Origin of the sequence: Knoellia koreensis (assembly GCF_013041615.1) — a bacterium.
GTDB lineage: Bacteria > Actinomycetota > Actinomycetes > Actinomycetales > Dermatophilaceae > Pedococcus > Pedococcus koreensis.
Map to the genome: position 1 here is coordinate 683,872 of NZ_JABEPQ010000002.1, position 57,237 is coordinate 741,108.

52 protein-coding genes and 1 tRNA gene (2 of these 53 cut by a window edge) are annotated in these 57,237 nt (G+C 70.8%); 13 read left to right on the top strand and 40 right to left on the bottom strand.

Features of this window, described 5'->3' with window-relative positions; all coding sequences use genetic code 11:
* The 3 genes in view from HJG52_RS11520 to HJG52_RS11530 are tightly spaced (at most 33 nt apart) and all read right to left on the bottom strand, a layout consistent with a single transcriptional unit that may run on beyond the window.
* Positions 1 to 544, bottom strand: the beginning of a protein-coding gene (locus tag HJG52_RS11520; RefSeq protein ID WP_171243712.1) for a cystathionine gamma-synthase. 665 nt of this gene lie to the left of the window's left edge; 544 of the gene's 1,209 nt are visible here — the first part of the coding sequence; the start codon lies at positions 542 to 544; its stop codon lies beyond the left edge, outside the window.
* 33 nt (positions 545 to 577) lie between these two features.
* Positions 578 to 1,075, bottom strand: coding sequence for an MOSC domain-containing protein (locus HJG52_RS20815; RefSeq protein ID WP_171243713.1), 498 nt, complete (start codon positions 1,073 to 1,075; stop codon positions 578 to 580).
* The gene (locus tag HJG52_RS11530) at positions 1,072 to 2,076 is read right to left on the bottom strand and encodes a GNAT family N-acetyltransferase (protein ID WP_171243714.1); all 1,005 of its coding nucleotides are present in this window, start codon (positions 2,074 to 2,076) and stop codon (positions 1,072 to 1,074) included. Before HJG52_RS11530 ends, HJG52_RS20815 begins: the two co-directional genes overlap by 4 nt.
* 205 nt (positions 2,077 to 2,281) lie before the next feature.
* Here HJG52_RS11530 and msrA point away from each other — a divergent pair, with 205 nt between their 5' ends.
* Positions 2,282 to 2,995: a peptide-methionine (S)-S-oxide reductase MsrA gene (msrA, locus tag HJG52_RS11535; RefSeq protein ID WP_171243715.1), complete on the top strand. Its 714-nt coding sequence runs from the start codon at positions 2,282 to 2,284 to the stop codon at positions 2,993 to 2,995.
* A gap of 15 nt (positions 2,996 to 3,010) precedes the next feature.
* On the opposite strand, the gene HJG52_RS11540 is transcribed toward msrA, so the two are convergent.
* Complete coding sequence (locus HJG52_RS11540; protein WP_171243716.1) at positions 3,011 to 3,475, bottom strand: lamin tail domain-containing protein; 465 nt, start codon at positions 3,473 to 3,475, stop codon at positions 3,011 to 3,013.
* A 128-nt stretch (positions 3,476 to 3,603) separates the two neighbouring features.
* Here HJG52_RS11540 and HJG52_RS11545 point away from each other — a divergent pair, with 128 nt between their 5' ends.
* A complete protein-coding gene (locus HJG52_RS11545; protein WP_171243717.1) occupies positions 3,604 to 4,095 on the top strand; it encodes a GNAT family N-acetyltransferase in 492 nt (163 codons plus the stop codon).
* Here the strand turns inward: HJG52_RS11545 and HJG52_RS11550 are convergent.
* The 3 genes from HJG52_RS11550 to HJG52_RS11560 are packed head-to-tail and all read right to left on the bottom strand — an operon-like array spanning position 4,016 to position 6,624.
* A complete protein-coding gene (locus HJG52_RS11550) occupies positions 4,016 to 4,555 on the bottom strand; it encodes a DnaJ family domain-containing protein (protein ID WP_346767703.1) in 540 nt (179 codons plus the stop codon). The genes HJG52_RS11545 and HJG52_RS11550 overlap by 80 nt on opposite strands.
* Before the next feature lie 23 nt (positions 4,556 to 4,578).
* The gene (locus tag HJG52_RS11555) at positions 4,579 to 5,139 is read right to left on the bottom strand and encodes a universal stress protein (protein ID WP_171243718.1); all 561 of its coding nucleotides are present in this window, start codon (positions 5,137 to 5,139) and stop codon (positions 4,579 to 4,581) included.
* Positions 5,140 to 5,151: 12 nt separating this feature from the next.
* Entirely contained in the window at positions 5,152 to 6,624 is a 1,473-nt protein-coding gene (locus tag HJG52_RS11560) for an MFS transporter (protein WP_240977794.1), read from the bottom strand.
* Positions 6,625 to 6,759: 135 nt separating this feature from the next.
* Between HJG52_RS11560 and HJG52_RS11565 the strand changes: the two genes are divergently transcribed.
* Entirely contained in the window at positions 6,760 to 7,650 is an 891-nt protein-coding gene (locus tag HJG52_RS11565; protein ID WP_171243719.1) for an ABC transporter substrate-binding protein, read from the top strand.
* 52 nt (positions 7,651 to 7,702) lie between these two features.
* Here the strand turns inward: HJG52_RS11565 and HJG52_RS11570 are convergent, their stop codons facing one another.
* Positions 7,703 to 9,079, bottom strand: a complete 1,377-nt coding sequence (locus HJG52_RS11570) for a cystathionine beta-synthase (protein WP_171243720.1) — start codon at positions 9,077 to 9,079, stop codon at positions 7,703 to 7,705.
* 92 nt (positions 9,080 to 9,171) lie between these two features.
* On the opposite strand from HJG52_RS11570, the gene HJG52_RS11575 reads away from it, so the two are divergent.
* Positions 9,172 to 9,513 (top strand): helix-turn-helix domain-containing protein, encoded by a 342-nt coding sequence (locus tag HJG52_RS11575; RefSeq protein WP_171243721.1) that lies wholly within the window; start codon positions 9,172 to 9,174, stop codon positions 9,511 to 9,513.
* Positions 9,514 to 9,672: 159 nt separating this feature from the next.
* On the opposite strand, the gene HJG52_RS11580 is transcribed toward HJG52_RS11575, so the two are convergent.
* Both HJG52_RS11580 and HJG52_RS11585 read right to left on the bottom strand, forming a co-directional pair.
* Positions 9,673 to 10,275, bottom strand: a complete 603-nt coding sequence (locus HJG52_RS11580) for a ClpP family protease (protein WP_171243722.1) — start codon at positions 10,273 to 10,275, stop codon at positions 9,673 to 9,675.
* Positions 10,272 to 10,847: a ClpP family protease gene (locus HJG52_RS11585; RefSeq protein ID WP_171244137.1), complete on the bottom strand. Its 576-nt coding sequence runs from the start codon at positions 10,845 to 10,847 to the stop codon at positions 10,272 to 10,274. The genes HJG52_RS11580 and HJG52_RS11585 overlap by 4 nt, the downstream gene beginning before the upstream one ends.
* 250 nt (positions 10,848 to 11,097) lie before the next feature.
* Between HJG52_RS11585 and HJG52_RS11590 the strand changes: the two genes are divergently transcribed.
* Entirely contained in the window at positions 11,098 to 12,306 is a 1,209-nt protein-coding gene (locus HJG52_RS11590; protein ID WP_346767704.1) for an SGNH/GDSL hydrolase family protein, read from the top strand.
* Positions 12,307 to 12,345: 39 nt separating this feature from the next.
* The gene (locus HJG52_RS11595; protein ID WP_171243723.1) at positions 12,346 to 13,569 is read left to right on the top strand and encodes an acetyl-CoA C-acetyltransferase; all 1,224 of its coding nucleotides are present in this window, start codon (positions 12,346 to 12,348) and stop codon (positions 13,567 to 13,569) included.
* Positions 13,570 to 13,612: 43 nt separating this feature from the next.
* Here the strand turns inward: HJG52_RS11595 and HJG52_RS11600 are convergent, their stop codons facing one another.
* From HJG52_RS11600 to HJG52_RS11635, 8 genes are all read right to left on the bottom strand, one after another.
* Complete coding sequence (locus tag HJG52_RS11600; protein WP_171243724.1) at positions 13,613 to 14,542, bottom strand: hypothetical protein; 930 nt, start codon at positions 14,540 to 14,542, stop codon at positions 13,613 to 13,615.
* Between the two features lie 102 nt (positions 14,543 to 14,644).
* Positions 14,645 to 14,932: a hypothetical protein gene (locus tag HJG52_RS11605; RefSeq protein ID WP_171243725.1), complete on the bottom strand. Its 288-nt coding sequence runs from the start codon at positions 14,930 to 14,932 to the stop codon at positions 14,645 to 14,647.
* Between the two features lie 28 nt (positions 14,933 to 14,960).
* Positions 14,961 to 15,821 (bottom strand): Bax inhibitor-1/YccA family protein, encoded by an 861-nt coding sequence (locus HJG52_RS11610; protein ID WP_171243726.1) that lies wholly within the window; start codon positions 15,819 to 15,821, stop codon positions 14,961 to 14,963.
* Positions 15,822 to 15,921: 100 nt separating this feature from the next.
* A tRNA-Leu gene (locus HJG52_RS11615) sits at positions 15,922 to 15,999 on the bottom strand.
* A 61-nt stretch (positions 16,000 to 16,060) separates the two neighbouring features.
* Positions 16,061 to 17,113: an HAAS signaling domain-containing protein gene (locus tag HJG52_RS11620; protein ID WP_171243727.1), complete on the bottom strand. Its 1,053-nt coding sequence runs from the start codon at positions 17,111 to 17,113 to the stop codon at positions 16,061 to 16,063.
* Positions 17,110 to 17,442, bottom strand: a complete 333-nt coding sequence (locus HJG52_RS11625; protein ID WP_171243728.1) for a helix-turn-helix transcriptional regulator — start codon at positions 17,440 to 17,442, stop codon at positions 17,110 to 17,112. Before HJG52_RS11625 ends, HJG52_RS11620 begins: the two co-directional genes overlap by 4 nt.
* 140 nt (positions 17,443 to 17,582) lie before the next feature.
* Positions 17,583 to 18,431 (bottom strand): SDR family NAD(P)-dependent oxidoreductase, encoded by an 849-nt coding sequence (locus tag HJG52_RS11630; protein WP_171243729.1) that lies wholly within the window; start codon positions 18,429 to 18,431, stop codon positions 17,583 to 17,585.
* Positions 18,415 to 19,974 (bottom strand): flavin-containing monooxygenase, encoded by a 1,560-nt coding sequence (locus HJG52_RS11635; protein ID WP_171243730.1) that lies wholly within the window; start codon positions 19,972 to 19,974, stop codon positions 18,415 to 18,417. The genes HJG52_RS11630 and HJG52_RS11635 overlap by 17 nt, the downstream gene beginning before the upstream one ends.
* 53 nt (positions 19,975 to 20,027) lie before the next feature.
* Between HJG52_RS11635 and HJG52_RS11640 the strand changes: the two genes are divergently transcribed.
* The gene (locus HJG52_RS11640) at positions 20,028 to 20,660 is read left to right on the top strand and encodes a TetR/AcrR family transcriptional regulator (protein ID WP_346767705.1); all 633 of its coding nucleotides are present in this window, start codon (positions 20,028 to 20,030) and stop codon (positions 20,658 to 20,660) included.
* A gap of 3 nt (positions 20,661 to 20,663) precedes the next feature.
* Here HJG52_RS11640 and HJG52_RS11645 read toward each other — a convergent pair whose 3' ends face one another.
* The 10 genes from HJG52_RS11645 to mfd all read right to left on the bottom strand — a co-directional run bounded on the left by HJG52_RS11645 (position 20,664) and on the right by mfd (position 33,269).
* The gene (locus HJG52_RS11645; protein ID WP_346767706.1) at positions 20,664 to 22,118 is read right to left on the bottom strand and encodes an MCE family protein; all 1,455 of its coding nucleotides are present in this window, start codon (positions 22,116 to 22,118) and stop codon (positions 20,664 to 20,666) included.
* A gap of 65 nt (positions 22,119 to 22,183) precedes the next feature.
* Positions 22,184 to 23,128 (bottom strand): Ppx/GppA phosphatase family protein, encoded by a 945-nt coding sequence (locus HJG52_RS11650; protein WP_171243731.1) that lies wholly within the window; start codon positions 23,126 to 23,128, stop codon positions 22,184 to 22,186.
* On the bottom strand, positions 23,125 to 23,679 hold the full coding sequence (locus HJG52_RS11655; protein ID WP_171243732.1) for a DUF501 domain-containing protein: 555 nt from the start codon (positions 23,677 to 23,679) through the stop codon (positions 23,125 to 23,127). The genes HJG52_RS11650 and HJG52_RS11655 overlap by 4 nt, the downstream gene beginning before the upstream one ends.
* A complete protein-coding gene (locus tag HJG52_RS11660) occupies positions 23,676 to 24,317 on the bottom strand; it encodes an FtsB family cell division protein (RefSeq protein WP_171243733.1) in 642 nt (213 codons plus the stop codon). The genes HJG52_RS11655 and HJG52_RS11660 overlap by 4 nt, the downstream gene beginning before the upstream one ends.
* 61 nt (positions 24,318 to 24,378) lie before the next feature.
* Positions 24,379 to 25,668 carry a phosphopyruvate hydratase gene (gene eno, locus HJG52_RS11665; RefSeq protein WP_171243734.1) on the bottom strand — a complete coding sequence of 430 codons (1,290 nt, stop codon included), beginning with the start codon at positions 25,666 to 25,668 and terminating at the stop codon, positions 24,379 to 24,381.
* A 209-nt stretch (positions 25,669 to 25,877) separates the two neighbouring features.
* Positions 25,878 to 26,804 carry a pseudouridine-5'-phosphate glycosidase gene (locus tag HJG52_RS11670; protein WP_171243735.1) on the bottom strand — a complete coding sequence of 309 codons (927 nt, stop codon included), beginning with the start codon at positions 26,802 to 26,804 and terminating at the stop codon, positions 25,878 to 25,880.
* Entirely contained in the window at positions 26,801 to 27,991 is a 1,191-nt protein-coding gene (locus tag HJG52_RS11675) for a PfkB family carbohydrate kinase (protein ID WP_171243736.1), read from the bottom strand. The genes HJG52_RS11670 and HJG52_RS11675 overlap by 4 nt, the downstream gene beginning before the upstream one ends.
* A 125-nt stretch (positions 27,992 to 28,116) precedes the next feature.
* Positions 28,117 to 29,100, bottom strand: a complete 984-nt coding sequence (locus HJG52_RS11680; protein ID WP_171243737.1) for a MazG family protein — start codon at positions 29,098 to 29,100, stop codon at positions 28,117 to 28,119.
* An 8-nt stretch (positions 29,101 to 29,108) separates the two neighbouring features.
* The gene (locus HJG52_RS11685) at positions 29,109 to 29,639 is read right to left on the bottom strand and encodes a hypothetical protein (RefSeq protein ID WP_171243738.1); all 531 of its coding nucleotides are present in this window, start codon (positions 29,637 to 29,639) and stop codon (positions 29,109 to 29,111) included.
* Positions 29,640 to 29,660: 21 nt separating this feature from the next.
* Positions 29,661 to 33,269, bottom strand: a complete 3,609-nt coding sequence (mfd, locus tag HJG52_RS11690; protein ID WP_346767707.1) for a transcription-repair coupling factor — start codon at positions 33,267 to 33,269, stop codon at positions 29,661 to 29,663.
* A gap of 238 nt (positions 33,270 to 33,507) precedes the next feature.
* Between mfd and HJG52_RS11695 the strand changes: the two genes are divergently transcribed.
* The 5 genes from HJG52_RS11695 to HJG52_RS11715 all read left to right on the top strand — a co-directional run bounded on the left by HJG52_RS11695 (position 33,508) and on the right by HJG52_RS11715 (position 39,433).
* A complete protein-coding gene (locus tag HJG52_RS11695; RefSeq protein ID WP_171243739.1) occupies positions 33,508 to 33,924 on the top strand; it encodes an FAD synthase family protein in 417 nt (138 codons plus the stop codon).
* Between the two features lie 351 nt (positions 33,925 to 34,275).
* On the top strand, positions 34,276 to 36,324 hold the full coding sequence (locus HJG52_RS11700; protein WP_171243740.1) for a NosD domain-containing protein: 2,049 nt from the start codon (positions 34,276 to 34,278) through the stop codon (positions 36,322 to 36,324).
* 149 nt (positions 36,325 to 36,473) lie between these two features.
* Positions 36,474 to 37,589, top strand: coding sequence for a glycosyltransferase (locus HJG52_RS11705; protein WP_171243741.1), 1,116 nt, complete (start codon positions 36,474 to 36,476; stop codon positions 37,587 to 37,589).
* Positions 37,586 to 38,308, top strand: coding sequence for a CDP-alcohol phosphatidyltransferase family protein (locus HJG52_RS11710; protein WP_171243742.1), 723 nt, complete (start codon positions 37,586 to 37,588; stop codon positions 38,306 to 38,308). The genes HJG52_RS11705 and HJG52_RS11710 overlap by 4 nt, the downstream gene beginning before the upstream one ends.
* The gene (locus tag HJG52_RS11715) at positions 38,309 to 39,433 is read left to right on the top strand and encodes a glycosyltransferase (protein WP_171243743.1); all 1,125 of its coding nucleotides are present in this window, start codon (positions 38,309 to 38,311) and stop codon (positions 39,431 to 39,433) included. It abuts the gene before it with no gap.
* Between the two features lie 9 nt (positions 39,434 to 39,442).
* On the opposite strand, the gene HJG52_RS11720 is transcribed toward HJG52_RS11715, so the two are convergent.
* The 11 genes from HJG52_RS11720 to HJG52_RS11770 form a co-directional block, all read right to left on the bottom strand.
* Complete coding sequence (locus HJG52_RS11720; protein ID WP_171243744.1) at positions 39,443 to 40,372, bottom strand: glycosyltransferase; 930 nt, start codon at positions 40,370 to 40,372, stop codon at positions 39,443 to 39,445.
* Between the two features lie 62 nt (positions 40,373 to 40,434).
* A complete protein-coding gene (locus tag HJG52_RS11725) occupies positions 40,435 to 41,907 on the bottom strand; it encodes a tyrosine-protein kinase domain-containing protein (RefSeq protein ID WP_171243745.1) in 1,473 nt (490 codons plus the stop codon).
* The gene (locus tag HJG52_RS11730) at positions 41,894 to 43,285 is read right to left on the bottom strand and encodes a hypothetical protein (RefSeq protein ID WP_171243746.1); all 1,392 of its coding nucleotides are present in this window, start codon (positions 43,283 to 43,285) and stop codon (positions 41,894 to 41,896) included. Before HJG52_RS11730 ends, HJG52_RS11725 begins: the two co-directional genes overlap by 14 nt.
* Positions 43,282 to 45,225, bottom strand: a complete 1,944-nt coding sequence (locus HJG52_RS11735) for a glycosyltransferase family 2 protein (RefSeq protein WP_171243747.1) — start codon at positions 45,223 to 45,225, stop codon at positions 43,282 to 43,284. The genes HJG52_RS11730 and HJG52_RS11735 overlap by 4 nt, the downstream gene beginning before the upstream one ends.
* The gene (locus tag HJG52_RS11740) at positions 45,222 to 46,700 is read right to left on the bottom strand and encodes a lipopolysaccharide biosynthesis protein (RefSeq protein ID WP_171243748.1); all 1,479 of its coding nucleotides are present in this window, start codon (positions 46,698 to 46,700) and stop codon (positions 45,222 to 45,224) included. Before HJG52_RS11740 ends, HJG52_RS11735 begins: the two co-directional genes overlap by 4 nt.
* Before the next feature lie 180 nt (positions 46,701 to 46,880).
* Positions 46,881 to 50,627, bottom strand: a complete 3,747-nt coding sequence (locus tag HJG52_RS11745) for a LamG domain-containing protein (RefSeq protein WP_171243749.1) — start codon at positions 50,625 to 50,627, stop codon at positions 46,881 to 46,883.
* Positions 50,628 to 50,674: 47 nt separating this feature from the next.
* Positions 50,675 to 51,364 (bottom strand): hypothetical protein, encoded by a 690-nt coding sequence (locus HJG52_RS11750; protein ID WP_171243750.1) that lies wholly within the window; start codon positions 51,362 to 51,364, stop codon positions 50,675 to 50,677.
* Complete coding sequence (locus HJG52_RS11755) at positions 51,364 to 52,887, bottom strand: sugar transferase (protein WP_171243751.1); 1,524 nt, start codon at positions 52,885 to 52,887, stop codon at positions 51,364 to 51,366. The genes HJG52_RS11750 and HJG52_RS11755 overlap by 1 nt, the downstream gene beginning before the upstream one ends.
* Before the next feature lie 310 nt (positions 52,888 to 53,197).
* The gene (pth, locus tag HJG52_RS11760; RefSeq protein ID WP_171243752.1) at positions 53,198 to 53,797 is read right to left on the bottom strand and encodes an aminoacyl-tRNA hydrolase; all 600 of its coding nucleotides are present in this window, start codon (positions 53,795 to 53,797) and stop codon (positions 53,198 to 53,200) included.
* Between the two features lie 187 nt (positions 53,798 to 53,984).
* Positions 53,985 to 54,689: a 50S ribosomal protein L25/general stress protein Ctc gene (locus HJG52_RS11765; RefSeq protein ID WP_171243753.1), complete on the bottom strand. Its 705-nt coding sequence runs from the start codon at positions 54,687 to 54,689 to the stop codon at positions 53,985 to 53,987.
* Positions 54,690 to 54,842: 153 nt separating this feature from the next.
* The gene (locus HJG52_RS11770) at positions 54,843 to 55,847 is read right to left on the bottom strand and encodes an EamA family transporter (RefSeq protein WP_171243754.1); all 1,005 of its coding nucleotides are present in this window, start codon (positions 55,845 to 55,847) and stop codon (positions 54,843 to 54,845) included.
* A gap of 95 nt (positions 55,848 to 55,942) precedes the next feature.
* On the opposite strand from HJG52_RS11770, the gene HJG52_RS11775 reads away from it, so the two are divergent.
* Positions 55,943 to 56,494 (top strand): CGNR zinc finger domain-containing protein, encoded by a 552-nt coding sequence (locus HJG52_RS11775; protein WP_171243755.1) that lies wholly within the window; start codon positions 55,943 to 55,945, stop codon positions 56,492 to 56,494.
* Between the two features lie 102 nt (positions 56,495 to 56,596).
* Here the strand turns inward: HJG52_RS11775 and HJG52_RS11780 are convergent, their stop codons facing one another.
* Positions 56,597 to 57,237, bottom strand: partial view of a ribose-phosphate diphosphokinase gene (locus HJG52_RS11780; protein ID WP_171243756.1) — the 3' portion only. The gene runs 340 nt beyond the window's last position; 641 of the gene's 981 nt are visible here — the last part of the coding sequence; the start codon falls outside the window, past its right edge — the gene reads right to left on this strand; the stop codon is at positions 56,597 to 56,599.

A 57,237-nucleotide genomic window follows, 5' to 3' on the forward strand; every position in this document is an offset into this window, starting at 1 on the left:
CGCCGGCGTCGTGGGCGATGCCCGCGAGCGTCTCGATGTCGGCGATGCCGAGCAGCGGGTTGGTGGGCGTCTCGACCCAGACGAGCTTGGTGCTGCCGGGGCGGATGGCCGCACGCAGCGCCTCGGGGTCCGCGAGCGCAGCGATCGTGTGGTCGATGCCCCACGTCGTGAGCACCTTGTTGAAGAGGCGGTAGGTGCCGCCGTAGGCGTCGGACGGGACGACGACGTGGTCGCCGGGCTTGAGGAGGGCGCGCAGCAGCGTGTCCTGGCCGGCCAGGCCGGACGCGAACGCGAACGCCCGGTCACCGCCCTCGAGCGAGGCGAACCCGGTCTCCAGCGCCGTGCGGGTCGGGTTGGCCGAGCGCGAGTACTCGTAGCCGCCGCGGAACCCGCCGATGCCGTCCTGCTTGTAGGTCGAGACCTGGTAGATCGGCGTCACCACCGCGCCCGTCGTCGGGTCGGGGTCCTGGCCGACGTGGATCGCGCGGGTGGAGAACCCGGGCTCGCGTGCTTCGCGGTCGGTCGACGCCTTCTGCTCACTCATGCCGGCAAGGCTAGCCCGCGCTCCGGGCGCCGCTCAGGGTGCCTCGGCGGGCGTCTCCGGCGCCGACTCGACCACGACCCGGTCGCCGACAGCGATGGTGCCGCCGGACAGGATCCGCAAGACGCTGCCACCGCGGGCATGCATCGCCTTCATGGCCCCTTCGCCGATCCAGTCGTCGAGCAACCGGCAGGGGGCGGCCGGCCGTACCACCTCGAGCAGCACCTCCTCCCCCACCCGCACCCGCGCCCCCGGCTTCCCGGGCAGCGGGCCGCCGGAGACAGTGAGGTTGCGCCGCGTGGCCCCCGCCTCCACCGTCGACCCGAGCGCTTCGCTCGCGGCCGCCAGGTCGGGCGCCGACTGGATCGTCACGTGCCGGTGCCGGCTGCCGTGGTAGCGGTCACCGACCAGCCCCACCCCCGCCTCCGCGACCACCGACTCCACCGGCCTGGTCGGGACCTTCCGTGCCGGTGCCACATGGATCGAGACCACCTCGCCGAGTGACGTCCCCGGTTCGACCGCGACGAGGCTCACCGCAGGTCCTTCTGCCACTCGCGCAGGTAGGCGTCCGTGACATAGCCCACCCGGCGGTTCACCGCGAGCATGTGGGTGTTGTCGTCGGCGTTCCAGGTCCGGATGACCTGCGAGTCCGGGCTCACCTCCATCACCGCGAGGGTGTTGGCGGCCTTCATCCGCAGCCCGAGCGCGTGTCCGCGGTGCTCGCGCATGACGAGCGTGTCCTGTTGGTAGGCGATGCGCGGCTCGTTCCGGGAGACCTGCACCTGGGTGTAGCCGACGACGTCGCCGGTGGCGGCGTGCACGGCATACGTGTCGATGGCGGTGCGGCCCATCGCCTCGATGCGGTCGTACTGTTCGCGCACGCGCGCCTCGTCCCAGACCTCCTCCTCGAGCACGAGGTCGCCCAGCGGGATGTCGGTGCTCATCCGCCGGCTCAGCTCGGCCCGCGCCGCAAGCAGCTCGTCCGGGAGCGGACCCACGACGTTGCGCAGCGTGTATGCCGCGGGCTCACCGCCCGCGGCCAGCTCACCGAGCGCAGCCGAATCCGCTGGCAGCGCAAGGGAACTGCGCAGCACAGTCTGCGCCGCGGCATACCCGTGGCTTGTCGCGAACGCGGCCGCGCTGTCCTCGCCGTCTTCTCGCCACTGGCTCTCGGCCATGAAGATTGAGCGGCCCTCGGCCGCGGACTGGTCCTCGGCGCGCGCGAGCAGCGCGGCGCCGACGCCACGACCGCGGTGGTCGGGGTGGACCGCAAGGTTGATCGCCGCCATCGAGCGGTTGTCGCGCAACGGCAGCACCAGCCCGACCGCACCGACGACCGTGTCCCCGTCGACCGCAGCCCACGCGTAGCGGCGCTTGTCGGTCGCCCGCTCGAGCTCGCGCAGCTGCTCGACCGTCCACGAGGAGTGGTCGTCACCGAACTCGGCGCGGTCGCTCGCCTCGAAGACCCCCGCCCATGCGCGGAACAGCTCGTCCCGGGCCGGGTCGAGCCCACTGACCTCCACGATGTCGACCATGCCCCCACCCTCTCGCGACCAGGCCCCGCACCGCACCGCGGTTTCCGGCCCGCGAACTTTGGGCCAAAGTTCGCCAGTGCCCGGAACCTTCCCAGCGCCCACGAACTTTGGGCCAAAGTTCAGTAGCGCAGGGCACAGCCCTGCGGGGAATCAGCGGGTGGCCGAGGATGGTTGGTACAGGTGCACCCACCGAAACGGAGTCGAGATGTTCTTCAGCCGCGACAAGTCCACGATGCCCACCGCCGAGACCGCCCTGCGCGGGCGCGACGAGCGGCCCTTCCAGATCGCCCCTGAGCACCTCGTCCTGCACACGCCCGTCGAGGGGTCGTGGCCGGAGGGCACCCAGGTCATCTACTTCGCCATGGGCTGCTTCTGGGGTGCCGAGCGGATCTTCTGGCAGCAGCCGGGCGTCGTGACGACCGCGGCTGGGTACATGGGCGGGCTCACGCCCAACCCGACCTACGAGGAGACGACCACCGGACGCACCGGCCACGCCGAGACCGTCCTCGTCGCCTACGACCCCGAGCAGACCAGCGCCGAGCTGCTGCTCAAGGAGTTCTGGGAGAACCACGACCCCACGACGGCCAACCGGCAGGGCAACGACATCGGCACGGCCTACCGGTCGGCCATCTACTGGACCACCGAGGAGCAGCGCCTCGCGGCCGAGGCGACCAAGGAGGCGTTCCAGAAGGTGTTGACCGACAACGGATTCGGGCCCATCACCACCGAGATCCGGTCAGCCAAGGACGCAGGGCCGTTCTACTACGCCGAGGACTACCACCAGCAGTACCTCTTCAAGAACCCCGGCGGCTACTGCAACCACGGGTTCAAGGGCATGACCTGCCCCGTCGGCATCGTCAAGCAGGACCAGCTGCCGTCGCAGCAGGAGGTCCTGCGCGCCGAGTCCGCCGACGAGTGAGCGTGTGCCCGCCGGTCAGCGGCGGGTGACGTAGTACGCCGCGGCCGAGGCGTCCTTGAAGGCCCACGAGTCCTTGAGGACGCCTCGGCTGTCGCGCAGGTAGGCCGTGTCGCCGGTGTTGTTCCAGACGTACCAGGTGCGGTTGTAGTACCGAGTGGTCGAGGTCGCGGTGCCCTTGCCCGTGCGGATCGTGACCGTGGCGCCGGCCTTGAGGGTGAAGCTCGGGAACTTGTACGTGAAGCCCTCCTTGTCCCTGAGGGTCCACCCGGTCAGCGAGCGGGCGGTGCTCGTCGTGTTCTTGAGGACGACGTACTCCGCGTTGAGGCTCGAGTTCCCGCCGCGGTCCGCGCCCGGCGAGTCGTACTGGATCTTGACGATCCGGATCGGCGGGGTCGCGGCACCGGCCGTGGTGGGGGCGGCGACGGCCGCGCCGGAGGCGACGACGGTGACGAGGGCGAGGGCGGCGATGCGGCGGGACATGCGCCAAGACTAGGTATGCCGCGGGCGCGCCTTGGCCGGTTCTCGCACCTTTGCGGCAGAACCGGACCAAACGGACGACCCCGCAAACCCGTTGGCGTCCGGTGCGGGGCCCGGCCTAGCGTCGAGGGGTGCTGATCCGTGACTTCACCGCCGAGGACCTGTCCACCTTCGCGCCGATCTTCCGGGCGATCGTCGAGGACGGCGAGACGTACGCCTACCCCGAAGGCCTCACCGACGAGCAGATCGCCGACCTGTGGTGGGAGCGGCCTCCGGGTCGCACCGTCGTCGTGGTCGACGACGACGGCACCGTGCTCGGCAGCGCCAAGATGGGGCCGAACCGACCGGGCCGCGGGGCCCACGTCGGCACCGCCAGCTTCATGGTCGGGCCGGCCGCACGCGGCAAGGGCGTCGGCCGGGCACTCGCCGAGGACATGGTCCGCTGGCACCGCGACCAGGGCTATGCGGCCATCCAGTTCAACGCGGTCGTGGAGACCAACACCGAGGCCGTGCACCTGTGGCAGGAACTCGGGTTCGAGGTGCTCACGACCGTCCCAGCAGCCTTCGAATCCAGGACACACGGCCGCGTCGGCCTGCACGTGATGTACCTGCCGCTGGGCTGACGGCCCCGGCCGCTGCCTCCTCCGCCGCTCGTCGCTCGGCCGCTCGCTCGGTTGCCCGCTGCTCCCGCAGGTCCCGCCACTGCCGCACCATGTCGTCGACGTCGACCGTGGGTGCGATCAGTGGCGAGGCTGCCCCGACGGCCGGGCGCAACCGGTCGAGCTTGACCCGCCGGTTGAAGTCCTCGAGCACCGCCCGCACCGACTCCTCGGACGTCAGGTCGGCCAGAGACTCGGGGAACGTCGCCTTCTCCTTGCGCAGCGCGATCGCCGGCGGCATCGCACCGGTCAGGTCCAGCTGCTCGCGCTGCACCAGCCCCTTGATCCACCAGTCCGGGTCGTCACCAGCGGGAGTTCCTATGCCCCGCAAGGGTTTTCCGGCGCCGGGCAGGTTGTCGAACTCGCCCCGCTCCTGCGCCTCGCGGATCGCCTTCTCGACCGGCGACTCCCACTGCGGCTGCACCCTTCGACGATAACCCGAGCCCCTCAGGCGGTGTCGGGGTTCGGGTGGCTGAAGCCGGGTCGACCGGCCCGCCCGGCGGCCTCGGTGACGCTGCGACCCACCGCGGTCGCTGCCCGCTCGAGCGGTGTCTGCGGCGCCCCCGAGACGCTCGGTGGCATGACCACGACAGGGCACGTCGCGGCATACACGAGTCGCTGGGCGAAGCCCGGCGCCGACCCGAGGTCGAGCCGCCGTGGGGCGTCGACGACGAGCAGGTCGGCACCCTTGGAGGCCGCGAGCAGTGCCTTGCGCCGACCGCCGGACACCAGCTCGACCTCGATGCCGTGGTCGCGGCCGAGGGCGGCCTCGACATCGGCCTGCAAGTCTGCGAGCGCTTGGTCGCGCGCGGCGTCGACGTCCTCGTGCACCGGGGACGGCGACACCCGCGACGCGGTCTGCGGCGGGGTCGGTCGCCACGCCCGCACCGCGACGACACGACCGTGCCGCAGCTGGGCGAGGTCGGCCGCCCAGCGCAGCGCGGTCGGGGACTTCGAGGTCGCGCTGACACCGACGACGATCGTGTATGCCGCGTTGTCACCTGCCATGACGACCTCCCCTCACGCCCGCGCCGGCTCGAGCGGCGGGTCGTCGCTGACCTTGCTGAGCGGGTCGGCGACGTCCTCGAGCGACTGACCCTCGGCGTTGACGCCGAAGAACCAGGCGACGAGGCCACCGAAGATCATCACGCAGGCACCGAGGATGTAGCCCCAGAACAGCGGCGTGCGGTCGGTGCCGTCGCCAATGAGCGCGCCGTAGATGGTCGGCCCGAACGCGCCGACGACCTGGCCGATGGAGAAGAAGTACGAGATCGCCTGGCCGCGCACCTCGAGCGGGAAGATCTCGCTCACCGTCAGGTAGGCCGACGACGCACCGGCGGAGGCGAAGAAGAACGAACCGCACCACAGCAACGTCTGGGTGGTCGCCGTCAACGAGTCGGCGCGGAACAGGAACGCCGACAGCAGCAGGATCGACCCCGACAGCAGGTAGGTGCCGAAGATCATCTTGCGCCGACCGATGGTGTCGAAGAGGTGGCCGAGCAGCAACGGCCCCAACAGGTTTCCGACGGCGAAGGGGAAGAAGAACTTCTCCGCGGTCGACCCGGACAGGCCGTAGAAGTTCTTCAGCACGAGGATGTAGGTGAAGAAGATCGCGTTGTAGAGGAAGCTCTGCGTCACCATCATCGTGACCCCGAGGAACGTGCGTCTCGGGTACTTCTTGAAGAAGACCTCCTTGAGCACGCTCCACGGCAGGTTCTCCTTGGCCTTGATGAGCATCGCCTTGCTCTCGTCGACCGGTGACAGCTTGACGCCACGCTCCTCGACGGAGTGCTCGATCTCGCTGACGATGCGCTCGGCCTCCTCACCCTTGCCGTGAGTCACCATCCAGCGCGGGCTCTCCGGGATGTGGCGGCGCAGCCAGATGATCAGCAGACCCAGCACCGGGCCGACGAAGAAGCCGATCCGCCAGCCCCAGTTCTCCGAGACCAGCTTCGGGTCGAGCAGGAAGATGTTGGCGAAGGCGCCGATCATCGCGCCGAACCAGTAGGTGCCGTTGATCGCGATGTCGACGCGTCCGCGGTACTTCGCCGGGATCAGCTCGTCGATCGCGGAGTTGATCGCGGTGTACTCACCGCCGATGCCGAGGCCGGCGATGAAGCGCCAGATCCACAGCCACCACACGTTCCAGGCAAAGCCGGCCACACCGGACCCGATGAGGTAGATGGCGAGGGTGATGACGAACAGCCGCTTGCGACCGAGGGTGTCGGTGAGGCGCCCGAAGAAGAGCGCACCCACCACCTGGCCGATGAGGTAGATCGTGCCGGTGAGGCCGACCTCGGTGCTCGACATGTCCAGCGTCTTCTGGAACCCGGCCGACGCCACCAACTGGATCTCGAGACCATCGAGGATCCAGGCCGTGCCGAGGCCCAGGACCACCATCCAGTGGAACCGCGCCCACGGGAGCCGGTCCATACGGAACGGGATGAGGCTTCGCACTGCCCCCGGATCGGTGGGTGAGGCTGCTGTCGTCATCGACAATTCCTTCCTGGTCACCTTGGGCGGGTCGGGTGCGCGCTTGGTTGCGTCACCCACCCAACTGGGCAACGTACGCCCGATCGGCCCAACTCGCAGTTCGAAGCGTTCCGGTGGCTGGCATAGGGTCGTCGAGTGCGGATCGTCTCGCTGCTGCCTTCGACCACCGAGATCCTGTTCGGCCTCGGCGCCGGTGACGACGTCGTCGGCGTGACGTTCGAGTGCGACACGCCCGCCGAGGCCCGGTCGCGCACGATCGTGTCGACGAGCGCGATGCCGGAAGGCTTGTCCCCCAAGCAGATCGACGACTTCGTCGCGGCGGCGATGCGCGCAGGTGAGGACCTCTACCACCTCGACGCGGGCGCTCTCTCCGCGCTCGACGCCGACCTCGTCGTCACCCAGGACCTGTGCGCCGTGTGCGCGGTCGACGTGTCCGTCGTCGACGACGCCCTCACCTACCTCGGGTGTCGCGCGGAGGTGCTCACCATCGACCCGCACAGCCTCGAGGAGGTGCTCGGCTCCGTGGTCACGCTCGGCGCGGCGACCGGTCGCGAGGCACGCGCCGGCGCCGTCGTGGCCGGCCTGCGAGAGCGCCTGTATGCCGTGGAGTCGGCCGTGCGTGGCCGTGCCCGCCCGCGGGCGCTGGTGCTGGAGTGGACCGACCCGCCGTTCGCGCCGGGCCACTGGGTGCCCGAGATGGTGGAGCGCGCGGGCGGTGTCAGCGCCCTCGGGTCGGCCGGTGAGAAGTCGGTGCGCGTCACCTGGGACGACGTGCGCGCGAGCGAGCCGGAGGTCGTCGTCTGCGCGCCATGCGGTTACGGCCTGGACGACTCAACAGCGTTGGCGCACAAGGTGATCGACACCGGCGAGCTGCCGGACGGCATACCCGTCTGGGCCGTCGACGCCAACGCGAGCTTCGCCCGCCCGGGCCCGCGACTGGTAGACGGGGTCGAGGCACTCGCTGGCATCCTGCACCCCGACCACGCCCCGGCCCCGACCGAGTCGATGGCGGCCCGGCTGCGCTGACGCCGACTCATGTGGGTGAGCGTGCGCCATGGCGCACGCTCACCCACACAACTCAGTCGACGAGCGAGACAAGCAGGTCGGCGCGGGTCAGCACCCCGACCGGCTTGCCGTCCTCGACGACCATGATCGCGTCGTGCTTCTCGAGCTCGGCGCGCGCCGAGCTGACGGACTCGCCGGCGCCGACGAGCGGCAGCGGCTGCTCCATGTGTTTCTCGACCGAGTCGGTGAGGTGGGCCGTGCCGTTGAAGAGGGCTTCGAGCAGCTCACGCTCGCTGACCGACCCGGCGACCTCACCCGCCATGACCGGCGGCTCCGCCTTGACGACCGGCATCTGCGAGACGCCGTACTCGTGCAGGATCTCGATGGCGTCGCGGACGGTCTCCGACGGGTGCGTGTGCACCAGGGCCGGGAGGTCACCGGCCTTGCTGCGCAACACTTCCCCTACGGTCTTCTCGCCACCGGCCCGCATGAAGCCGTAGGAGTTCATCCAGTCGTCGTTGAAGATCTTGCTCATGTAGCCCTTGCCGCTGTCGGGCAGCAGCACGACGACGACGGCGTCCTCCGGCAGGTCCTTCGCGGCGCGCAGGGCGGCGACCACGGCCATGCCGCAGGAACCTCCGACAAGCAGGCCCTCCTCGCGGGCGAGGCGGCGGGTCATGTCGAACGAGTCGGCGTCGCTGACCGCGATGACCTCGTCGACCACCTTCGGGTCGTAGGCGGTCGGCCAGAAGTCCTCGCCCACGCCCTCGACGAGGTAGGGGCGACCGGTGCCACCGGAGTAGACCGAGCCCTCGGGGTCGGCACCGATGATCTGCACCCGCCCGCCCTCGCGGTCGGCCGAGACCTCGCGCAGGTAGCGGCCGGTGCCGGTGATGGTGCCGCCGGTGCCGACGCCGGCGACGAAGTGGGTGACCTTGCCCTCGGTGTCGTCCCAGATCTCGGGGCCGGTCGACTCGTAGTGGGACGCCGGACCGTTCTGGTTGGCGTACTGGTTCGGCTTCCACGCGCCGTCGATCTCGCGGACCAGCCGGTCGGAGACGGAGTAGTAGGAGTCGGGGTGGTCGGGGGCGACCGCCGTCGGGCACACGACGACGTCGGCGCCGTATGCCTTCAGGACGTCACGCTTGTCCTGGCTGACCTTGTCCGGGCACACGAACACGCACTTGTAGCCCTTGCGCTGCGCGACCAGCGCGAGGCCGACGCCGGTGTTGCCCGAAGTCGGCTCCACGATGGTGCCGCCGGGCTTCAGCTCGCCCGACGCCTCCGCAGCCTCGACCATCTTCAGCGCGATCCGGTCCTTCACCGACCCACCGGGGTTGAAGTACTCCACCTTGGCCAGCACGGTGGCCCTGATGCCGTCGGTGACCGAGGAGAGCTTGACGAGGGGCGTGTTCCCGACGAGGTCGGCGATGTGCTCTGCATACTTCACGCCCCCATCCTCTCAGACCCCCGCACGCGCGGTTGTTGCGCCGACAGCGAACCCTCCTCCCCCCGCACCTCGCAGCGGCCTACCGTCGGAGCATGGAACGGTCGACGGTGGTGCGCTTGACCCGCCCCAGCCGCGCCCCGCGCCGGCCCGAGCCGCTGTGGCGGGAAGCCGTCGGCTGGCGACTGCGCCGCCTTCGTCAGCGCCGCGGCGACACCATCGTCGAGGTGGCGGTGCGGGCCGGCATCTCACCGCAGTACCTCTCCGAGCTCGAGCGCGGTCGCAAGGACCCGTCATCCGAGGTGCTGGCCGCCGTCGCCGGAGCCCTCGACGTCACCGTGGTCGAGGTGACGACGCTGGCCGCCACGGACCTGCGCCGCCACCCCGGTGTCGTCACCGGGTCGGTCAGCCGACCGACGGTGATGCTCGCCGCCTGAGGTGGGGTATGCCGCGGGCCGACCCCGCGGCATACCGTCCCCGTCGGCAACCCACCCACATGGACGATCGTTGACGTCGGTAACCCACCCAAATGGACGGTCGTTGACGTCGGTAACCCACCCACATGGACGATCGTTGACGCACCGCGAGCGACAGACTCAGGCGGCGGAGGCCTTGCGGTAACCCACGATCCGGTCGGCGATGCCATAGGCGACAGCGGCCTCCGGCGTGAAGATGCGGTCGCGGTCGGTGTCGGCCCGCAGCGTCTCCAGCGACTGGCCGGTGTGGTGGGCCAGCACCCGCTCGGCTTCCGCCCGCAGCCGCACGACCTCGTCGGCGGCGAGGATGAGGTCGGGGATGGCGCCCTGGCTGCGTCCCGACGGCTGGTGCAGCAGGACGCGGGCGTGCGGGAGTATGCCGCGGCGTCCCGGGTCGCCGGCCGCGAGCAGGATCGCCGCGGTCGAGCAGGCCTGGCCGATGCAGGTGGTCGCGACGGGTGCCTTGACGTACTGCATCGCGTCGTAGACGGCGAAGGTCGCGGTGAGCGAGCCGCCGGGGCTGTTGACGTAGAGGTTGATCTCCTTGTCGGGGTCGTCTGCCTCGAGGTGGAGAATCTGGGCAATCAGGGCATTCGAGACGCCGTCGTCGATCTCGGTGCCCACGTAGACGATTCGCTCGTGGAGCAGGTGGCTGTAAACATCCATGATCCGGTCGCCCCGCGCGTCGGTGCGGACCACGTTGGGGATCGTGTAGGTGCTCATCGTCCGCCACCCAGCCCGGTCGTCGGGCGACCGGGCCGCACCCGGTCGAGGCTGTCGATGACGCCGTCGATGAACCCGTAGTCGAGCGCTTCCTGCGCGGTGAACCACCGGTCGCGCTGCGAGTCCTCGCGGATCTTCTCGAGCGGCTGGCCAGTGTGTTCGGCGATGATGCCCAGGACCGTCTCGACGATGTGCCGCAGATCCTCGGCCTGCAGCTCGATGTCGGCGGCGGTGCCACCGATCCCGGCCGAGCCCTGGTGCATGAGGATGCGCGAGTGCGGGAGCGCCCACCGCTTGCCCGGTGCGCCTGCCGTCAGCAGGAACTGCCCTGCGCTGCAAGCCAATCCGAGCGCAAGCGTCGACACGTCGTTGGGCACCAGCTGCATCGCGTCGCGGATCGCGAGCATCGCCGGCACCGAGCCGCCGGGACTGTTGATCCACAGGCTGATGTCGGCCCGCGGGTCCTGCGCCGACAGCAGGAAGATCGATGAGCACAGTCGGGTGCCGCCCGCGTCGTCGAGCTCGCCGTCGAGGACGAGGATGCGCTGGTCGAAGAGCCGGCTCGACAGCATCTCGCCGAGGGGCAGCGGTCCGGGCGGTCCGTCCCGAAACGCCGGGCGCTCGCCGGGCGTCGCCTGGTCGTGTGGTCTGGTCACGAGGTCTGGGTATGCCGTGTGCATGGCTCGAGCGTGCAGCCGGGCTCCGTTGTCGCCCAAGGGTTTGCTGCTGTGAGCAGACGCGCTCCACCAAACGCCCGATGCCGCCGGCCCGGCCAGCGGCAGACCATCGAGGTCGAGGCGAACGTTGGGGGTGGAAACAATCATGGCCGCTTCACTCGTTACCGTCAGAGAGACCGACGAGAGGGGACTGTCGATGGGCCGGGCCCGGCGCGCACGCAAGATCGCCGCCACCGCTGCGTACGGCGGAGGTGGGGTGGCCGCTGGCCTGACCGCGCTCGGGGCGCTCGGGTACGGCCTGCTCAAGGTCGAGGCGCAGATGGCCCGCAAGGTCGTCGGCCAGCCGTTCGAGGGCGCACCCGACGACAACGGCACCTACGGCTCCGGAGCCGGTGAGCCCGTCGAGCTGGTCGTCCTCGGCGACTCATCCGCCGCCGGGATGGGCGCCGACAACCGGTACCAGACCGTCGGCGCGATCATCGCCACCGGCGTGAGCGCGCTGACGGGCCGCCCGGTGCGGCTCACCAACACCGCCGTCATCGGCGCCGAGTCCTCCGCGCTCGAGCTCCAGCTCGCCAACGCCCTCGACCAGGTCGCCCGCCCCCACGTCGCCGTCATCATGGTCGGCGCCAATGACGTCACCCACCGCATCGACAAGGCGGTGGCGGTCCGCCACCTCGAGCAGACGGTGCGCCGGCTGCGGGCGCTCGGCACCGAGGTGGTCGTCGGCACCTGCCCCGACCTCGGCACCATCCAGCCCATCCCCCAGCCGCTGCGACTGCTCGGCCGCCACTTCTCCCGTGACATGGCGGCGGCCCAGACCGTCGCCGTCGTCGAGGCCGGTGGTCGCACCGTGTCCCTGGGCGACCTGCTCGGGCCCGAGTTCGCCGAGCGCCCGGCCGAGATGTTCAGCAAGGACCGGTTCCACCCGTCACCGGCCGGCTACGCCCGCGCCGCCGCCGTGCTCATGCCGAGCGTGTATGCCGCGCTGGGCGTCTGGGAGGGCGCACCCGCCGAGGGCACCGCCCCGGACAGCAGCCGCGGCGAGGGCGTGGGCCCGGTGGCGGTGGCCGCGAAGGTCGCCGTCAGCGACCCCGGCACCGAGGTCAGCGCGACCCAGATCGGGGGCCAGGCACGCGGACCCCGAGGCCGCTGGGCCATGCTGCTGCGCCGTCCGCGCAACCCCGAGGCGCGCGAGGATCGACCCAACGAGAGCACCGACGATGGCGTCGACGCGGGCGTCGACGCGAGTGCCGACCCGGTCGCCGAGGGCCAGCACAGCGGCCCCGACCACGGCGAGACCAAGCCCACACCCACGGACCCAGCCACACGGCATACCATCGACACTGACTAAGCGGCCGCTTAGAGGCGGCCCTCGACGAGGAGGAACCCCGTGCCCGAAGCCGTCATCGTCTCCACCGCGCGCACGCCCATCGGCCGCGCCTTCAAGGGATCGCTCAAGGACATCCGTCCCGACGACCTGTCCGTGCAGGTGCTGCAGGCGGCCCTCGCCAAGGTGCCGGCGCTCGACCCGACCCTCGTCGAGGACCTCTACTGGGGCTGCGCCGAGCCGTCGGACAAGCAGGGCTCCAACATGGCGCGGGTCATCGCCGTGCTCGCCGGGCTCGACCACCTGCCCGCGTCGACGATCAACCGGTTCTGCGCCTCATCGGTGCAGACGACGCGGATGGCCTACCACGCGATCAAGGCCGGCGAGGGCGACGTGTTCGTCAGCGGCGGCGTCGAGTGCGTGTCGCAGTACGCCAAGTTCACCGGCGCCGGCGGCTCCGAGGGTGACGCCCAGAACCCGCTGTTCGCCGACGCGCAGGCCCGGCAGGCGCAGATGGCCAAGACCAACGAGACGTGGACCGACCCGCGCGAGCAGGGCCTGCTGCCTGACGTCTACCTCGCCATGGGCCAGACCGCCGAGAACGTCGCCACCTCGCGCGGTGTCTCGCGCGAGCGGCAGGACGAGTGGGGCGTCACCTCGCAGAACCGGGCCGAGAAGGCCATCGCCGACGGGTTCTTCGAGCGCGAGATCGCGCCGGTGACGCTGGCCGACGGCACCGTGGTCAGCAAGGACGACGGGCCGCGTGCCGGCGTCACGATGGAGGCCGTGTCGCAGCTCCAGCCGGTGTTCCGCGAGCAGGGCACGGTGACGGCCGGCAACTGCTGCCCGCTCAACGACGGTGCCGCCGCGGTCGTCGTGATGAGCGACACCAAGGCCAAGGAGCTCGGCCTGACGCCACTGGCACGGGTCGTCTCGACCGGCGTGTCGGGGCTGTCACCGGAGATCATGGGTCTCGGCCCGGTCGAGGCGTCGCGGCAGGCACTCGCGCGGGCCGGCATGACCATCGGCGACATGGACCTCTACGAGATCAACGAGGCCTTTGCCGCGCAGGTGCTCCCCAGCGCCGACGACCTGGGCATGGACTTCGACAAGCTCAACGTCCACGGCGGCGCGATCGCGCTCGGCCACCCGTTCGGTTCCACCGGCGCGCGCATCACCACCACGCTGCTCAACGGCCTGGAGGCCCGCGACGGCCAGTTCGGGCTCGAGACCATGTGCGTCGGTGGCGGTCAGGGCATGGCCATCATCTACGAACGCCTCAGCTGACGCTGAAGTTCACCTCCTCTGGTTGGCCGACGACTCGCCGGGATCATCCGGCGAGTCGTCGGCCATCCGTGCGCTGCCGGTGGGCCTCGCACACCTGGTCCATGAACTCCTCGGGCGCGAGACGCAGACCCAGCAGCGTCATCCGCAGAACCATCCTGCGCCCGAGCACCACGGCGTTGCTGCGCAGCGCGTCGTCGGTGGGGGCCAGACCGGCGAAATGCTGGGAACCGTCGATCTCGACGACCAGCCCGATGTCCTCCCACTCGACGTCGAGGTAGATCCTTCCGCGGGGCCCGCGACGCAGCACCTGCCTGGTCGGTTCTGGCAGCCCCCGACGGCGGCACAGAACGGCGAAGTCGAGCTCCCCCAGCGAGTGGGCGCCGCTCGCGATGTCCTGCACGAGCATCGCGACCAGAGCCCGGCGTGAGCGGCCCTTGACCTGATCCGCTGCGAGCACCAGTTGTGCAGGTGTGACGAGGCGTTGTTGCACCGGAAGCACCAGGATGAGCGCCGCCTGTCGGTCGCTGACCGCCCACCGGGCCGCGCGGACTGCGGCGACGGCAGGTCGAACCCTGGGCACGCCGTTGGTCAGCACCTCGTCCTTGACGCGCCGCCTGACGCGGTGGGCAACGACACCGCTCACCGGATGGAAACGAGCCCGGTGGTCGATCGACACGTGGATGTGCTGCTCGACGAAGCCGGTCATGCCGGCGGCCTGCATGGCCGAGACACCGTCGAGAGCGGCAGATGCGCCGGACTCCCAGACGGCCCGCCACTGCAGCGCGCCCGGCGCCAGCGGCCCGCAGTGCAACGCCACGGTCCGACTGCCGTGCAGGGCCCAACGTCCTTGGTTCACCTGCCGAGCGACCGCGTCGCGATCCCATCCCAGACTGGCCAGCTCGGCCCTCGCCAGGACGTCTTCATGGGCAGCTTCGGCCAGCTGTTCGTGGCTGGCGCGGACTGACCCTGACATGGCTCAAGCCTGCCCGTCCACGGCGCTGTCCCCGGAGCGCCATCCACAGGCCAAGCCGGTGGCCGACGACTCGCCGGGATCATCCGGCGAGTCGTCGGCCACTCACGCGAGGGTGCGGCGCAGGTCGGCCAGCCGCCCACCCAGGTCGTCGGCCCGCCCGGCCGCGCACGCGTCGAACACCAGCACGCGCAGCTGGTCCATCAGGGTCGCCGGGCCGAGGTCCGGCACGGGCCCGGCGGCCGGAGCGGTGTGGGCAGCCAGCTCCTCCACCAGCCCGCGCACGACCGGCACATGAGTGAGCGCGCGGTCCAACGGCAGCTGCTGCCACCGTCGGACCACGCGCTCGAGCTCAGTCGAAACCTCTTGCGGCACAGGCGACTTCGGCGTCATGCCCGGCGTGAGGCGATCGGCTCGCTGGTCAGTTGCTGCGCATCCGGCCGAGCAGGCGCAGGATCTCGAGGTAGAGCCAGATCAGGGTCACGATGAGACCGTGTGCGAGCAGCCAGGAGTACTTCTGCGGAGCCCCGGCCGCGATGGCCCGGTCGATCGAGTCGAAGTCGATCGCGAGCATCAGCGAGGCGAGCCCGACCGCGATGATCGAGATGCCGAAGCCGAGCATGCTGGTGCCGCCGAGCCCGAAGGCCTGGCCCGAGAACAGGGCGTAGACCACGTTGATCACGGAGAAGATGGCGTAGCCGATCACGGCCATGAACATCATCCGGCGGAACTTGTCGGTCACCTTGATGAGACCGGTCTTGTAGGCGAGGAGCATGCCGACGAAGACGGCCAGCGTGCCCATCACGGCCTGCGGGACGATCCCCTGGAACGCCGTCACCTGGCCCGGCTGGTCGAACACCGCCGAGTACGAGCGGCTGATCGCCCCCACGAACAGGCCCTGGAACGCGGAGTACAGCACGATCAGCGGCACGCTGATGGTCTTCTTCACGGCGATGGCGATGCCGAGAACCAGCGTCGCGACCAGCCCCACGCCCCAGATGACGATGCCGAAGGTCGGGGCGAGCTGCCAGGAGATCGCGGCCATGACGACGACGATCGCGAGCAGCGCCGCGGTCTTCATGATGACGTCGTCCATGGTGACGCGCCCCATCTGCACGGGGCCGGCGGACGGCTGGTTGTACATGTCCTCGAGCTGGCGCTGCGACATCGCGTCGGTGGCGGCCATGCCGCCCGTCGACGGCGCCTGCGGTGCGCGGCCGAAGCCGGCGTACCCGCGCTGGGACTCCTTGTCGATCCGGTCGAACACCGGGTTGCTGGCCATCTGTGGCTCCTTGCGTGCTGGGGCGGCCCTGCGGTCGGCCGCTCGCTCACCCCAGACTACGTGCTCAGGCGCCTCACGGTTCCCGTTGCACGGGCGGTCGTGGTGCCCCCGACGGGGGTCGAACCCGCACCAGTGGCGATTTTAAGTCGCCTGCCTCTGCCAGTTGGGCCACGGGGGCGGCCCCACTCTAGGGGCCGTCCCCGTTTCCTCCCCCACGATCGACCGGTATGCCGCGTGGCTCAGCGCGTCGTCGTCGGCACCGGTGGCGCGGTGGTGGACATCGTGGGCCGGGGCGCGGGCCTCGTCGTGGTCGGTGACGGCACCGCGTCGGTCGGTCCGGTGGTGGCCGACGGGTCCACCGTCTCGGTCGCCGTGGCAGTGGCCGACGGTTCCGGCGTCGGCGCGAGCGGTGGGATCGCGGTCGGCGGCGTCCAGACGGTCGGGTCGCCGAACGGCCCGTTCGACGTGACGACGGGGGCCGCGTTGGACCAGTCCTTGCCGTAGATGTCGGCCGGCCCCTTGAGCGGGCTACCGTCGTCACCGACGAGGTCCCGGCGCAGGTCGATCGGGTCGCCTCGGTCGGTGAAGACCCGCACGTCGGACAGCGCCTTGCCGTCGCGGTCGTAGACGAACAGGTTGCCCACCGATTGCTCGTTGTAGACCAGTCCGGTCGCCGGCCCACCGGACTCCCCGTAGACGACGGCGTTGGGGTCGCCGGGCGTCGAGTACGAGGCCCACCACCCGAGGCAGGCGACGATCGCCACAGCGTTGAGGGCGAGGGTGAGCAAGCCCGTCGCCTCACCGAGGACCTTCGGGCGCCGAGCCAGCCAGACCGAGGCCACCACGGCCAGGATCCCGAGGGGCAGCAGCAGCGCCCGCACCCCGACCACCGACGCGCCCACCCAGGCGATGACGAGTCCCCGCAGCACCCACCACGCCGGCCGCAGCTTCACGAGGAAGTCGATCACCTCGTTCGCCAGGGCCGAGTCACGGCGCAGGTCGCGGATGTTGTCGTGGAAGACGGCGACCTGCTGCGACCACCACGACGGCGAGAGGCCCGAGCGCGCGGGGAGGCCGGCGGCGCTCCTCAGCTCCGCGGCATACGCGGCCGGTGAACCCAGCCCGGCTAACCCGTCAGGTGCCTCGGCCACCCGCTCAGCGAGGTCGGCCTCGAGGCCACCGGTGAGCTCCTCGACGTCGTCCGGCGACAGGTCGGCGAGCTCCGCGCGCACCTGCGTGACGTAGGCGTTGACCTCGTGCGCGCTGGGCATCTTGATCGTGTTGGTGCTCATGCCTTCACCCCTGCCTCGTCGAGCAGCCCGTGCATGGTGCGGGCGAACTCGGTCCACGTCTTGCCCTGCGTCTGCAGGGTTGCGCGACCCTGCGCGTTGATGCCGTAGTACTTGCGGTGCGGTCCCTCGTCGGACGGGACGACGTACGACGTCAGCGACCCACCGGCATACAGCCGGCGCAGCGTGCCGTAGACCGACGCGTCCCCCACGTCCTCGAGCCCGGCCGACCGCAGCCGCCGGACGATGTCGTAGCCGTACCCGTCCTCGTCGGCGACGACCGCGAGCACCGCCAGGTCGAGGACCCCCTTGACCAGCTGGGTGGTGTCCACCGTCCCTCCCTTCACCTCTTGGTTAGTGTGGATCAGACGGTACTACGCAATCCGCACTACCGCCGACACCGCCACACCAGGCGCGTCGCGTCGAGTGCCTGAGACCTACCCAGGGGTCGGCCTCAGGCACTCAACTCGCGTCAGGAACGGCGTGCGGCGCGCTCGTTGAGGCGGCGGTGGCCGGTGGCCTGCACCTGGATGACGGCACGCGCGACCGGCGGCAGGTAGCGCAGCGCGCGCCAGGTCATGTGCGCGAAGACGCCGACCGGGATCACCGCCTTGTTGCTGGCGAGCCCGTCCACGGCGCGCTGGGCCGTGAGCTCGGGCGTGAGGAACTTGGGCTGGAGCAGCCGCACGCGGTTGCGCACGCTGCTGCCACCGAAGCTGTCCGGGGCGGCATACACCTCGTCGAGCAGCGGTGTGTCCACGAACCCGGGACACAGGACGCTCACCTTGACGCCCAGCGACGCGGCCTCGGCGCGCAGCGCCGTCGAGAGGCCGACGACGGCGTGCTTGGTGGTCGTGTACGGCAGCATCGCGGGCGCGGGGATGAGGCCGGCGAGCGAGGCCGTGTTGAGGATGTGCCCGCTCCCCTGCCGCGTGAGGTGGGGGTATGCCGCCATGACGCCGTTGATGACGCCGCGCAGGTTGACGTCGAGGGCCTTGTCCCAATGACGCTGGTCGAGCTCCTCGAGGAGCCCGCCGACGGCGACGCCGGCGTTGTTCACCATCACGTCGAGGCGGCCGTGCTCGGCGACCACGGAGTCGACGAGCGCCCGGACGGCCTCTGCGTCGGACACGTCGACCTGGGCCGCGCTGGCCCGGGCACCGAGGTCGTCGGCCGCTGACTTCGCCTTCACCTCGTCAAGGTCGGCGAGGACGACATGGCTGCCGCGGCGGTGGAGCTCCCGGGCGATCTCGAGGCCGATCCCCGACGCGCCACCGGTGACGATGGAGACCTTGGGCCGGAAGTCATTGCGCGAGAACATGTTCGGTCTCCTTCTCGGTGGAGCCAGGCAGTGCGGTGGTGGCCGCCGCGTCGGTCGACGCGTCGGTTGTCGGGTTGGTCCCCACGCTCGGCACTGGCACGAGCCCGGCCTTGCCGGCGCGACGCGTGCGCCACCAGTAGGACACCGTCGATCCCGGCCACAGGGTGAAGTTGCGACCCTTGTCATCGAGGTACCAGCTGTGACAGCCGGTCGACCAGACGGTGTGCGACGACCGTTCGCCCATCTCCGTCACGAACCGGTCGACCGCCGCGCGGGTGGTGACCCGCGGGCCGGTGCGGCGCGACTCCTCGATCCGGTCGAGGACGTAGCGGGTGGCCAGCTCGATCATCAGGACGACCGAGTTGTGGCCGAGCCCGGTGTTGGGTCCGAGCAGCAGGTAGAGCTCGGGGAAGCCGTCGACGGTGATGCCGAGGTTGGTGCGGGTGCCGTCGGACCACTCGTCGTTCAGCCGGCGTCCGCCGAGCCCGCGGATGTCCATCCGCTCGTAGCTGCCCTTGACGTCGAACCCGGTGCCGAGCACCAGTGCGTCGACCTCGTGCCGCGTGCCGTCGGCCGTGACCACGGCGGCCGGCTCGACCGCGGTGATCGCCGCCGTCTCGAGCGAGACGTCGGGGCGGTTGAAGGTGCGCCAGTAGTCGTCGGACAGCAGGATCCGCTTGCAGCCGATGCGGTAGTCGGGCGTGAGCTTGGCCCGGGTCTCGGGGTCGGAGACGTGCCGGTGCAGGCGCTTGGTGGCCATCCGCGCGACCAGCTTGGCCGCGCCGGGCACGCGCACGAACATCGGCGCGCGCGCCTCGAGCTCCCAGTAGGTGCGCCAGCGCACGAGCCGCTGCATCCACGGGTACCGGCGGAACCGCTCCTGCCGGGCCACGCTCCACAGGCTGTCGTGCTTGGGCATCGTCCACGCGGGAGTCCGCTGGAAGACCGTGGTGTGGGCGGCGCGCGGCGCCACCTCGGGCAGCAGCTGCACGACGCTCGCGCCGGTGCCGACCACCGCGAGCCGCTTGCCGTCGAGGCCGTCGTCGCCCTCGGGCCAGTTCGCGGTGTGCATGAGCTCGCCGGCGAACGTGTCGAGCCCCGCGATGTCCGGCAGCCGCGGCTCGTGCAGGGCACCGACGCCGAGGACCAGCGAGTCGGCGGTCCAGGTGCGACCGTCGGCGGCCTCGAGCCGCCAGCGGCGGGCGCCCTCGTCCCACTCGGCCACACGCAGGTCCGCCCCGAACGCGATCCGCTCGCGCACGGCATACCGGTCCGCAACGTCACGCAGGTAACCCCAGATCTCCCCCGCCGTGGCGAAGTCACGCGACCAGTCGGGCTTCTGCTCGAACGAGAACGAGTACATCCGCGAGGGAACGTCACACGCGCACCCGGGGTAGCGGTTGTCGCGCCACGTGCCGCCCACGTCGTCGGCCTTCTCGAGGACCACGTAGTCGTGCTCGCCGCGCTGGGCGAGGCGCACCGCCATCCCGAGACCGGAGAACCCGGTGCCGACGATGGCGACGCGGTGATGAGGAGTGCTCATGGGCCTAACTTACCATGAGTAAGTTAGATGTCCAGAGCGGTTAGGATCATCGCGTGAGCCCCACCAAGCCTCCGGCCCAGCCCCGACGCCGCATGCCGCGTGCCGAGCGGGAGGCCCAGATCCTCGTCGTCGCCGAGCAGGTGTTCGCCGAGCGCGGCTACCAGGCCACGACGATGGAGGATGTCGCCGAGCGCGTCGGCGTCACCAAGCCGCTCATCTACGAGTACTTCGGCTCCAAGGAGGGCCTGCTGTCGGCCTGCATCGTCTCGGCCCGCGGTCAGCTGCGCGACGCCACCGAGCGCTCGTGGGCGGCGGTCGGCGACGACGCCGAGCTCATCGACATCTTCCGGGCCGGCGTGCGCGCGTTCTTCGACTTCATCGACCAGCACCGCAACGCCTTCCTCCTCATCCAGCAGGAGGGTGTCATGGCCGCCCAGACCAGCCCGCTCATCGAGAGCATCCGCGAGCAGCAGTCGGCCGCCACCGCGGCCACGCTGGGTGCCGCACCCGGGCTCAGCTCGGTGCCCCCCGAGGTGCTCGAGGGGTATGCCGAGGTGATCGTCGGTGCCTGCGAGCGGATCGCGGTGTGGCGGGGTCGGCGCCCCGACGTCACCGCCGCCGACGCCACCGAGCTCGTCGTGGCCACCGTCTGGAGCGGGCTCGCCTCGCAGCTCACCACCAGCTGACGGTCAGCGCTGGTTGACGGTGGTGCCGCGCAGCATCGGCCCCGCCAGCAGGGTCGTGATCGCCGACGGCGCAGGGTCGTCCGGGTGCAACAGGGCCGAGACCAGCTGTTGCTCGGCGGTCGTCCCGGCCAGCCCCGCGTCGGGGTCCGGGATCGCGGCACCCTTGGCGCCGGCGAACATCTGCGGCAGCGCGGCATACATCGGGTTGGCGCTGTAGCCGCCGACGTTGGACGTGCCGTCGTCGAACTTCTTGCCCGGCAACGGGTTGCTCTGGCTGATCGGCTTGCCGGTGAGGACGCTCTTCATGTCGGGGAGCAGGTTGCAGGTGGCGGCGCGGTTCTCACCCCAGCGTGGCTCCTCCCCCGGCTTGTAGGCCGGGCGCTGGGCCGACGAGATCTCGATGGTGATGTGGAAGGTGTTGTCGCGGAACGCGTCGTCGATGCGCGGCAGCCACTTGACCAGGGCCTCGGTGAAGCACGGGTACTGGGGTGAGTACTTGGCCAGCACCTCCACCGTCGGCCGGTTCACCCGCCCCACCTGGATGATGCGCTGCCCGTTGGCGTCGAGGAAGTCGGCCGTGGTGTTGGCGAAACCCGCCGTCGAAGCCAGGAACCCAGCCAGCGCGTCCTGCTTCTCCACGATCGTCGTGTTCGTGGTGATGAGGTTCTTCAACGCCGACACCAGCTGAGGTGCCGCGACGGCATACGTGCTGGCCAGGTCGGCCAGACCGCTGATGTCGGCCTGCAACACCGGCAGCTTGGGGTTGAACGCCTTGAAGTACCGGTCCACCAGCACGAGGTTCTGCCCCAGCTGGGTGCCCCGACCCTCCAGCGCGGTCGCGAGGGCGTTGAGGGTGGTCGACAGCTTCGCCGGCTCCACTGCGCGCAGCAGCGGCAACAGATCCTCGAAGACCTGCTCCAGCTCGATCGCGACCTTGGTCCGGTCCTGCGGGATCACATCCCCCTCACGGATCGGCCGGACCTTCGCCCCATCCTGTGGCGGCACGAGGTCGACGTACCGCTCACCGAACAACGTCTTCGGCAGCAGCCGCGCCGACACGTTCGAGGGGATGAGGTCGACGGTGTCCGGCTTGAGGGCCAGCTGGAGCCGCGCCCCCTTGCCGATGGTGTGGATCGAGGTCACCGACCCGACGATGATGCCCCGCAGCTTGACGTCGGACGCCTCCTGCAGCTGCGACCCGATCCGGTCAGTCTCGAGGGTCACGTCGACGGTGCGGGTGAAGACCTGCTGGTAGGACGCGATGGCGAGGCCGAGGAGCAGGGCGACGACGACGAGGAAGATGACGCCGTAGGCGTGGTTGGACAGCCGAGCCAGGCCGCCGGTGGCGGGGCCGAGGGGCGAGCGCGGGGTCGTGGGCAGCCGGGCAGCCTCAAGCTGCCCAGGTCGGGTCGCGCTCTCGTCCTGGGGCAGCAGCTCCCGTTCCTCGACCGTGCTCACCACCCTTCGTCGCGTGATGTCTGCCACCGTGGCAACGACGGGGCGCGGCGCAGGTTACGGGCCGGTCAGTGTGCGATGGACAGGGCGATGCCGTCGAGGATGTCGTGCTCGGAGGTCACCACGCGCTCGACGCCGAGGTCGGCGAGCCGCCGCACCACCTGCCGCCAGACGAGCGCCCCGGCACCGATGACGTCGACGCGGCCGGGGTGCATGAACCCCAGCGCCGCCCGCTCGTCGTGGGTGAGGTGCAGCAGCTCGTCGCAGGCGCGCACCACCTGCTCGGGCGTGAGGGTCGCGAGGTGGATGCGGTCGGGGTCGTATGCCGTGAGGCCGAGTGCATGGGCCGTCACCGTGGTGACGCTGCCGGCGAGGCCGACGAGCGAGCCGATGCCGGTGAGGTCAACCACCCGGGCCGCCTCGTCGATGGCTGCGTCGATGTCGCGAGTCGCGACCTCGACCTCCGCCTCGGTCGGCGGGTCGGAGACGAGGTGCCGCTCGGTCATGCGCACGCAACCGATGTCGACCGACCGGGCCGCCTCCACCGACGTCGACCCTCGGACGAACTCGGTCGAGCCGCCGCCGAGGTCGACCACGAGGTAGGGACCTGGCACGCCCGTTGCGCGCAGGTCACCCGTGGCACCGCTGAACGACAGCGCCGCCTCCTCGTCACCACTCACCACCTCGGGCGTGACGTCGTAGTCGCCGAACGCCTCGTGCACACCGGCCACGAAGTCCTGCGCGTTCGAGGCGTCCCTCGACGCGGAGGTGGCGACGAAACGCACCCGTTCGGCGCCGAGCTCGCGGCACTGCGCGGCATACTCGCGTGCTCGCGCCAGCGTGCGCTCCATGGCCTCCGGCGCGATGGCGCCGGTGCGGTCGATTCCCTGGCCGAGGCGCACGATCTCCATGCGCCGCAACACATCTGAGAGCTCACCGGTGTCGGGGTCGATGTCCGCCACCAGGAGACGGATCGAGTTGGTGCCGCAGTCGACGGCACCGACGCGGGTCACTCGCCCGCCTCGGCGTGCCCGTCGGCGCCGGCGATGCAGCAGCCGTCGGCCCACCAGTCGTCGAGCATCGCCAGGGCCTCGTCGCCGAGGGGGTTGACCCCCGGCCCGACGGCGAGTGAGTGGGCGACCAGGACGTGCAGGCACTTCACGCGCGTCGGCATGCCGCCGGCCGAGATGCCGTCGATCTCGGGCACGGTGGCACCGGTGGCCTGGCCCACCGCGGTCCGGCGCGCCAGGTAGTCCTCGTGCGCCGCGGCATACCGCTGCGCCAGGTCGGCGTCCTCGCCGAGGCGCGCCGTCATCTCGGCCATCACGCCCTGGCTCTCGAGGGTGGAGATGGCGCCGGTGAGGCGGGGGCACGTGGCGTAGAACGTCGTCGGGAAGGGCGTGCCGTCGGGCAGGCGCGGCGCGGTGGTCAGGACGTCCGGGCAGCCGCACGGGCAGCGGTGCGCCACGGCGACGACACCGCGGGGCACCCGGCCCAGCTGGGCACGGACGGCGTCGAGGTCGGCCTGGGTGGGGGCCTGCGCCGTGGGGTCGGGGGCGCTCACTTGCCGGTGCCGGCGCCGGCGTCCGTCGGAGCCGTGTCGGCTGCGCGCATCGACTCCCACAGCTGGCCGTACCACGGGTGGTCGCTCGCGGCGGCCGGCGCCTTGGCCACCTGGGTGGCGGACTTGGCGGTGGGCTTGCCGTCGATGACCGTGTAGGACTTCTCGCCGACCTTGACGAACTTGAGCCGCTCCCGGGCCTGCTGGACGACGTAGTCCTTGTCGTTCCAGCGGGCCTGCTCCTTCTGCAGGTCGCTGACGTTCGCCCGCTGCGACGCCACCTGCTCACGCAGGGCGTCGATCTGGCCCTGCTGACGCAGGTAGGACCGCAACGTCGGCACGAGCGTCACCGCCAGCAGCACGAAGATCGAGGCGAGCACCACGACCCGCATCACGCCGCGCGTGGTCTTGCGCTCCTGCCCGACCCTGGACGTCGCCGCGGCCTTGCGCGCCGCACCGGCGGCCGTGGCGCGGGACCGGCCGGGACCGGCGCCGGGGCGCGCGGCCGTGCCGCCCTTGGCTGCGGACTTGCCGGCCGCGGCCTTGCCGCCAGAGGCCTTGCGCGGGGCGGGAGCGCCGCGCCGCGGGGCAGGACGTCGCCCCGGCGTGCCGCCGGTGGGTCCGCGTCCTGTCGTGGCCATCGTGTCGTCCTCGCGTCGTGGTCGTGTCGGTGTCGTGGGGTGGGTCAGGTATGCCGCGTGGTCACGCCTGGTGGGTGAACCTCGGGAAGGCGCTCGCACCGGCATACTCCGCCGCGTCGTCGAGCTCCTCCTCGATGCGCAGGAGCTGGTTGTACTTGGCGACCCGCTCGGACCGGGCCGGGGCGCCGGTCTTGATCTGGCCGCAGTTGGTGGCGACGGCGAGGTCGGCGATCGTGACGTCCTCGGTCTCGCCGGAACGGTGGCTCATCATGCAGCGATAGCCGTTGCGCTGGGCGAGCTCGACCGCGTCGAGGGTCTCGGTGAGCGAGCCGATCTGGTTGACCTTGACCAGCAGGGCGTTGGCCGTGCCGGTCTCGATCCCACGGGCGAGCCGCTCGGGGTTGGTGACGAACAAGTCGTCGCCGACGAGCTGGACCTTGTCGCCGAGGCGGTCGGTCATGGCCTTCCAGCCGTCCCAGTCCTCCTCGTCGAGCGGGTCCTCGATGGACACGAGCGGGTAGGAGTCGACGAGTTCGGCGTAGTAGTCGACCATGTCGGAGCTGGACTTGGCGGCACCCTCGAACTGGTAGGTGCCGTCGTCGTTCTTGAACTCGCTGGCCGCGACGTCGAGCGCGAGTGCGATCTGGGTGCCGGGCTCGTAGCCGGCCTTGCCGATGGCCTCGAGGATGAGGTCGAGGGCGGCGCGGTTGGAGTCGAGGTTCGGGGCGAAACCGCCCTCGTCACCGAGCCCGGTGGACAGGCCGCGCTCCTTCAGGACGCCCTTGAGCGCGTGGTAGACCTCGGCACCCCAGCGCAGCGCCTCGCGGAACGACTCGGCGCCGATCGGGGCGATCATGAACTCCTGCACGTCGACGTTGGAGTCGGCGTGGCTGCCACCGTTGAGGATGTTCATCATCGGCACCGGTAGCACGTGCGCGTTGGGGCCGCCGACGTAGCGGAACAGCGGCAGGCCCGCCGACTCGGCGGCGGCCTTGGCGACGGCGAGGCTGACGCCGAGGATGGCGTTGGCACCGAGCTTTCCCTTGTTGTCGGTGCCGTCGAGGCCGAGCATCACCTGGTCGACGATGCGCTGGTCGCTCGCGTCGTAGCCGACGAGCGCCGGGTTGATCTCGTCGAGCACGGCGTCGACGGCCTGCTCGACACCCTTGCCGAGGTAGCGCTTCTTGTCGCCGTCGCGACGCTCGACCGCCTCGAACTGACCGGTGCTGGCACCGGACGGGACCGCGGCACGGGCGATGGTGCCGTCGTCGAGCGCGACCTCCACCTCGACCGTGGGGTTGCCGCGGGAGTCGAGGATCTCGCGGGCGCCGACTGCGTCAATGCTGGCCACAGACATCTCCATCGTGGTGCGTCAGGGGTTACGCCCCGAGGCTACCCGGCGAGCGGGCGCGCACGGACGAGCGACCCACCCTGCCGGACCACGCGGCATACCCCCGCCTCAGCTTTTCCGCGTCATGCGGGAACCTGAGGTTCGCTCGGTCTAGTAACGCGTGCGAACCTGACACTTCGCGCGTGACGCGGAAAAGCTGTGGTCGCGGGTCAGGACGTGCGCAGGCGTTGGTATGCCGCGGCGATGGCGGCGCCGAGACGCGCGTTGGCGCGCACGAGGGCGATGTTGGTCTCGAGCGAGCGTCCGTCGGAGAGCTCGACGATGCGCCCGAGGAGGAACGGCGTGATGTCCTTGCCGCGGATGCCCCGCTCGTCGCACTCGGCGAGCGCCCGGTCGATGAGGTCGGCGATCTCCGCCGCCGGGATCTCGTCCTCCTCCGGCACCGGGTTGGCGATCGACACCGCGCCCTTGAGCCCGAGGTCCCACTTCGCGGCCATCATCGCCGCGACCTGGTCGGGCGAGTCCGCCCGCAACGGCGCGGCATACCCGCTCGACCGCGAGTAGAACGACGGGAACTCGTCGCTGCCGTGCACCACGACCGGCACCCCGAGGGTCTCGAGCGTCTCGAGGGTGAGGCCGATGTCGAGGATCGACTTCACGCCCGCGGACACGACGGCGACGTCGGTCTGGCCCAGCTCGGTGAGGTCGGCGGAGATGTCGAAGCTCGTCTCCGCGCCCCGGTGCACTCCCCCGAGCCCGCCCGTGACGAAGACGGGTATGCCGGCCAGCGCGGCCAGGCGCATCGTCGCGGCGACCGTGGTGGCGCCGTGGGCACCGGTGGCCACGACGAACGGGAGGTCGCGCAGGCTCACCTTGGTGACGTGCGGGTGGGTGGCGAGCGTCTCGAGCTCGTCGCGGTCGAGGCCGATGCGGGGTATGCCGTCCAGGACGGCGATCGTGGCCGGCGTCGCCCCACCGTCGCGGATGATCTGCTCGACCTCGATGGCCATCTCGACGTTGCGCGGGTAGGGCATGCCGTGGCTGATGATCGTCGACTCGAGCGCGACGACCGGGCGGCCCTCGCGCATGGCGGTGGCGACCTCGTCGTTGAGCTTGAGGCTGGGGTGCGGGGTCATCTGCTTCTCCTGGTCGTGGGGCTGGCGTCGGCTCGCCCGACACCGGTGCGACGCAGCTCGGCGTCGACGAGGCGGGCGGTGAGGTCGGGGCGGACGGTCTGGGGGCACGCCACGGTGAGGGCCGCGGCGGTCTGGCCGAAGCGCACGGCGCCGAGTGCGCTGTCGCCGCGCAGGTGGGCGTGGACGAAGGCGGCGGTCATCGCATCCCCCGCACCCGTGACGTCGACGAGGGTCGTGGGCGGTGCCGGGATGAGGTGCACCTCGGGGCGGCTGCCGGCCTCGGTGTGGGCGCCAGCCACGGCGCGGCTGCTGAGGACGCTGCCGCGCGCGCCCCGACGTACCCAGACGTGGGCCACGCCGCGCCCGTGGAGGCTCGCGGCGGCGCGAGCGATGCCCGCCTTGGTGTCGGGCACGTCCTCGCCGACGATGGCCGCGAGCTCGTCGAGGTTCGGGGTGAGTGCAAGGACGGGGCGGTCGGGCGACAGGATCGTGGCGAGCGGCCGGGCCTTGGCGACCGAGACCGGGTCGATGACAACGGGGACGTCGGCGGCGGCTGCGGTGTCGAGCAGCCAGGTGGTGGGTGCGGCCGGGATGTTGCCATCGACGACGAGCAGGTCGGCGTTGGCGACGAGGTCGCGGACGCCAGTCAGCTGGTCGACGGTCAGCCCGTCGGTGGCGCCCATGGTGGAGACAGCGACGACGAGCTCGCCGTCGGCGTCGAGGACCGCGAGGTAGGTGCCGGTCGGCTCCTCGCCGCGGATGACATGGTCGAGGCCGACGCCAGCGGCTCGGGTGGCGTCGAGGACCTGGTCGCCGAACGCGTCGCGCCCGACCGGGCTCACCAGCTGGGTGGGGCTGCCGAGGCGGGCGAGGTTCTCGGCGATGTTGCGCCCGACGCCCCCCGGGGTGCTGGTGGTCTCGCCGGGGTTCGACGTGCGCAGGGCCAGCGCGGCCCGCGACTGCGCCTTGATGTCCATGTTGGTGCCGCCGACCACGACGACCGCTCCCTCGTCCGGGCGCAGCACGTAGCCGCGGCCGACGATGACGCCCTTGCGGGTGAGGTTCGACAGGTGAACCGCGACGGCCGCCTTGGTCGACCCGACCCGCTCGGCGAGCCCGGCGGCGTCGAGCAGGGGCTCGGCACGCAGCAGCTCGACGATCTCCCGCTCGCGCTGCGTCAATGCCACGTTAGGAACTATAAGGCATCCTTGAACTTCTTAAGCACCACCCTGACTTGTTGCCGACCACTCGGCACCGGGAGCCGATTCAGCCGCCGCATGCCGAGCCACCGGCAACGAGTGGGCGCGGGCGATCAGTCGGTGGGAACGTCGAGGGCGCGCAGGGCGCGGCGCAGCTCGGACTCGGCGTCGACGCCGGCCGCTCTCGCCCGGGCCACGAGGGCCAGCAGCTCGGCGCCGACATCACCGGGTGCGGGGGCGGGCAGCTCACGGTCGGTGCGGGCCAGCCGGGACACCACCTTGTCGGCGGCCACCAGCGCCGGCAACGACGCCGGTATGCCGTGCAGCAGACCTGCGTGCCCGGCCTCACCACCGGCGTGGTCACCCTTGGCGGCCCGCTCCTGTGCCTTGATCCGCTCCCAGGCGCGCTCGACTTCCTCGGGGTTGCTGGCATCCCCGTCGGCGAAGACGTGCGGGTGCCGCCGGACCAGCTTGGCCACCAGCCCCGCCGCGACGTCGTCGATGTCGAACGGCGCCTCTGGGTCCTCCTGCGCCACCCGGGACTGGAACGCCACCTGCAGCAGCACGTCACCGAGCTCCTCGCGCAGGTGGTCACGGTCGCCGGTCGCCACGGCCTCGGCAGCCTCGTGCGCCTCCTCGATGAGGTACTTCACGAGCGACTGGTGCGTCTGCTCGGCGTCCCACGGGCACCCGCCCGGGGACCGGAGCCGGTCCATCACGGCGACCACGTCGAGCAGCCGCGCGCCTTGGACGTCCCACGAACCCACGACGACCTCGACTTCTGGAGGCGACGGCATACGCGTCACCTCGGCGGCCACCGCGTCGGTGAGGCCCGGGTCGCCGTCGGCCGACCCCACCCACAGCACGTGCGCCTCATCGCCGGTGCGCGCGACGAGGTCGCGGGCGAGCGCGGGCACCGGCACGTCCGGCACGGCTTCCACCGGCACACCGGCCTCCACGAGCGCGACCGCGGCCGGCTCGTCGAGGTCACGAGCCAGGACCGCCGCGGCGTCGTCGAGCGCGTGCCAGGCCGAACGACTCAGCAGCCCCGGCGCGACGCGGGGTGAGGTGACGAGCAGGCTGAGGCGACCGGCCACTCCGCGGGTCAGTTCTGCGGGGCCAGCGGGTCGGGCTCGGGCGTGGAGGTGTCGGCCTTGATCCAGTTGGGTGCGCTGGACTCGAACAGCGCGCTGCCCGAGGGCTTGAAGACGCCATAGCGCGGGTTGACCGTGATGTCGGCCTTCCGCGCGAGGTCGACGGCCTGGGCCTTCTCCCCCTCGGTCATCTGGTTGAACGCCAGGCTCGCCTTGACCAGCTCGAGGGTGCTGGGAGCCGGGTCCTGCAGCTGCGGCACCGCGGTGCGGGCGGCCGAGTCGGCGAGGGCCTTGCCGCTCTTCTCCGCGACCTGGTTGATGAACTGCGCCATCACGAGCGACTGCACCGCGCCGGAGGTCTCGAGACCGGAGTCGGGCTGCACCTCACGGATCTGCGCGGCGGCCTCCTGGGCCTCGGCCTCGGTGATGCGGTGGCCGTCGACGACGGCGGCCGTGTCCGCGGTGGCGCAGCCGGACACGGCGAGCACGGCACCGGCCACCGCGGCGACGGCGGTGGCGCGCAGGGCGCGAGTTGCCAACACGATAGAAACCTTCCTGGTCACTCAGCGAGCGGATGCGGCTCCCTGACCGGTGCCGACACGGGCGGCGTCGGAGACGCTCCCGAGGAGCACGGCGCGGATCAGGTCGCTGGCCCACTGCAAGACTGCCGTGTCACGCAGGGGTTTGCCACCCACCCTCGCCGTCGTCGGCTTCGGCACGAGAATCGTATGGGTCGCGTCCTTGACCAACGACCTCGGGTAGAGCCGCTGCAGCCGCAGCTGGGCCGACTCGGGCAGGTCGACCGGCCCGAACCGCACGAAGTTGCCCTGCACCGAGATGTCGGCGACACCGGCCGCCCGGGCGACGGTGCGCAGTCGCGCGACCTCGATGAGGTGCTGCACGGGCTCCGGCGGCGTGCCGTAGCGGTCCTGCAGCTCGGCCACGATCTCGGCGAGCTGGTCCTCGTCGACGACGCTCGCGAGCTTCTTGTAGGCCTCGAGCCGCAGCCGCTCCCCCGGCACGTAGTCGTGCGGCAGGTGGGCGTCCACCGGGAGCTCGATCTTGATCTCCGCCGGTGCCGTCTCACCCTCGCCGCGGAAGTCGGCCACGGCCTCGCCGACGAGGCGCACGTAGAGGTCGAACCCGACCCCCGCGATGTGCCCGGACTGCTCGCCGCCGAGCAGGTTGCCGGCGCCGCGGATCTCGAGGTCCTTCATCGCGACCTGCATGCCGGCACCGAGGTCGGTGTGGCTGGCGATGGTCTGGAGCCGGTCGTGCGCCGTCTCGGTGAGCGGCTTCTCCGGCGGGTAGAGGAAGTAGGAGTAGGCGCGCTCGCGACCACGCCCGACACGGCCACGCAGCTGGTGCAGCTGGGACAGGCCCAGAACGTCGGCGCGTTCGACGATGAGGGTGTTGGCGTTGGAGATGTCGAGACCGGTCTCGACGATCGTCGTGCAGACGAGGACGTCGAACTTCTTCTCCCAGAAGTCGACGACGACCTGCTCGAGCCGCTGCTCGCCCATCTTGCCGTGGGCGGTGGCGACGCGGGCCTCGGGCACGAGCTCGCGGATGCGGCTCGCGGCCTTCTCGATCGAGCTCACCTTGTTGTGCACGAGGAAGACCTGGCCGTCACGCAGCAGCTCGCGCCGGATGGCGGCCACGACCTGCTTCTCGTCGTACGCGCCGACGTAGGTGAGGACGGGGTGCCGCTCCTCGGGAGGCGTTGCGAGAGTGGACATCTCACGTATGCCGGTCACGGCCATCTCGAGTGTGCGCGGGATCGGGGTGGCGGACATCGACAGGACGTCGACGGCGGTGCGCAGCGTCTTGAGCTGCTCCTTGTGCTCGACGCCGAACCGCTGCTCCTCGTCGATGACGACGAGTCCGAGGTCCTTGTACTTGATGTCGTTGGACAGCAGCCGGTGCGTGCCGATGACGAGGTCGATCGACCCGTCGGCCAGCCCCGCGATCGTCTCGCGGGCCTCGCGGTCGCTCTGGAACCGCGACAGGGCCTTCACGGTCACGGGGAACTGGGCGTAGCGCTCGGCGAAGGTGTTGAGGTGCTGTTGCACGAGCAGGGTCGTCGGGACGAGCACCGCGACCTGCTTGCCCTCCTGGATCGCCTTGAACGCCGCGCGCACCGCGATCTCGGTCTTGCCGTAACCGACGTCGCCACAGATGAGGCGGTCCATGGGCACGGTGCGCTCCATGTCGGCCTTCACCTCGTCGATCGAGCTCAGCTGGTCGGGCGTCTCGACGTAGGCGAAGGCGTCCTCGAGCTCACGCTGCCACGGGGTGTCCGGCCCGAACGCGTGACCCGACGTCGCCATGCGCGCGGAGTAGAGCTGGATCAGCTCGGCCGCGATCTGCTTGACGTACTTGCGTGCCCGGCCCTTGGTCTGCTTCCAGTCCGAGCCGCCCATCTTGTTGAGCGTGGGCTGCTCGCCGCCGACGTAGCGGGTGACCTGGTCGAGCTGGTCGGTCGGCACGAACAGTCGGTCACCGGGCTGGCCGCGCTTGGACGCGGCGTACTCGATGACGAGGTACTCCCGGGTCGCACCGCCCACCGTCCGCTGCACCATCTCGACGAACCGGCCGACACCGTGCTGCTCGTGCACGACGAAGTCACCGGGCTTGAGCTGGAGCGGGTCGACCTGGTTGCGGCGCCGCGACGGCATACGCCTCATGTCGCGCGTCGACCCGCCGCCTTGGCCCGCCGTGCCCGTGAGGTCGTTCTCGGTGAGCAGTGCGAACTTGCTTGTGGGACAAAGGAACCCGCTACCGACGGACCCCTGCGCCAGGTGCACGACACCATCGGCGAGGTCGGTGAGGTCGGCATCCAGACGGGCCGGCACCGACTCGCCCGCCAGCACCTCGGCCACCCGTCGCGCCAGACCGGGGCCTTCGGTCACCACGACGACGCGCCACCCGTCGGCCACCCACTGGCGGAAGTCGGCCACCGCCTCGGGCGTGCTCCCCCGGTAGCGGGGCGCCTCCTCGAGCCCGGTGTTGACGACGACCGCCTCACCGTCCACGACGTCGGCGAGCTCCTCGTCGGCGACGAACGGCGACAGGTCCCACCACGGCATACCGAGGTCGCGGGCGTGCGCCCGCAGGTCGGCGAGCGTCCAGAACGACGCCGTGCCCAACACGCCTTGCAGGTCGATCGGCACGGTGTTGCCGGCGGCCGCGTTGGCCCACCCCGCGTCGAGGAACTCCTGGCTGGTGGCGGCCAGGTCGTGGGCGCGGGTGCGGACGCGCTCGGGGTCGGTGAGGACCACGGCCGTCCGGTCGCGCAAGGTGTCGAGGACGCTCTCCATGCCGTCGACGAGGGCGGGGGCGAGCGACTCCATGCCCTCGACCGCGATGCCCTCGGCGAGCTTGCCGAGCAGGTCGGCGGCGCCGGGCAGCTGCTCGAGCAGCGCGGCGGCGCGTTCGCGGACCGACTCGGTCAGCAGCACCTCGCGGCACGGCGGGGCCCACAGGCCGTGCTCGGCGATCTCGAGGCTGCGCTGGTCGGCGACCTTGAACCAGCGGATCTCCTCGACCGTGTCGCCCCAGAACTCGACGCGCACCGGGTGGTCTTCTGTGGGCGGGAAGACGTCGAGGATGCCGCCGCGGACGGCGAACTCGCCGCGCCGCTCGACGAGGTCGGTGCGGGTGTATGCCGCGGCCGCGAGTCGTTCGACGACGTCCTCGAGGGGCGCGTCGTCACCGGCCCGCAGGGCCACGGGGGCGAGCTCGCCGAGCCCCTGGACGACGGGCTGGAGGACGGCGCGCACTGGTGCGACGACGATGTCGAGCGGCCCGTATGCCGCGTCGCTGGGGTCGGGGTGCGCCAGTCGCCGCAGGACGGCGAGCCGCTTGCCGACGGTGTCGCTGCGGGGACTCAGGCGTTCGTGCGGCAGCGTCTCCCAGGCCGGGAAGTCGGCGACGCGGTCGGCGTCGAGGAAGCAGCCGAGGGCGGCGACGAGGTCGTCGGCCTCGCGCGTGGTGGCGGTGATGACGAGCAACGGCCGGTCGGCGGCGCGGGCCATCGCGGCGATGAGCTCGGGGCGGGCACCCGCGGTGACGGCGAGGTCGGCGACCGGCTCACCGGCACGGGCGACGGCGAGCGCGCGACCGACGCCCGGATCGGCGGCGAGGACGTCGAGCAGTGGCGCGAGCGACACGGGGTGGTTCTCCTTGGCAGGACAGCGCGAAAGCCCCAACAGAAGTATCTGGTGGGGGTGACTCACAGGCTAACGCCGGGCACCGACGGTTGCTTCCGCGTGGTCCGCCCTCCGACGTTTGCATGAGGCGCGGCGCAGGTCTCCCCCCGACCATGGACTGTCGGTTGTGTACGTACAGGGGGACTTGGGGCGCATGAGGAGCGGAATGCCGGGGCTGGCAGCGGTTCGAGGCGATGACATGGTGCGGGGTTACGTGCCCGGCGTCTTCGACCTCTTCCACGTTGGTCACCTCAACATCCTGCGCATGGCTCGCGAGCACTGTGACTGGTTGATCGCCGGCGTCGTGACCGACGACAAGGCGCTGCGCGCCAAGGGCAAGCGACCCGTGGTGCCGCTGGAGGAGCGGGCGGCCATCCTCGAGCACGTCACGCTGGTCGACGAGGTCGTCGTGGAGCACCACCCGAGCAAGCTCGACGTGTGGCGCGAGCACCCGTTCGACGTGATCTTCAAGGGCGACGACTGGCGCGGCACGGCCAAGGGCGAGCAGCTCGAGGCGGACTTCGCCACGGTCGGGGTCGAGGTCGTCTACTTCCCTTACACCATCCACACCTCGAGCACGTTGCTGCGCGCGACGCTGGAGACCAACGCGTCCTGAACCAGGCACCAGAGGCGCCTGAAACCGCCCTGGAGAGCCCGCGGCATACCAGCGAGACACGCACTGGGTCCGTGCGTTTACGTGTGATCTGGCCCACTTCTGGGTAGCGATCCGTGTGCGTTTGTGCGCATTACACCGTATTCCGTTCGTCCTTTCGGCTGATCCTTTCTCCGTCATTTGGTTTACTACCGCGTGGCTGCCGGGCCATCTCGGCACCATCGCTGTCGACGAACCCTCATCGACAGCAACCACGAGCGGATGCAGGGGCCGAAACGGAAAGGCCGACATCCCGTGTCGACAAGCACTCCCCCCACCCCCACGCACTCCACCCCTCGCCTTCGGCAGCACGGCGTGCGCTTGCTCGCTGCCAGCCTCGCGACCGCGACCGCGGTCGTCGTCCTCCCGTCCGTCGACCAGCGCCTCGCCGACACCGCGTCGGCGCGCCCGCTGGGTCCGACCTCCACGACCACCAAGATCACGTGGAAGCGGTCCGGGACCGCGACGAGCCCGACCACGACGACGCCGAGCGCGCCGGTGCCGACGACCCCGACGCCGAGCACTCCTCCGCCGACGACGACCGTCCCGGCCACGCCGACGTCCATCCCGACCTCGGCCACCCAGACGCTGACCCAGTCCAGCGCACCGCCGGCCGGTGCCCTGTTCGTCGCGACGAACGGCGCGGACACCAACCCCGGCACCGCGGCCCAGCCGCTGGCCACGCTGGCCAAGGCCCTGACCCGGGCGCAGGCCGGGCAGACGGTCGTCGTCCGTGGCGGCGTCTACCGGCAGGGCATCGCCGGCCCGGTCGACACCAGCCTCGGCACCACCTGGTCCACGCCGGCCGCCAACGTCACGATCCAGGGCTACCCGGGCGAGACGGCGTGGTTCGACGGCACCGACGCCGTGTCGGGCTGGCGTGCCGACAGCAGCACCCGCTGGTCCGCCCCCTGGTCGACGCCGACGTTCTGCGGCGGTCGCTACTACGAGAAGGCCGTCTTCACCGCGCAGACCATGGCCGGCCCGTGCAGCCACCCCGACATGCTGGTGCCGGGAACCGCCACCGGGAGCCCGCAGATGCTGTTCCGCAACGGTGTGCAGCTCACCGAGGTGGACGCCGCCAGCAAGGTCACGGCCAACACCTTCTTCTACGACCACGGCGCGCGCCGCCTCGTCGTCGGAGCCGACCCGGCCGGCCAGACCATGCAGGCCGCCAAGCGCGCGCAGGCCCTGGCGATCTACAACACCACCGGCCTGACCATCAAGAACATCGGCTTCCGCCGCTACGGCAGCAACGAGTTCACCAACGCCACCAGTGGCGCGGTCGCGCTCAACAAGGTCACCGGCGCCGTCCTCGACGGTGTCGCCTTCACCCAGAACGCCGGCGGCGGCCTCCTCGGCTGGCAGGCCAAGAAGCTCACGGTGCGGCACTCGTTCCTGTCGCTCAACGGCTTCGACGGCATGCTCGCCAACGGGTCGCGACGCGAGGCGCTCGCCAACCCCAGCGCAGGCATCCGCGACGACGTCCTGGTGGAGAACAGCCGGCTCGACGGCAACAACACCGACGGTTTCGGCCCGAACTGCGCGGCCTCCTGCGCCTCGGCCGGCGCCAAGTTCACCCAGATGGTCGGCTTCACCCTCCGGGACAACTCGTTCTCACACAACGGTGGGAACAAGGCCGCCGGCTTCTGGTGCGACCTCGCGTGCACCGAGGGTCGCATCTACAACAACGCCTTCGTCTCGAATGCCGCCGAGGGCCTCTTCTACGAGGTGAGCGACCGCGGCACGATCGCGTCGAACGTCATGGTGGGCAACGGTTTCGCGGTCAAGGGCTCGGGCCTGATGGTCAGTGCCGCCAACACCCGGATCTACAACAACACCATCGCCGGGAACTACAACAACGTCCTCATCTACGACGACACCCGGGTGCCCGGTGCGCAGGTCGGCCCCGACACCGCCAACGTCGTGTTCGCGAACAACGTCGTCACCCGTGGCGCCTCGGGTCGGCCGCAGGTCACCTTCCGCGCCGCGCAGACCAAGCCCAGCGCCTTCATGAAGTTCTTCGACTACAACACCTACCACCGGCCCTCGGGCACGGCGACCTGGTGGCTGAACTGGGAGGAGACGGCCTACGTCAACGGCCTGTACGACTACCCGGCGCAGCTCGCCAAGGCCAGGAGCCCGCTGTCGACGCATGACACCTACAGCACCGTGAGCACGGACCCGTACTTCGTGTCCGCGTCCACGTCCGACTACCGCCTGCAGTCCACGTCGGTCGCGGGAGCGTCCGTGGCACTGCCGAGCGACATCGCCACGATGCTGCACGTCTCGCCGACGGGTGCCGGGCGCGGGGCGCTGCTACCGGCCGAGGCAGCCACGGCCGCCCAGCCGATCGTGCGCTGACCGGACATCCATGGGAGTCCCCCGCGGGGAGGGGCGCGGGGGCTCCTACGGATGACGTAGCCCGTTGGCGCAGCGGCAACCTAGGGTTAACCCATGGGGGCTGACTTCACTTGCCGCGATCGACACGTGGGCTGTGAGGGTGATGACTGATGCGCATCGCCATGATCGGCACGCGCGGCGTCCCGGCGCGCTACGGGGGTTTCGAGACGTGCATCGAGGAGGTCGGCAAGCGCCTCGTCGCTGACGGCCACGAGGTGACGGTGTTCTGTCGGAGGGGACCCGACGGTCCGAGCCCCGACCCCTACCTCGGGATGCGCACGGTCACGCTCCCGGCCCTGCGGGTCCGGGCCGGCGAGACGCTCAGCCACACGGCCCTGTCGGCCCTGTACCTCATGGTGCGTGAGCGGCCGGACGCGGCGATCGTGTTCAACGCGGCGAACGCGCCCTTCCTGCCGCTGCTGCGTGCCCGCGGCATACCGGTCGCCACGCACGTGGACGGGCTGGAGTGGCGTCGAGGCAAGTGGGGTCGCTGGGGCAAGACCTACTACCTGCGCGCCGAGAGGTGGGCGGTTCGCTGGTCTGACGCGCTCATCGCCGACGCGCAGGGCATTGCCGACTACTACCTCGAGAAGTTCGACGCGCGGACCCGCCTGCTCACCTACGGCGCACCGCGGATCAGCGCACGTCCCGAGGCGCTCGAGGAGCTGGGCCTGTCGGCCCGGGGCTACCACCTGGTCGTGGCCCGGTTCGAGCCCGAGAACCACGTGGCGGAGATCGTGGAGGGGTATGCCGCGAGCGACGCCTCCCTGCCAGTGGTCGTCGTGGGCGATGCCCCGTATGCCGCGTCCTACCGCGCGCGGGTGCGCGCGGCCGGCGACGACCGGGTCCGCTTCCTCGGCTCCGTCTGGGACCAGGACCTGCTCGACCAGCTCTACGCCAACTGCTTCGTCTACTGGCACGGCCACTCGGTCGGCGGCACGAACCCGTCCCTGCTGCGCGCGCTCGGGGCCGGTGCAGCGACGTGCGCCTACGACGTCAACTTCAACCGCGAGGTGCTGCGCGAGTCCGGGTTGTACTGGACCACCCCCGCAGATGTCCGCGAGCTGCTGGAGAAGAGCGAGGTCGACCGCGAGCTGACCCTCGCCCGGGGGCGCGCGGCGGCGCTGGAGGCCGCGCGGTACGACTGGGACGACACCACCCGCGGTTACGCAAAGCTGTGCGCCGACCTGGCGTGCGGGCGGGAGATCAGCCCGGTGACGGCATGAGCTTCCGCGACACCCGGACCCAGCTGCGCGGCGTCGGCAAGCCGGCTGCGGGGGCGCCGGCATACTCGCGTTTCGTCAACCGCCCCGCCGGGCGGTGGATCGCCGCCACGGCATACCACCTCGGCCTCACGCCGAACCAGGTCACGGCCATCAGCGGCCTCTTCTCCCTCGGGGCCATCGTCGTCCTCCTCCTGGCTCCCATCACCGTGGCGACCGGGGTCGTCGTGGCCGCGCTGCTCGCGGTGGGCTACGCCTTCGACTCTGCGGACGGTCAGCTGGCCAGACTGCGCGGCGGCGGGTCGCCCCAGGGCGAGTGGCTGGACCACGTCGTCGACTGCGTGAAGATCAGCGCCCTGCACCTGAGTGTGTTCGTGGCCCTGTCCCGGAGCGAGCACCACGAACGGTGGGCCTTGCTGGCCTTGCTGTGGGTCCTCGTGGGCAACACCTTCTTCTTCACCTTCATCGCGACCGACCTGCTGGGGCGGGTCGAGCGGGCCCGCGCCGGCACCGCGCCCCCGCCGCCGCGACAACCGTCGACGGTGCGGTCGCTGCTGTCGGTGCCGACGGACTACGGGCTCCTGTGCGTCGCGTTCCTGCTGTGGGGCTTCACCCCCGCGTTCCTCGTCGCCTACGGCCTGCTGCTGGCCGGGACGGCGGGCTACCTCATGCTCGGTCTGCCCAAGTGGTTCAGGGACATGGGACGGCTGAGGGGCGCGTAGGTGGCCCGCGTGCTCATGGTCCACCCGGGGGCGGAGCTCTACGGGTCGGACCGGATGTTCCTCGAGTCGGTGCGCGGCTTCGTCGAGGCAGGGCACCAGGTGTCGGTCGTGCTGGCCGAGTCGGGGCCGCTGCTGGCGGAGATCGAAGCGGTCGGCGTGCCGGTACGCGTTCAGCCGATTCCCGTGCTGCGCAAGGCCGCTCTGCGCCCTGCGGGTCTGGCCGCCCTCCTGCGCACGGCCGCGGTCACCTGGCTGCCGTCGTGGCGGCTGGTGGGTCGCGGCCGCTTCGACCTCGTCTACGTCAGCACCCTGACCGCACCCGGCTGGCTCCTGCTCGGGCGGCTGCGTGGCCTGCGGGTCGTCTGCCACGTCCACGAGGCCGAGGACGCTGGGCGCCCAGTCGTGGAGACTGCTCTGGTCGCTCCCCTGTTGCTCACGCACCGCGTCATCGCCAACAGCGAGTTCACGAAATCCTATGTGGGGCAACGCATTCGGCTACTGTCCCCCCGCACCACCGTGGTCCCGAACGGCGTCATCTCGACGGCCGACCGGGCACCGCGTGAGCAGCTGACCGGGGGTCTGCGCGTGGCCTACGTCGGACGCATCTCACCGCGCAAGGGCCCGCAGGTCGCCGTCGAGGCAGTGCGACGACTGAACGACACGGGGCAACCCGCCGAGCTGGCCCTCGTCGGCTCGGTGTTCACCGGCTACGAGTGGTTCGACCGCGAGCTCAGGAAGTCGAACCAGGACCTCCTCGACGCGGGTGTCGTGCACCTGGCGCCGTTCGAGCGGGACCCTGCCAGGACCTTCGAGGACTGCGACGTGGCGGTCGTGCCGAGCCTGCTCGCGGAGTCGTTCGGCAACACCGCGGTCGAGGCCATGCTGGCCGGTCGACCGGTCGTCGTGAGCGACATCGGCGGGCTGCCGGAGGTCATCCGCGGCGTGGCCAGCGCGTGCGCCGTGCCGCCCGGTGACCCGACCGCACTGGCGAACGCACTCCGTGCCACGGTGGACACCTGGCCGACCCAGCGGCAGGCAGCCTGGGCCGCGCGTGACCGCGTTCGACAACGGTTCTCCCCCGGCCGCTACCGAACGGCCGTGGTCGAGGCAGCCCTCCCGGAGTGACCCCCTCCGCTAGCGGCGGCCGCCGAGGCGTTGCGCGGCATACTCCTGGTGCGTGTGACCGACCGAGCCGGCAAGCATGCCTGCCCCACGCACCATCGTGCGGGCACCGCGCGCCTGGTGATCCAGTCGCCGGGTGAGCCGGCCCCACGCCAGTCGCCCTGCACCCCCCACCAGCCGCAAGAACCCCCGGGCAAGGACGCCCAACCGGGCCACGGCTTCGTCGCGAGGGCTCTCAGCCAGGCGGCTGGCCACGGTCGCCCGGCTGACCCCCTGGCTCCACGCGCGTCGCATGAGCCAGCGTGGAGTGGTGCGAGCGGGCGGAACCTGGTCATCGGCGATCGACTCGGCGCACCAGACGATTCGACCTCCACGTCTGGTCAGCTGGCGCGTGAACAGCGTGTCCTCACCGCCGCTGAGTCCCAGCCCCTCGTCGAACCGGACCCCGAGGTCGCGCACCTGCGCCACGTCGAGGAGCAGGTTGCCCGTTGCCGCGGCGTCAACCTTCGTCCCCGTCGGCCACCAGACCCGGTCCCAGAAGCCACCCGCTGCCACCCACGGGTCGAGCTCGGTCTCGAACACCGAGCGGACCCGTCCCACGACACCGGTCGCACCGGTGTCCGTCCAGGTGGTCACGAGGCGGCCCAGCCACTCTGGCTGTGGGATCTCGTCGTCATCGATGAACACCAACGCAGCCGAGGACACCTCGTCCAGGGCACGGTTGCGCACCGCCGCGATCCCGGGCTTGGGCTGGCAGACGTACCGAACGGTTCCCCCGAACTCGCGAACCACGGCCTCGGCAGTGCGTTCCGGGTCGTTGTCGATGACCACGATCTCGGTAGCAAAACCCTGCGCCGCAAGGGAATCCGTCTGCTCGGCAACCCGCGGCAGCATGGCCGCCAAGAGGTGGGGGCGGCGGTACGTCGGGATGGCCACAGCCACGGAGGGCGGTTGCCCGCGCCCGGGCCGCTCCTGACCGTCGCCGAGTGGGCGGGTGACCGGATTCAGCGGCCCTCCACCGGGTCGGCCTGCCGACGACGGCTCACCATGGTCCGGTCCGAACGAGTTGCCCGCACGGGTTCAGCCGGGACACTGGTCGAATCGCGACGCTGGATGCCTCGCCGCCAACCCGACGCCTGTGGGCGGGTCCGGTATGAGTAGTAGGGGCTGCGGCCCTTCGACTTGACCCCGTTGAGGACGACGCCGAGCACCGGCGCATCGACCTGGTCGAGCGACTTGAGCGCGTCCTCGAACTCGTGTCGATGGACCATGCCCGCACGGGCCACGAGGACGACGCCGCTCGTCTGCGGGGCCAGCAGCGCGGTGTCGGTGACCGGGAGCAGTGGCGCGGCGTCGAGGATGACGATGTCGTACCTCGACCGGGCCTCCTCGAGGAAGGTGGCCATCTGCTGCGAGCCCAGGAGCACGCTGGGGTTGGGCGGGATTTCGCCGGACGTGATGATGTCCAGACCGTCGGCGCCGTAGGGCTGGATCAGCTCGTTCACGGCAGCCTCACCCATGAGCAGGGTGGTGAGACCGGCGTTGCCGATGAGCCCCAGGTATGCCGCGAAGACCGGCCGGCGCAGGTCTGCCTCCACCAGCAGGACGCGCTTCTTCGCCTCCGCGAGCGCGAGGGCGAGATTGATCGCCGTCGTCGACTTGCCCTCACCGGGCAGGGACGAGGTGACGGTCAGCACCAGCGGGCCCTGGCCCACGCCGACGAACCCGACGTTCGTCGCGACCCGTCGATACGCCTCGGCGGTAGGGCTGTGCGCGTGGTCACGCATGACGACCTTGCCCGTGCCGACCTTGTCGCGACGAACCTCGCCCAGCAGCGGGGTGTCGAACGAGTTGAGGTCCGAGGAGGCCCGCACCCGGGTGTCCAGCCGCGCCCTGGCCAGCACGAGGACGATGCCCAGGGCCAGGCCGCCGATCAGGCCGGCGATTCCGTTGCGCTTGGTGTTGGGCGAGCTGGGAAAGGTCGGCACCGTGGCGTCGGCCGTCACCGTCGCCTCGATGGTGCTGCGGCCCGCGGTGTCACGCGGGGCCAGCGCCACCACTCGAGTGCGGACCTCGCTCGCCAGCTCCTGGGCAATGCGCTGCGCCTTGGTCGCGCTCGGGTCGCTGACGGTCAGGTCGAGCAGCACCGTGTCTTTGTTCGCCTCCGCCTTGATCGTTCTGGCCAGCTTGCTCGGAGTGGTGTCGAGCCGCAGGGTCTCGATGACGGACTCGAGCACGACCGGCTGGGTGGCGAGCTCGGCATACGACAGCATCTGGCTCTGCGTGTAGGTCGAGCCCGAGTTGAGGTCGGTGCCCGACGTCCCGGTGGGCAGGCTGAAGTAGAGGGTCGAGGTGGAGCGGTAGATCGGGGTCGTTGTCATCGACCACGCGAGGATGCCCCCGGTCACGGCCATCGTCACCAAGGCGACCACCCACCACTGCTTGCGCAGCGCCTGCATGTAGTCACGCATGGTCATGGTCGCGATTCCCTCTCACCCACGCAGTCCGTCCCGTCTCACCAGCGCCGGACCTCGCCGACCTGCCCCCCACGGCACCGGCGGCCAACTGCGGCCGTGGCCCATAACTGCTGGTCAGTGTACGTCGCTGGACCCCTTGGCGGGCCCTTTCGTCCCCATTGGTTCGCAGCTGCTGGCTGGTCACCGCCAGGCCGGTACAGAACCACAGGAAGATGGAGTACTGGGTGATGAGGGCGACGCTCAGGTAGGCGGGAAGCAACGCGACGACGGACACCGTCGCAGGCGTGGCCCGGCCAGTGACCGTGCACGCGACCCCGGCGAGGTACAAGGCGGTGACCGTCAGGACCGCGATGGCGCCGTACGTCAGACCGAGCAGGACCACGGCGCTGTCGATCGACCGGAAGCCGGCAAAGCGCAGGGTGCCGTCTGGGCTGATCGCTGCCGAGGGGCTGAGCCCGAACAGGCTGATCTGGGACACCAGGCCGCCGAGGTCCCGCCGGTACGCCGAGCTGTCGGTGGCCTCCGACCCGGCCTGGGCGAACACCCGAAGCACCAACGGCGCGGCGAAGACCGCACCGGTCGCGAGCAGCCCGAGCAGCGTGATGCGGATCCGTGCCGCCAGGTGGCGGGCCTGGGTGACGAGAGTGAGCAGGAGGCCGATGAGCACGCAGCCGATCCCGATGCGGCTGAAGGTGAAGACGGACGCGAGCCCGATGACCAGGACCATGCCGATCCGGATCCAGCCACGGAAGCGGGAGGCGAGGACGAGCGGCACGGCCAAGGCCAATGACGCACCGAGCGCGATCGAGTGGCCGAAGGCTCCCTCGACGCGCAGCTGCCCGCCCCGCTCCTGCAGGGTGCCCCACACGGCATACGAGGAGTCACCGAACGCGAGCAGCACGAAGGGGTTCACGCCGCTCAGGAACTCCAGGACCGCGCCGAAGGCGACGACGGTGAAGATCACGGCGACGGTGTCCTGGACCCACTCGACCCCGAGCCGCAGTGGCATCACCCGCCCGAGCGTGTAGCCGACTCCCCATTCGACGACGGCCAGCACGGCCGTGGTGAGGGTGCCGTAACCGAGCAGGAGCGCGACGACGGCCACCAGGATGAGGAAGGCCACCAGCAGGTCGGCCGGTGAGACGTGGGAAAAGGCGACCGGCAACAGGGCGGCGATGACGAGCAGGCCGACGGCGCTGGCCGGCGAGATGTTGATGAGGATCTTCACGCCGAGCCAGTAGGGCACGAACGCGACCACCAGCAGCCAGCTCACCCCGGCCAGCCGCGGCCAGTGGCGGAAGCAGACGTACGCGAGCGAGGCCAACCCCACGGCGGCCAGGAACAGCGCGAAGGTGTCTGCCTCGAGCAACTTGCTCATGGTTGATGATGGCGCGAGGTCGGCTCCGGCGCGCCCATTCCGGTCCGAAGACCCACGGCTCGGCGGTATGCCGCCGCGTGCAGTCGCCCGCCGAGGTCCCAGTCCCGTGCGGAGAGGTCGGGATCGGCGGGTGGCCATTGCTCGCCCAGCGTCGCCAGGGTGCGGTGCAGGTCCTGCGGCTCGAGCTCGTCGGCGAAGGTGTGGACCCAGCCCGGCCCGACCTCGGCGGAGAGGCGGCGATTCACCTCGTTGTCGGGAACGAGCACGGGCGTCCCGAGGGAAAGGGCCGCGAGCACCGAGCCCGAGTTGTGCATCTCCGGGTAGGGCAGGACGACCAGCTGTGCGGCGCTGACCTCGCGCACCAGGTCGGGGTCGGAGACGAAGCCGACCGTGAGGTCGATTCGCGGGTCGCCGGCCACCAGTGCCCGCAGCTCCGGTTCGTACTCCGGGTTGGACACACGCCCCGCGATCCGCAGCGACAGGCCCTCGTCCGTGGTGGCGCGGAAGGCCTCGACCAGCCGGGGCAGCCCCTTGTAGCGTCGCACGGTCCCGAAGAACAGGATCCGGCCCGGCTGTCGCTCGGCGCGCGGGAACGGCGCGAACCACTGCCGGTAGTCACCGTGCGGAACGACCTCGACCGGCCGGGTGGGGTCGAAGGGGGTCGCTTCGTTGATGAGGATCCGCAGGTCCGTCATGCGCTCGGTCGCCAGGAGCAACTGGCGCTGGAACCGCGAAATCCCTTCTGGCAGAGCCAGATTGTGCATGGTCCGCACCCATGCGACGCCCTTGCACCGCATGCGCAGCACTATCACGGCGAACAGCACCTGCTTGGCCGCTCGACGCAGCCGGTCGCGTCCCGCCATCGCGCTCTCGGGCCAGTGCGCGTGGAACACGTCGTACTGACCGAGCAGCGCCTCGCGCCAGGAGAAGTTGGCGACGCGCACACCTGGGACGTCCGCCACGGCCTCGGCCAGCATCACGTTGTAGGGGTTGCTGGTGACCACGGGAGGCGGGAACGACAGCAGCACCCTGATCGGGTCGCTGGGCCCACGTCGTCGGTCGCGAACCAGACGCAAACCGTCAAGGGTCGCCCGCGCCGCAGTGGCGAGCGGTGAGCCTCGTTCCACCAGGTGCCGCCGACCACCGCGCCGCAGGATGGCCATGCCCTCGCGCAGGCTGCTGCGGGCCCAGTCTCGGCGGCCGGCCGCGGGCAGGTGCCGGGCCGCGAAGAGCAGACGGTTGCGGATGTTGAAGTAGTAGTAGAGCGGGGACAGCCGGTGCGCGCCGCGCTGCGAACCGCCCTCGTCATGGACCGCTGTCGCCTCGGGCAGCACGCGCACTGTCCCGCCGACCGCCTGCACCCGGTAGGACAGGTCGACGTCCTCCCAGTACATGAAGTACTCGGGGTCGAAACCGCCCACCTTCTCCCACAGCTCGCGACTGACCATGAGGCACGCGCCGCTCAGCCACGGGACCACCGCATGCGCCCGGGCCGGGTCGAGACGTCGGGTCGCCTCGATCCGCCCGTCCCGCAGGTGCACGACGTTCCCCGCGAACCAGGTTGAGCCGTCGGGCCGGAGCACGACCGGGCTGACCATCGCCATGGGGTCGGCCGTGACCGCGTCGACGAGCAGGCGCACGCTGTCGGCGCCGATGGTGGCGTCGGGGTTGAGGATGAGGAGCCGGTCGGCGCCGCCCTGCACCGCTGCCGCGGCACCACGGTTGACCCCTTCGCCGAACCCGACGTTGCGGTCGACGAGGACAGCGCGCCAGCCCTGCCGGGAGCACAACTCGCGCACCGCCTCGCGCTCGGCGACGGTGCTGAAGTTGTCCACGACGACGACGTCGAGGTCCGGTGACCCGTCGCTGACGGCGATGAGGTTGGTCGCCAGCAGGTCGTGCGTCCCGTAGTTCACGACCACGACCGTGGTGCCCGTCATCGTGAGATCCCCCTCCTCAGCAGGTGGACGACGTCCAGCGCGTCCGCCCTCCATCGTGGCAGAGCGGCCACGAGGGCCAGGTATGCCGCGGCGCCCGCGAGCGCACCGGTCGCCAGACGCGCCCAAGACGCGTCGAAGGGTGCAAGCGTGCCTGCATACCCACCGGCGGCAACCACGGCCGCCAGGACGACGCTGCGCAGTGCGCCACCGTAGAGGGACCGCAGGGGTAGGTCGGTCTTGCGGGACAGCCACCACAACGAGATCGGCCATGCCAGCGCGGGAGCCAGCGCGAACCCTGCCGCGACTCCCACCACTCCCCACAGGCTGCCGACGGCGATGCAGACGACCTTGACCGCGACCTCGAAGATCGTGAACGAGCGCAGCTGAGCCGTGAGTCCTCGCGACACGTAGACCCAGTAGCCGACGTAGGCGAGGATCTGGAACGCCCCGGCGGCGCCCATGAACCGCATGATCGGCGTGACCGACACCCACCGGTCGCCAAGGGCCAGCTCGACCAACGGCTCTGCGACCCCGATCACCCCACCGAGCCCTGCGCCGAGGGTGAACCCCAACGCCACCTGACCCCGGACGATGAACCGGTCGTAGCGGGCCCTGTCGTCCTGCAGCCGCGACAGGACCGGCAGGGCGACGTTGGTGAGCGGCGCGAGCGCCTGCGACAGCACCGGCATGAGCAGCTGGTAGCCGCGGCTGTACACACCCAACGGTGCCGGGCCGAACCGGGTGCCGATGACGACCGTGTCGGTGTTCTGGCCGGCATACGAGATCAGTCGTGACCCCACGAGGTGCCAGCCGAAGCGCACCAGGTCGCCCATGGGGGCCCCTCGATCCGGCGGCCCCGGACGCCAACGGGACACCAGGGCCAGGCCGAGGGCCATGGCCGCGAACTGGGCCAGCTGCTGGGCCACGATGGCCCAGTAGTGCGCACCGGCCAGGGCCGCGACGACGCCCACGATGAGTCCGATCACCCCGGCGCACAGGTCGACCACCACCATCGCGCGGAACCTCAGCTCGCGGGTCAGGCCCGCCCGGTACTGGCTGGCGAAGCCGTTGATGAGGAAGGCCACGGCGAGGACCCGCGTGATGTCCACCAGTTCGTCGCGGCCATAGGCCAGGGCGACCAGCGGTGCACCCGCAGCCAGCACCGCCATGAGGACCACCCCGGCGCCGAGGTTGATCCAGAAGAGGTTCGACCGTTGACCGGCGGACAGCGACTTGGCCTGCACCGCGGCGGTCGACAGCCCGAAGTCACGGAAGATCTCCGCCACGCCGGTCACTGCGACCACCATGGCCACCAGGCCGTAGTCACGGGGGGAGAGCAGGTGCGCCATGACGACGACAGACGTGACTTGGATGACGAACTTGCCACCCTGGCCGGCCATCGACACGGCCACGCCGCGGACAGCCTGGCCGCCCAGGGAGTCGTCCTGCTGCGTCGCTGCTGCGCTGTCCGTCATGGCAGGGCCCCGGCACCCGCGGGTTCCAGCACCTGCGCCATGACGTTCCTACACCCCTCGAAGGCGACCCCCTGCCGCCGTTGCACCGGACCAGTCTGCCCGGTGGACCTGCACCACACCACCACTTCGGCCGGAACCGCGACGCCCGGGGTCGATGCCCCGAGGCGCCGCGGTCACGAACTAGCCGGCCACGGGCTTGGAGACGAGGTTGTCGACCGTGAAGGCCATCGGCACGGTGGTGGCGAGGGACGACAGGAAGAACCCGACGCCCACTCCCCCGGCGACCTGCAACGAGGCCGTCGAGTCAGTCGTGGTCGTCTGCCACGCCGCCGGCTCGGTGGTGCCGGACTCCCACGCCTTGGCGCGCAACGTGGTCGGACCGGTTCCCTGCACCTGGATCCGCACCACGACGGTGTCACCGCTGGCGAAGACGACGCCCGGCAGCGACGTGCCACTCAGGGTCGTCTCGGTGCCACCCACCACCTTCACGAGGTAGAGGGACGCCGCCCCGGTGGTCGGGACCTGCAGCTTGGCCCGGTAGGCGTCGGTGAGGTTCCCACGACCGATCACGCTGATGTAGGCGTTGCCATCGGGACGCGGGCTCATCGACACCTCCACCGTGGTGTCGAGGTCGGTCGCACTCACCGAACGCAGCGCAGCGAACGCGCCGGCGCCCTTGTCGGCGGTGAAGCGGCCCGTGCCACCGGACACCGAGAACGCCGAGGCCGACGAGCTCAGGCTCCACGCGCCGCCCTGGTCGGCGCTGCCCCAGCCGCCGGTCACGGTGCGACCGAAGGAGTCCTGGGCGAGGAACTGGACCGGCGGCGCCGTCACCGTGACCGACTTCGTGGTCGTGTCCGTCGCGCCGTTGTTGTCGGTGACGGTGAGGGTCACGGTGTAGGTGCCGGCCGCGGCATACGTGTGCGTGGTCGTGGCGCCGGAGCTGGCGGCGGTGCCGTCGCCCCAGTTCCAGCTGTATGCCGCGATGGTGCCGTCGGGGTCGGACGAGCCGGACCCGTCCACGGACGCCTTCAGGTCGGAGGTCGTGGCCGTGAAGGACGCCGTCGGCGCCTGGTTGGCCTTGGCGACGGTGACCGACTTCGAGGCGGTGTCCGTGCCACCCGCGTTGTCCGTGACGGTGAGCGTCACCGTGTAGGTGCCGGCCGCGGCATACGTGTGGTTCGCCGTGGCGCCCGACCCGGCGGCGGTGCCGTCGCCCCAGTTCCAGCTGTATGCCGCGATGGTGCCGTCGGCGTCCGAGGAACCGCTGCCGTCCACGGACAGGGCCAACGCGTTGGCGTCGGTGGTGAAGGCGGCCGTGGGCGCCGTGTTCGTCACCGTCACCGAACGGGTGGTGGTGTTCGTCGCACCCTGGTCGTCCGTGACGGTGAGGGTCACCGTGTAGGTGCCCGCCGCGGCATACGTGTGGCTCGCCGTGGCGCCCGACCCGGCGGCGGTGCCGTCACCCCAGTTCCAGGCGTAAGAAGCGATGGTGCCGTCGTCGTCGGTGGACGAGGAACCGTCCACCGAGACCTTCAGCCCCTGCGCGGTGTTGGTGAAGGCGGCCGTCGGCGGCACGTTGGGCACGCCCGCGAGAGTGCGGCCGCTATCGCGGTAGTGCTTCTGGATCTGGTTGAGCGTCAAGGACGTCGGGTAGACGGCCACCTCGTCGATGGTTCCCGCGAGGTAGCGGTTGCCCGACCAGGTGCTGTCGCCACCGACTCGCCAGTAGCCCACGGTCGGCTCACCGGTGGTGGTGCCGGCGTTGCGGGCGACGCGCACGCCGTCGACGTAGAGGGAGACACCGTTCGCGTCGAGCGTCCCCAGGACCTGGTGCCAGTTTCCGTCGTTGATCCTGCTCGTGGAGCGGGCGATGTACGTCGAGCCGTTGTAGACGCCGAAGTTCACGTAGCCCGACGAGTCGAGGTAGAGGTGGCGGTCGTAGCTCGTGCTGTTGCCCGTCTTGGCGTTGCCGAACCCGATGATCTTGCCGCCGGAGAGCGAGGTGGTCTTGACCCACGCCTCGACCGTGAACAGGTTGGGCGCGAGCTCGGCGGTCTGGGTGGAGGCGAACGCGTTGCTGCCGCTGAACCGGATCGCCCGGTTGGTGTCGTTGTTCAACGCGCCGGTCTGGCCGTAGGTGAGGCCGCTGGTCGCCTTGAGGTCACCGGAGCCCAGCGAGTCCGCCAGCGTCGGTCCGGCGCTCTCACCCAGTCGCCAGTAGTAGTTGGCGCCGTCGTTGACGACGTCCTGGGCGTAGTCGCCCACCTGATCGGTGCTGATGGTCACGGCGTTGGTGGTGAGTGTCGCCGTGTTGCCCAGCGGGTCCTTGACGCGGACCGTGTACGTGTACGTGGCCCCGGGCGTGAGCCCCCGGTCGGTGTAGCCCATGGCGGGCTTCTGCCAGAACGAGCTGGCCTGCGTGGTCGTGTAGACCGGGGTCGCGTTACCGGACCGCAGCACCTCGTAGGTCAGGTTGGTGTTGTCGCGGTCTGCGAGGGCCTGCCACGAGATCCGCGCGGTGCCGGAGATGGCCGACTTCGCCACGGGCGCCGGGGTCGTCGAGGTGACCATCGGGCCCTGCTTGTTCGTGGCCTTGTCCTTGATGGCGAACCGGGTGAGGCCCTGCTGTGCAACGCCGTTCACCCCGCGGAACTCGCCACCGAGGGCGATGTAGTCGCTGTTTCCGGTCACGGACCACGACGCCTGGCCGGACGGGGTGTAGTTGCCCCAGATGAAGTCGGGGTACCAGTGCAGGTTCTGCGACGAAGGCAGGCCGGCGTAGTTCCAGCCGTAGTCGTCCGGCCCGGTGTTCTTGTTCACCGGGTAGGTCGTCTGCGCCAGCTGGTTGTGCTGGTTGATCGACCACGGGTTCGACGACGGGAAGCCACCCTGGTAGTCGCAGCCGTGGACGTGGCTGACGGAGTAGAGCACCTGGCCGATCGGCATGACGTCATAGGTGTCGCCGTGGCAGTCGTTGATGACGTTGATGGCGCCCGTGTCAGGGTTGAGACCGAACGTGCCCTCGAACTGGCCACCCGTGCCGAACGCGAAACCGCTGCCGTAGACCTGGGATCCGTCGTACTTGAGCGAGATGATCGCGCCGTTGGTGTGGTCGATGATCTTGGTGTTGGCCGCCCACGGCTGCACCGCGCCGGAGGTGATGTCGACGGCACCCATGCCGTTGACGATGCTGCCCGACAGGGTCTTCATCTGGCCGCCGACGATGACCTTGCCGCGGTCGGGCAGGGCGAGGACCGCCCAGACATAGCCGTCACTGGCGGTGGGGGCCCATGGCAGCATCGCGCCGTTCGAGACGTTGAACGCAGCCAGCCGACCACGGGCGGCGCCGTTGGCAGACTGGAACTCGCCACCGGCATACACCGTCGTCGGCGTCACCGAGAGGGCACGGACGCGCCCGTCGATCGACGCGGCGAACGACGGGATGACCGCGCCGGTGGTCGGGTCGAGGGCGACCACGTGGCTGCGCGGCTGGCCGTTGACGGCCGTGAAGTCGCCGCCGACGTAGAGCCGCGAGCCGTCGGGGGATGACGTGATCGTCATGCCCTGCGCGTTGAGGCTGGCGGCGAAGGTCGTCACCTGCTGCCCGGTACGGATGTCGTAGGCGACGATGTTGGAGACCGGCGCCTCTCCAGGTCCGCCGGCGGCCACCCCGGGCGGTCGCACGGTCGAGAACTCACCGGTCGCGTAGACCGTGTTGCCGATCATCGTCTGCGACCACACGACCCCGTTGATCTGGATCGTGGGCAGCGCGTCCGCTGACACCGTGGCGGGCGTACCCGTGGCGGGTGCCGTGTCGGCCAACGCCGGCGCGCTCGACATGACGGCTGCGCCGGCCACCGCCAACGCGCCGGCGACCACGAGGGCAACACTCCGACGGAACGAGGAGAGGCTGCGAGTGACCATGGAGTCCCTGCTTCGCGAGAGGCGCTGTCGCGCCGGATGATCGGTGGTTACTTGACCGGGCCACGGAACGTGGCGGCGGCGTGCAGGCCGTCGAAGTCGACGACCATCGTGACGTTCTTCAGCTGGGTGGTCGGCACGGAGAACGAGTACGTCGCGGTCGCGGTCTTGCCGGGCGCGACCGTGCCCGAGAAGTCCTTGGCGCCGCTGCCGTAGGTCGGCCGGGCGACGCGGGCCGGGCTGCCGTAGCGTGCGCTGACGACGACCTGGTCGAGCTTGATCGCCGCCTTGCTGCCGTTGGTGAGGGCGACCGTGATCATGGTCTTCGGGTCACCGGTGAAGGCACCCGGACCCTGCTCCTGGACGGTGCCCTGCTCGACCTTGGTGATCGCGAGCGAGACGCCGTCGGAGTATGCCGCCTTGCCGGAGAACGCGGCCGGCGGTGCCGTGTAGCGGGGGCTGGGCTTGCGACCGCCCCGCAGGACCGGAGCCGCCGCCTTGGCCAGCGGGTCGGCCGGACGGTTCGTCACTGTCCGGCCGGGCTCGTCGGCGCCGGGACCGTCAGCCGCGCCCTTGGTGGGGCCGGTGGTGGCCGGCGGCCCGACCGACGAGACGGGGGCGGCGTCGGCCTTGGCGTCACGACCACTGGCCGTGTCCCCGCCACCTGCGCAGGCAGCGGTCAGCAGGGCGACCGCGGCCAGGCCCGCGGCCGCGGCGCACCCGCGCACGCCGCCCCGCATCAGTACGCCCCGGTCCCGCGCACGACGGCGCGAACGGTGCGGGCGATGATCTGCAGGTCGAGCACGACCGACCAGTTGTCGACGTACCAGAGGTCGAGGCGCAGCGACTCGTCCCAGGACAGGTTGCTGCGACCGCTGACCTGCCACAGACCGGTGAGGCCGGGACGCACGTGGAGGCGACGCACCGCGTCGGACTCGTAGGTGGCGACCTCGCGCGGCAGGGGTGGGCGCGGACCGATCAGCGACATCTCGCCGCGCAACACGTTGAGCAGCTGCGGCAGCTCGTCGATGGAGAACCTGCGCAGGAAGCCACCCACCCGGGTGATGCGCGGGTCCCGCTTCATCTTGAAGAGCACGTCGTTGCCGGCGTCCGCCGTCGCGGTCAGCTCGGCCAACCGGGCCTCGGCGTCGACGACCATGCTGCGGAACTTGAACATGGGGAAGGTGACTCCACGCGCACCGACGCGCTCCTGCCGGAACAGGATCGGGCCCTTGGAGTCGAGCCGGATGGCCACCGCGACGGCAACGAACAGCGGCAGGGCCAGCACGACGATGACCAGCGCGCCGAGCCAGTCGACGACCCGCTTGGCAGCGCGTCGAACGCCGGCCATGACCGGGCGCTCGACGTGCAGCATCGGCATACCCGCCACGGGGCGGATCGACAGGCGCGGTCCGGCGACGTCGAACAGGCCGGTGGCCACGATGAGCTCGACCGCGCGCTCCTCGAGGCTCCACGCCAGCCGACGCAGCTCGCGACCGGTCAGGTCGTGGTCGTTGGAGACCGCCACGACCTCCGCGTCGAGCAGGTCGATGGCGTACATCGCCTCGGCGGGGTAGCCGAAGACCGGCACGCCCTCCAGCTCGGTGGCGAAGTCGCCACCGCTGTCGATGCCGGACACGCAGGCGCCGACGACCTTCATGCCCGCGCCGGAGGCCTTGTCGAGCTGGCGGATCATCCCGGCGACGCTCGCTGCACTGCCCACGACGACGGTGCGCTGCATGTCCAGACCGGCACTGCGGCGACGCTGCAACGAGCGCCGCAGGGCGTTGCGTGCGACGAGGCCGCCGACCAGCAGGGCCGCGAACACGACCAGCACGAGCCCGCGCGAGATCTCCAGGTGCAGGATCCACGAACCCAGCACCAGCGCGGCCACCAGGACCAGTGCCGACCGCGCCACCGCGCGGTACTCCTCGGTCGTCGTGCCCAGGTAGCGGCGCTCGTAGCCGCGGCACACGAACAGCGTCGCGACCCAGACGACCGGCAGCGCGATCGCCACCGCGACCCGCAGCGCCACGGGCGCGTCACCCACGGGCAGCACGACCGCGAGCACTCCGACGACGATCGCCGTCGCAACGTCGACGAGGAGCGCACGGCGCAGGTAGCCCCCCGGCCACCGGACCGCGCCCTCGGCGGCGCCGTCGCGCACCCCGGCACCGTCGAACCCCGTGAGTCCGGGCAGGCTCGCCCCGACTGGTTCCCTCTGCTTCGTCGAGGCGACGCGCGCCCCGGCAAGATCCGTCATGTCCCACTCCCGTCAGTGCCGGACCCCCAGACGGCTGTGGGACGTGGACCACCCCTGTTGGATCCCGCATCACGAGCCGTCGCCAGCACGCACGATGCTTTCAGCGCGAGGGTGCTGACGCGTCCGTCGCGGGAGTGAAGGTGAGCTTGACCAAAGGGACTACAGCATCTGCTGGCTGGCTCTCATACCGATGAGGGAGATCGTCGGTGTTCTCGTGCTCAGAGCGACCCGCGGCAACGCGCCGAAAAGCGTCGCGGGGAGGTATGCCGCGGGTCAAGCACTGGTCAAGATGGCCGCCGCCGGAGACCCCTCAGGCCGGGCTGTGGAAGCGCTGTTGGGCGGCGAGCAGCCCGTCGGTCACGACGGCCTCGACGGCATCGGCCGCGTCGCCCACGAGGAAGGGCAGCTCCTTGCGCTCGACCGAGGAGAAGTCGCGCAGGACGAAGTCGGCAGCGTCCATCCGCCCCGGCGGGCGGCCGATGCCCACCCGCACCCGCAGATAGTCCTTGGTACCCAGCGCCGAGGAGATCGAGCGCAGTCCGTTGTGGCCGCCTTCGCCGCCGCCCTTCTTGAGCCGCACGTCCCCGGCCGGGATGTCGAGCTCGTCGTGGACGACGACGAGGTGGTCGGGATCCACCGAGTAGAACTTCATCAGCGCCTTGACCGGGCCGCCCGACTCGTTCATGTAGGACGACGGCACGGCGATGACCGCCGCCGGACCGGGCGCTCCCCCGGGCGCCGTGCCGATCCGCACGGAGGCGGCGCTGGCGCGGGCCTTGTGCGAGGTCAGCCGCGACGACGTCCGCGCGGCCAGCTCGTCGACGACCATCGCACCCACGTTGTGCCGGTTCCCGGCATACCGCGCGCCCGGGTTGCCAAGCCCCACGACCAGCCAGGTGCCCTCACTCACGAGCGGCAAGTATGCCGGACGGCCGGCTACCAGCCCGCCTCACCCCGAGCGAACGCGCCCCGCCTCGTTGCGTCCGCGTGGACGGTTGCCATGGCGACCGTTCACGCAGACGCAAGAGCCCACACACGGCGCGAGGCCGGGTCCAAGCGGACCCGGCCTCGCGGCATACGTGCGTTGAGCTGGTAGCTCAGGCGTCCTCGGACTTCTCGCCCTCGGCGTCGCCCTCGCCCGACTCGCCCTCGGCAGCCTCGCCCTCGGCCTCGGCGGCCTCGGCAAGCTCCTCGTCGGACTCGTCGCGCTCGATGCCGGCCTCCTCCTCGGCCTCGGCGAGCTCGGCGTCCAGCTCCTCCTGGGAGATCTGCTGGGTGATGTTGACGACCAGGGTCTCCTCGTCGGTGACCAGCGTGGCGCCGGCGGGGAGCTCGACCTCGGAGGCCTTGATCTGCGTGCCGACCTCGAGGCCCTCGACGGAGACGACGAGGTTCTCGGGGATCTTGGTGGCCTCGACCTCGAGCTGGAGGGTCTGGGCGTCGACCGTGACGACGGTCTCGGCCGCGGCCTCGCCCTCGACGTGGACGGGGACGTCGACGGTGACCTTCTCGCCACGGCGGACGATGACGAGGTCGACGTGCTCGATGATCGGCTTGATCGGGTCGCGCTGGACGTCCTTGGCCAGGGCCAGCTGCTCGTCACCGTCGATGACGATGGTGAGGACCGCGTTGGCGACCTTGAGGGCCAGCATGGTGTCGTGGCCGGGGAGGGTGATGTGGACCGGCTCGGCGCCGTGGCCGTACATCACGGCGGGGATCTTGTGGTCGCGGCGGATCTTGCGGGCCGCGCCCTTGCCGAACTGCGTGCGCTTCTCAGCGATGAGCTTGCTGACGTCAGACACTGCGAAAACTCCTGGGGTCAAAGGGAACTCGAGGGCGGTGGGCCTCGACGCGGGGCGCAGCACGGAGGGCTCCACCGCGTCGATCACGGACGGTGCCGACGATCCGCCGTGGATCCGTCGTGCTGTGTCCCTCGCCGAGGCAACCCCGAGAGTCTAGGCGACGCCCGCGGGGAGAGGGAAATCGGTGTCGTCATGGTCGCGGCCACCCGGATCTTCCGCTGCGGCGTTGGCCTCGTCGGCCCGGGCGCGGCGCAGCTCGCCTGCGCGGACGGCGACAACACCGCCCAGGATGAGTAGGCCGCCGGCCAGCTGCATCAGCCCGGGCAGCTCGCCCAACAGGAGCCAGGCGAAGAGCACGGCGAAAAGCACCTCGGTGAGGCCGACGAAGGACGCGATCGTCGACCCGAGCCGTCGTGCCGCGAAGGTGCCGAGGAGGTATGCCGCGGCCGCGGCCACGAGTGCGAGCTCCAGGATCGCTGCCCACCAGGGAAAGGTGGTGCCGCGCATGGTGACGTCGGTGGCGACGAAGGTCATCGGCAGGATGCGGACGGCGCCGAGGACGGCGAGCGCGACCGCGCCGACGGCCAGCCCGAGCCCGGCGAGGGCGAGGGGCGGCAGGTCGCTCTCGTGGGCGGCGACGACGAAGTAGGTGGCCAGCCCGGTGGCGGCGACCAGGCCCCACATCACGCCGACGAGGTCGGGCCGGCTCTGGCCGGTGAGGTCGAGGACGAACACCAGGCCGAGGATGGCGAGCAGGACGCCGACCCCGGTGAGGGCCGCGGGGGCGCGACGGGTCGTGGCCCAGACGAAGAGGACGACGAGGACGACGCCGAGGTACTCCAGGAGCAGGGCGACGCCGACGTCGAGCCGCTGCACCGCGTAGAAGTACGAGACCTGGCAGCCGGCCACCGCGATGGCGCCGTAGGCCAGGACGTGCCAGACGTTGCGCCGCAGGAGGTGCCAGCGGCCACGCATGGCGAGGGCGGTCGGCACCGCGAGCGCGAGGGCTGCCCCGGCGACCCTGAGCAGGACGATGGCGCCCGAGCTCCAGCCCTCGACGAGCAGGCTCTTGGCGAACGGGCCGCTCGTGGCGAAGGTCGCTGCCGAGGCGAGGGCGAACCAGAGGCCCATGGCCGTGGCGCGGCTGCTGGTTTGCATCGGGTCTCCCGGGTCGTCGGCTCACGCTGCGCCGTTGTCAGGGGCAAAACGTCTTATACTCCTGACGCTAGCGAAATCCAGCGTCAGGAGTCAATGTGCTTTTTGCCCATGACACGGAGGTGGCGCTTCGTGGTGCCGCGGCGCTGGTCAACACCGCTGCGACGCTGCCCACCGACACCGACGACCTCACGACCGTCGCCGAGCTCGACGAGTTCGTGCGCGCGTGGGGCTGGACCGGGTCACACCGGCACACCCGGGCCGAGCTCGACGAGGTGCGCGACCTGCGCCCCCGGCTGCGCGAGGTGTGGCTCGCCGACGAGGACGAGGCGGTCGGCATCGTCAACGGGTTGCTCGTGGAGGCGGGCGCGCTCCCCCAGCTGGTCAAGCACGACGAGTGGTCCTGGCACCTGCACGCCACACCGCCGGAGGCGCCGCTGGCCACCCGGATGGCGGTCGAGGCGGCGATGGCGCTGGTCGACGTGATCCGCGCCGACGAGCTCGACCGGCTGCGGGTCTGCGCCGCCGACGACTGCGAGGACGTCGTGGTCGACCTGTCCAAGAACCGGTCCAAGCGCTACTGCGACGGGACGTGCGGCAACCGAGCCAACGTCGCGGCATACCGCGCCCGCAACCGCCCTCCCACCTGACCCAGCTTTTCCGCGTCATGCGCAAAAGCGAGCTTCGCTCGGGCTACTAGCCCGAGCGAAGCACAACCTTCCCGAGCGAAGCGCCCAGGCGGTCCGCCGCGGTCAGGCGCGGCCGTCGAAGAGGCTCGTCACCGAGCCGTCCTCGAAGACCTCCTGGATCGCCCGGCTGATCAGCGGCGCGATCGACAGCACCGTCAGCTGGTCGAAGTTCTTGTCGTCGGCGATCGGCAGCGTGTCGGTGACGATGACCTCCGACGCCTGGCACGCCTTGAGCCGGTCGACGGCCGGGCCGGACAGGATGGCGTGGGTCGCGGCGATGATGACGCCGGCCGCCCCGTCCTCCATGAGCGCGTCGGCCGCGTGCGTGATGGTGCCGGCGGTGTCGATCATGTCGTCGACCAGGACGCAGATGCGGCCCTCGACCTCACCGACGACGCGGTTGGCGACGGTCTCGTTCGGCCGGTTGATGTCGCGGGTCTTGTGGATGAACGCCAGCGGCGCACCACCCAGCCGCTCGGACCACTGCTCGGCCACCTTGATGCGACCGGCGTCAGGCGAGACGACGGCGAGCTTCTCGTTGCCGTACTTCGCCGCGACGTACTCCGACAGGATCGGCAGCGCCATCAGGTGGTCGACCGGGCCGTCGAAGAAGCCCTGGATCTGCGCCGTGTGCAGGTCGACGGCCATGAGCCGGTCGGCGCCGGCGGTCTTGAACAGATCGGCCATGAGCCGCGCCGAGATCG

Bases quoted from the DNA above. Each gene is read 5' to 3' on its own strand.
- HJG52_RS11530 (WP_171243714.1), bottom strand. From the start codon at position 2,076: ATGGTCGACATCGTGGAGGTCAGTGGGCTCGACCCGGCCCGGGACGAG.
- msrA (WP_171243715.1), top strand. From the start codon at position 2,282: ATGTTCTTCAGCCGCGACAAGTCCACGATGCCCACCGCCGAGACCGCC.
- HJG52_RS11540 (WP_171243716.1), bottom strand. From the start codon at position 3,475: ATGTCCCGCCGCATCGCCGCCCTCGCCCTCGTCACCGTCGTCGCCTCC.
- HJG52_RS11555 (WP_171243718.1), bottom strand. From the start codon at position 5,139: ATGGCAGGTGACAACGCGGCATACACGATCGTCGTCGGTGTCAGCGCG.
- HJG52_RS11560 (WP_240977794.1), bottom strand. From the start codon at position 6,624: ATGACGACAGCAGCCTCACCCACCGATCCGGGGGCAGTGCGAAGCCTC.
- HJG52_RS11575 (WP_171243721.1), top strand. From the start codon at position 9,172: ATGGAACGGTCGACGGTGGTGCGCTTGACCCGCCCCAGCCGCGCCCCG.
- HJG52_RS11580 (WP_171243722.1), bottom strand. From the start codon at position 10,275: ATGAGCACCTACACGATCCCCAACGTGGTCCGCACCGACGCGCGGGGC.
- HJG52_RS11585 (WP_171244137.1), bottom strand. From the start codon at position 10,847: ATGCTGTCGAGCCGGCTCTTCGACCAGCGCATCCTCGTCCTCGACGGC.
- HJG52_RS11590 (WP_346767704.1), top strand. From the start codon at position 11,098: ATGGCCGCTTCACTCGTTACCGTCAGAGAGACCGACGAGAGGGGACTG.
- HJG52_RS11600 (WP_171243724.1), bottom strand. From the start codon at position 14,542: ATGTCAGGGTCAGTCCGCGCCAGCCACGAACAGCTGGCCGAAGCTGCC.
- HJG52_RS11605 (WP_171243725.1), bottom strand. From the start codon at position 14,932: ATGACGCCGAAGTCGCCTGTGCCGCAAGAGGTTTCGACTGAGCTCGAG.
- HJG52_RS11610 (WP_171243726.1), bottom strand. From the start codon at position 15,821: ATGGCCAGCAACCCGGTGTTCGACCGGATCGACAAGGAGTCCCAGCGC.
- HJG52_RS11620 (WP_171243727.1), bottom strand. From the start codon at position 17,113: ATGAGCACCAACACGATCAAGATGCCCAGCGCGCACGAGGTCAACGCC.
- HJG52_RS11630 (WP_171243729.1), bottom strand. From the start codon at position 18,431: ATGTTCTCGCGCAATGACTTCCGGCCCAAGGTCTCCATCGTCACCGGT.
- HJG52_RS11635 (WP_171243730.1), bottom strand. From the start codon at position 19,974: ATGAGCACTCCTCATCACCGCGTCGCCATCGTCGGCACCGGGTTCTCC.
- HJG52_RS11660 (WP_171243733.1), bottom strand. From the start codon at position 24,317: ATGGCCACGACAGGACGCGGACCCACCGGCGGCACGCCGGGGCGACGT.
- HJG52_RS11670 (WP_171243735.1), bottom strand. From the start codon at position 26,804: ATGACCCCGCACCCCAGCCTCAAGCTCAACGACGAGGTCGCCACCGCC.
- HJG52_RS11695 (WP_171243739.1), top strand. From the start codon at position 33,508: ATGGTGCGGGGTTACGTGCCCGGCGTCTTCGACCTCTTCCACGTTGGT.
- HJG52_RS11705 (WP_171243741.1), top strand. From the start codon at position 36,474: ATGCGCATCGCCATGATCGGCACGCGCGGCGTCCCGGCGCGCTACGGG.
- HJG52_RS11710 (WP_171243742.1), top strand. From the start codon at position 37,586: ATGAGCTTCCGCGACACCCGGACCCAGCTGCGCGGCGTCGGCAAGCCG.
- HJG52_RS11725 (WP_171243745.1), bottom strand. From the start codon at position 41,907: ATGACCATGCGTGACTACATGCAGGCGCTGCGCAAGCAGTGGTGGGTG.
- HJG52_RS11730 (WP_171243746.1), bottom strand. From the start codon at position 43,285: ATGAGCAAGTTGCTCGAGGCAGACACCTTCGCGCTGTTCCTGGCCGCC.
- HJG52_RS11735 (WP_171243747.1), bottom strand. From the start codon at position 45,225: ATGACGGGCACCACGGTCGTGGTCGTGAACTACGGGACGCACGACCTG.
- HJG52_RS11740 (WP_171243748.1), bottom strand. From the start codon at position 46,700: ATGACGGACAGCGCAGCAGCGACGCAGCAGGACGACTCCCTGGGCGGC.
- HJG52_RS11745 (WP_171243749.1), bottom strand. From the start codon at position 50,627: ATGGTCACTCGCAGCCTCTCCTCGTTCCGTCGGAGTGTTGCCCTCGTG.
- HJG52_RS11750 (WP_171243750.1), bottom strand. From the start codon at position 51,364: ATGCGGGGCGGCGTGCGCGGGTGCGCCGCGGCCGCGGGCCTGGCCGCG.
- HJG52_RS11755 (WP_171243751.1), bottom strand. From the start codon at position 52,887: ATGACGGATCTTGCCGGGGCGCGCGTCGCCTCGACGAAGCAGAGGGAA.
- HJG52_RS11770 (WP_171243754.1), bottom strand. From the start codon at position 55,847: ATGCAAACCAGCAGCCGCGCCACGGCCATGGGCCTCTGGTTCGCCCTC.